This is a genomic window from Pseudomonas syringae pv. tagetis, assembly GCF_022557255.1.
Classification (GTDB): Bacteria; Pseudomonadota; Gammaproteobacteria; order Pseudomonadales; family Pseudomonadaceae; genus Aquipseudomonas; species Aquipseudomonas caricapapayae.
In genome coordinates this window covers 634,386-690,845 of record NZ_CP092923.1, presented here as the reverse complement: position 1 = coordinate 690,845, position 56,460 = coordinate 634,386, and the positions used below count along the sequence as shown (strand labels likewise).

Here is a 56,460-nt window from a genome sequence, read left to right as displayed (position 1 = left end):
CTTGATGGTATCGGGCACCGGCACGTTCATTCAGGCGCGCCGCCCGTTTGGTATCGGCGCGGGAATGATCTGCCTGCAAGGCACCAGCTTCGCATTCCTGGGCGCGGTGTTGTCCGCAGGCTTTCTGGTCAAGCAGCGCGGCGGCAGTCCGGAGGACATCATGGCGATGATCTTCGGCGTGTGCTTTTTCGGTGCACTGGTGCAAATCGCGCTCAGTCGCTGCATCGGCCAGTTGCGACGTGTCATCACTCCGCTGGTGACCGGTATAGTCATTACGCTGATCGGTATAAGTCTGATCAAGGTAGGCGTGACTGATCTGGGCGGCGGCCTCAACGCACCTGACTTCGGCGCACCGTTGAATCTGGCGCTGGGCGCATTCGTTCTGGCCGTAATCATCGCCCTTAACCGTTCGGACACACCCTGGGTGCGCTTGTCCGCGATCATCATCGGTCTGGCGGTCGGCAGCCTGGCCGCCTGGTTCAGCGGCAAGCTGGTGCCGCAATCCATTCACGACCTGCCCCTGATCAGCATACCGGTGCCGTTCCGGTTCGGTTTCAATTTCGACTGGACCGCTTTCCTGCCTGTCGCGCTGATTTACCTGATCAGCAGCATCGAAACGGTCGGCGACCTCACGGCCAATTGCATGCTGGCGCGCCAGCCGATCAGCGGGCCGAGCTACGTGACGCGGCTGAAGGGCGGCGTACTTGGCGACGGTGTGAGCTGCATGATTGCCGCGACGTTCAGTGCCTTCCCCAACACCACTTTTGCGCAAAACAACGGCGTGATTCAGTTGACTGGCGTTGCCAGTCGCTACGTCGGGCTGTACATCGGCGCGGTGCTGTTTATCCTCGGGCTGTTCCCGCATATCGGTGCCATCGTCCAGCAAATCCCCAAACCGGTGCTCGGCGGCGCGACGCTGGTAATGTTCGGCAGCGTCGCGGCAGCCGGCGTGCGCATTCTCGCCCAGTCGCCACTGGACCGGCGCAGCATGCTGATCATCGCCACGTCACTGGGTGTCGGGCTGGGTATCGCGGCGCAGCCTGCACTGCTGCATCAAATGCCCAGGCTGGTGCAGAACCTGTTCGACTCGGCCATCACCAGCGGCGGCATTACGGCCATCGTCATGTGCCTGCTGATTCCGGAAGGCAAAGTCGCCGCGGCCCCGCATGACGCCATAGGGGAACCCGACCCCATCGAGCAATCACGATAGTTTTCTATAGTCGCGCCCGCACCGGCGCTTGCGAGATGTTCGCCGGTGCGCTATCTGTTCATCCGTCGCGCCCTACGACCTGTCCGGAATTGCCCATGACCCTTGAAGTCCCAGCACACAGCGCTCACATCACCAAGCCTGCAAGCCGTATTCGTCAGAAAAACGAAGAAACGATCATCCAGGCAGCCGAAGATGAATTTGCCCGCCACGGCTTCAAAGGCACCAGCATGAACACCATCGCGCTGAAAGCGGGGCTGCCAAAAGCCAATCTGCATTACTACTTCACCAACAAGCTTGGCCTGTACGTCGCAGTGCTGAGCAACATCATTGATTTGTGGGACAGCACCTTCAACCACCTCAGCGTCGACGATGATCCGGCAGAGGCACTGGCCCGCTACATTCGCGCCAAGATGGAATTTTCGCGCCGCCAGCCACAGGCTTCGCGAATATTCGCCATGGAAATCATCAGCGGTGGCGAATGCATGAGCGAGTATTTCAGCCAGGATTACCGCCTCTGGTTTCAAGGCCGTGCCGCCGTTTTTCAAGCCTGGATCGATGCCGGCAAGATGGACCCGGTCGACCCGGTGCACCTGATCTTCCTGCTGTGGGGCAGCACCCAGCACTATGCCGATTTTGCCTCGCAGATCTGTCGTGTAACGGGCCGCACCCGACTGACACGCCAGGACATGGACCAAGCCAGCGACAATCTGATCCGGATCATTCTCAAAGGTTGTGGGCTGACACCGCCAGCCTTGTAGAATCCGCACCTTGACGTCAGCTGGACACACGCATGCCTTTTACCCTTGTCGGCCCTTGCGAATTTCGTGAAGAAATCCGCAAGAGCCGCTTCATCACCCTGGCCGCTCCGATCGCCAGCCCGGCCGACGCCCAGGCGTTCATCGAGCAGCACAGCGACCTGAACGCCACTCACAATTGCTGGGCCTGGAAGCTGGGTGGTCAATATCGCAGCAACGATGACGGAGAACCGGGCGGTACCGCAGGCAGGCCGATCCTGGCAGCTATCGAGGCCCAGGAGTTCGATCAGGTCGTCGTGCTGGTAATCCGCTGGTATGGCGGCATTCAGTTGGGGACTGGTGGCCTGGCCCGTGCGTATGGCGGCGGTGCCAACAAATGCTTGCAGCAGGCCGAGCGCCTGCCGCTGATTCAGCGCTCTTCGTTCCACCTTGAATGCAGCTTCAGTGAGCTGGCACTGGTCAAGTTACGTCTGACGGAAGTGAGCGGCCTGCTGGAAAGTGAGAACTTCACTGCCAACGGCGTGCAGATGGCAATTGCCATAGGCCCGGAGCACGCCGATACCCTGCAACGCCAACTGGCTGATCTGAGTCGCGGCAGAATCCTTTTGCACAAGACGACAACAGAGTAGGCACCACGACCGCAATTGCCCACATCTACTGTGCATCCGGCTGTGGATAAGCTGAGCACACTCTACTGCGGGCCTTGCCGGACGGGCGTTTCAGGCGAATGATCGTTTTTTGAGCAATGGACTGACGTAGATCCATAAACGGTGCAAAAACAGTCTGTTAGCGCCCCTTAGCACCTTTGGATGCTAGCCATCGCTGCATTATTCTCCTCTGCCCCGCTTGCGCACAGTATCTGTGGAAGAACCTGTGGATAACAGGTGCAAGGGTCGCGCATCCATACACCGCACCGCGCTCGCCGCCAGCTGTACATTTTTTGTTCAAGTCAAAGAGCCACATTAGCCCTTCGCTTCTTCAGAGCGCCCTGAACTGGTGCTGAAATCGGGACGTTCGAGTCACATCAGCAGACACAAGTAACGGAAACGCCTTGCTCTGCCTTCATTTGGCTTATCGGAGGAGAATCCTGACCCCTTGGCCAGGATTTTGCTTTATCCACAAGCGACCCACTTCTGCCTCCGAGTTTTCCATGTCAAACCACGCGATACCTGCGCGTCTACAACTGCGCCACATCACTAAACGGTATCCCGGCTGTCTGGCCAACGACGCTGTCGATCTGACGATTCAGGCTGGCGAAATTCATGCCCTGCTGGGAGAAAACGGTGCTGGCAAAAGCACCTTGATGAAGATCATCTATGGCGTCACGCAGCCCGACGCCGGGTCGATCACCTGGCAAGGTCAGGCGCAGAAGATGCGCAATCCGGCTCAGGCCAGAGGCCTGGGAATCGGTATGGTGTTTCAGCATTTCTCGCTATTCGAAACCCTCAGCGTCGCGCAAAACATTGCCCTGGCGATGGGCGCAGCGGCCGGCACACCCAAGCAACTGGAGCCGCGCATCCGCGAGGTCTCACAACGCTACGGCATGGCGGTGGAGCCCCAGCGTCTGGTACACAGCCTGTCGATTGGCGAGCGGCAGAAAGTCGAAATCATTCGTTGCCTGATGCAGGACATCCGCTTGCTGATCCTCGACGAACCCACTTCGGTGCTCACGCCTCAGGAGGCCGAAGAGCTGTTCGTGACGCTCAGGCATCTGGCCCGGGAGGGCTGCAGCATTTTGTTTATCAGTCACAAGCTGGGCGAGGTTCGCGCCCTGTGTCACAGCGCAACGGTACTGCGCAATGGCAAGGTGTCCGGGCACTGCGTGCCGGCCGAATGCTCCGATCTGGAACTGGCGCGCTTGATGGTCGGTGATGCCGAGGGACTGACCGCGCAATACGACAAAGTCACCGGCAGTGAAGCTTTTCTGCGGATCGACAGATTGTCCTGGCATAACCCGGACCCGTTCGGTTGCTCGCTGAAAGACCTGAGTCTGGACGTACGCAGCGGCGAAATCGTCGGCATTGCAGGGGTGGCCGGGAATGGCCAGGATGAACTGCTTGCGCTGCTGAGTGGCGAACAGACACTGCCTGATGCCCAGGCGGCGACCCTGCGTTTTAAAGACACACCGGTAGGCAACCTGCGGCCCGACGCCCGGCGCAAACGCGGCCTGGCATTCGTCCCGGCCGAGCGCCTGGGGCATGGCGCCGTGCCGGAACTCAGCCTGGCCGACAACGCGCTGCTTACCGCCTTTCAGCAAGGGCTGGTGAGCAACGGTCTGATCCAGCGCGGCAAGGTTCGCGCACTGGCTGACGAAATAATCCGTCGCTTTGCGGTCAAGACGCCAGACGCACAAGCCCCGGCGCGCAGTCTGTCGGGTGGCAACCTGCAGAAATTCATTCTTGGCCGGGAAATCCTGCAAAAACCGAAACTGCTGATTGCTGCGCATCCGACCTGGGGTGTGGATGTCGGCGCGGCAGCGGCGATCCACCGGGCACTGATTGCCTTGCGTGATGCGGGGGCCGCCATTCTGGTGATTTCCGAAGACCTGGACGAATTGTTCCAGATCAGTGACCGACTCGCCGCCCTCAGCGGTGGTCAGCTTTCCGACCTGATCCCCACCGAACAGACCAGCACCGTACAAATCGGCGGCTGGATGGCGGGACAGTTCGATCATTCTCACACCCAGGCCCATGCGGCGGGTTAACGGAGCAAAAGATGCTGCTTTCCCTGGAACCGCGCGGCCAGCAATCGCGCGCCATGCTGTGGTGTTCCCCTTTACTGGCTGCCGTCCTGACACTGGTCTGCGGCTCGTTACTGTTCATCGGTCTGGGGTTAGACCCTTGGGTGACACTGCACACATTGCTGATCGCGCCAGTCAGCGACTGGTATGGACTGTCGGAACTGATGGTCAAGACCCTGCCGATCCTGCTCTGCGCGCTGGGTCTGGCGGTCGCCTATCAAGCGCGTATCTGGAACATCGGCGCGGAAGGCCAGTTGCTGCTCGGCGCATTGGCCGGCAGTGCCGTAGCGGTGAATATCATCGAGATGGAGAGTCGTTGGGCGCTGGTCATGGTGCTGCTGGCCGGTACCCTCGCCGGCGCTGCCTGGGCGGGCGTGACCGCCTGGCTGCGCACGCACTTCAACGCCAATGAAATTCTCACCAGCATCATGCTCAACTACATCGCCCTCAACTTGCTGCTGTACTTCGTCCACGGACCGCTCAAAGACCCGGCCGGCATGAACTTCCCGGAATCAGCGACCTTCGGCGATGCCAGTCGGCTACCGCTGTTGATGGACGATGGTCGCGCGCACATCGGGGTGTACTTCGCCCTGTTTGCGCTGGTCGCGGTCTGGGTGTTGCTGCAACGCAGCTTTGTCGGCTTTCAGATCAAGGTGCTGGGGCTCGACAAACGCGCTGCCGGCTTTGTCGGTTTTCGCGAGAAGCGACTGGTCTGGCTGGCGCTGTTGATCAGTGGCGCGCTGGCCGGGCTGGCGGGCGTGTCGGAAGTCACCGGGCCGATAGGCCAACTGGTGCCGCAGGTCTCGCCGGGTTACGGCTATGCCGCGATCACCGTGGCTTTTCTCGGACGTCTCAACCCTATCGGCATTCTGTTCTCCAGCCTGTTGATCGCCCTGCTGTATCTGGGAGGGGAAAGCGCCCAGATGACCCTGAACCTGCCCTTGGCAATCACGCAATTGTTTCAGGGGATGATGCTTTTCTTCCTGCTGGCCTGTGATGTGCTGATTCTCTACCGCCCACGCCTGAAACTGCACTGGGCCAAGCGCCAGATGACACCCGTCACAGGAGCCGCATGATGGATATCGACCTGCTCAGCAATATTTTCTACGCCATGGTCCGTTGCGGAACCCCTTTGCTGCTGGTGGCCCTGGGCGAACTGATCTGCGAAAAGAGCGGCGTCATCAACCTGGGTCAGGAAGGCATGATGCTGTTTGGCGCGGTGATCGGTTTCATCATCGCCTTGAATACCGGCAATTTGTGGCTGGGCGTACTGCTGGCGATGCTCGCGGGCATGCTGCTGTCGGCACTGTTTGCGTTGGTGGCACTGGTGTTCAACGCCAATCAGGTGGCGACCGGGCTGGCGCTGACCATCTTCGGCGTCGGACTTTCCAGCTTCGTCGGTGCCGCCTGGGTCGGCAAGCCGTTGAGCGGCTTCGAACCGGTTGCCATCCCCCTGCTCAGCGACATTCCGCTGATCGGCCGCATGCTGTTTGCCCAAGACCTGCTGGTCTACCTGTCCTTCGCCTTGTTCGCACTGGTCGCGTGGGCGCTGCTGAAGAGTCGCGTCGGGCTGATCATTCAGGCGGTTGGCGAAAACCCCGATGCAGCCAGCGCCATGGGCTTGCCGGTGTTGCGTGTGCGCACACTGGCAGTGCTGTTCGGCGGTGCCATGGCAGGCTTGGCCGGGGCTTACCTGTCACTGGCCTACACACCGATGTGGGCGGAAAACATGAGCGCCGGGCGCGGTTGGATTGCATTGGCTCTGGTGGTGTTCGCCAGCTGGCGTGTGTGGCGTCTGCTGCTCGGGGCCTACCTGTTCGGCCTGGCCAGCATCCTGCACCTGGTCGCACAAGGCATCGGGCTGGCCATACCGTCCAACCTGCTGGCGATGCTGCCTTATGTGGCCACCATCATCGTCCTCGTCCTGCTCTCCCGCGACGCCCTGCGCACCCGGCTGTATGCACCGGTTTCGCTCGGCCAGCCTTGGCGGGCGGGGCATTGAGGTTCAAGTTGCAAGGATGATTCACGTTCTGTGCTCGTGCGGTACACGTACCTGATGGGTTATCGTGCGACGCTCCGCGTCCGATCCTGAATGTGCGGCGCGGCGCAGATCTGTGACGCAAGGCATTCCGACGCTGGAACGTGCGAGACGATAGTCCCGACTATCGCGCCAACGCTCAGCCTCAGGCATCTACCTTGAACGTTTCCGGCTCACGAAGATTCCAACACGTTATGGGCAGGAGTACGCTACAAGGTCGAAACGTTCGAGAGGCCTTGCTGGCACTGCCATGGAGTCCGTCTCTCAATCTGCCAAGGAATCATTCATGACCACTACCAAAAAAACCGCCCTCATCATCGGTGCGTCGCGCGGCCTGGGCCTGGGCCTGGTACAGCGCTTGACCGAGCAGGGCTGGCAGGTCACCGCCACCGTTCGTGATCCGCAAAATGCCGAAAACCTCAAAGCTGTCGAAGGCGTGCGCATTGAAGCGGTCGATCTGGACGAAACTGCTTCGCTTGAAGTGCTGGTCCAGAAGTTGCGCGGTGAGGTGTTCGACGTGCTGTTCGTCAATGCCGGGATTACCGGAGCAGAACATCAAAGCGCTGCGAAGTCGACTGCTGCCGAGCTCGGGCAGTTGTTTCTGACCAACGCTGTCGCGCCGATTCGTCTGGCCGAGCGCTTCGTCGATCAACTTCGTCCAGGCACGGGCGTTCTGGCGTTCATGAGTTCGTGGCTGGGCAGCGTCATTTGCCCGGATGGCGCAAACCTTGCGCTGTACAAGGCCAGCAAGGCAGCACTCAATTCGATGACCAATACGTTTGTCACTGAACTGGGCGAGAACCGTCCGACCGTGCTGTCGATGCATCCGGGCTGGGTCAAGACCGACATGGGTGGCGAAAATGCTGCCATCGATGTCATGACCAGTACCACCGGGCTTGTTGAACAGCTCAATGCCTACGCCGGCAAAGGCGGCCATCACTTCATCGATTACCAGGGCAAGACGATTGCCTGGTAACCGGCCGCTCGACTAGAATCGCCGTCCTTCGCCGGGGCACACCTGCCCCCCGGCAACCCTGGATCAGCAGACAGGGCAACACTGAGCTGGCTAACCTGAACCTGTCTTTCAGAGGAGCCGGCCAATGCCTGCGATCCGTATCTGGTTGAAAAATCCCCTTGCTGTATTCACCGCCAATGACCTGGACGCCCGTGGCGGTCTGGTGATCGAAGGTGGCGTCATCACCGAAGTGCTGGCCGCCGGGCAGCTTCCGTCAACGCCCTGCACTCGGACATTCGATGCCCGTGAGCATGTGTTGCTGCCGGGGCTGATCAACACTCACCATCATTTCTATCAGACCCTCACGCGGGCCTGGGCACCGGTGGTCAATCAGCCGTTGTTCCCGTGGCTGAAAACCCTGTACCCGGTATGGGCGCGCCTGACCCCGGAGAAGCTTGCGGTCGCCAGCAAGGTGGCGTTGGCGGAACTGCTGCTGTCGGGTTGCACAACTGCCGCCGACCATCACTACCTGTTCCCCGACGGGCTGGAACACGCCATTGATGTTCAGGTGCAAGGCGTTCGTGAACTGGGTATGCGCGCGATGCTGACGCGCGGTTCGATGAGTCTTGGCGAAGCCGATGGAGGTTTGCCGCCACAGCAAACCGTGCAGCAGGGCGAGGTGATTCTGGCCGACAGCCAGCGCCTGATCGAGACCTGGCACGAGCGTGGCGAGGGAGCACAGATTCAAATCGCCTTGGCACCCTGCTCGCCGTTTTCAGTCACGCCGCAGATCATGACCGAGAGTGCAGCCATGGCAGAAAAGCTCGACGTGCGTCTGCACACGCACCTGGCCGAGACCCTCGACGAAGAAGACTTCTGCCTGCAACGTTTCGGCCTGCGCACCGTGGATTATCTGGACAGCGTCGGCTGGCTGGGTCCACGCACCTGGCTGGCACACGGCATCCATTTCAACCCGGATGAAATCGCCCGTCTCGGTGCAGCAGGTACGGGTGTCTGCCACTGCCCGAGTTCGAACATGCGCCTGGCCTCCGGCATCTGTCCAACGCTGGACCTGAGTGCTGCCGGTGTGCCACTGGGGCTCGGGGTCGACGGCTCGGCGTCCAACGATGCCTCGAACATGATCCTCGAAACCCGCCAGGCGCTTTATCTGCAACGCCTGCGCTATGGTGCGGAAAAAATCACCCCGCAGCGGGTACTGGGCTGGGCTACCAAAGGGTCCGCGCAATTGCTGGGACGCACCGACATCGGAGAACTGGCAGTGGGCAAACAGGCCGATCTGGCGCTGTTCAAGCTGGACGAACTGCGCTTCTCTGGCAGCCATGACCCACTGTCAGCGCTGTTGCTGTGTGGTGCAGACCGGGCGGATCGAGTGATGATTGCCGGCCAGTGGCGAGTCGTCGACGGACAGATCGAGGGGCTGGATATCAAGCAACTGATTGCCGATCACAGCCAGGCGGCGCGGGAATTGATTCAGGGCTGAAGGTGCGGAGCGAGTGTTGTATCTGCAACTATCGTGCGACGCTCGTTCAGGACGCTCTGCGTCCTCTTGGGACGCGGAGCGTGGGAGCGACAGGCAATGAGCGCTACAGCCCTAAAGCCCCAGGCACGACAGCATGATAAACGTCGCGAACAGCACGAAGTGGGTCATGCCTTCGATGGCATTGGTTTCGCCGTCGTTGAGATTGATGGCGGACACCAGCAGGGTGATGAAGATCATCACGGTCTGCACCGGGGTCATGGCCATCTGGAAGGGCTGACCACTGTAGAGCGCCATCGCTTCCATCACCGGCACCGTGAGGATCACGGTTGACAGCGAGGCTCCCAGAGCGATGTTGACCACCGACTGCATGCGGTTGGCCAGCGCAGCACGCAGGGCCGTCAATATCTCGGGAGCAGCGGAAATCGCTGCGACCAGGATGGCGGTCATCACCGGTGGTGCGCCCGTCCCCTCAAGCCCCAGATCGACCGTCTTGGACATCACTTCAGCCAGCGCACCGATCACCACCACGCCGGTGACCAATGTGGCGATGGAGCGGGTCAGATTGACCGGTTCTGCATGCTCTTCAGCCGGGTTCTGGCCCTGGCGCTTTTTCTTTTCCGGATAGCTGTAGCTGAAAAAGTAGCTGTGCGGTCCGACCTGCATGCGCAGGAACAGGGTGTAAAGCAGGATCATCGCGCCAATGGTGAACGCCGAATAGATCTTCCAGTCCCCCTTGGGAATGAACTCGGGCACCACCATCGACACGCCCATGGCAGTGAGGATCATCACGCTGTAGGTACGCGCCGAATCATCGTTGTACGACTGCTCGCCGTGCTTGATACCGCCCATCAGCGCAGCAAGACCGAGGATGCCGTTGATATCGAGCATCACCGCAGAATAGATTGTGTCCCGCACCAGCGTCGGCGACGGTTCGTTGCTCATCATGATCGCCAGGATGACGACTTCGACCAGCACCGCCGACAGCGTGAGGATCATCGTGCCGTACGGATCACCGACCTTTTCCGCGAGCACTTCGGCGTGATGCGCCACCCGCATCGAGGCGCAAACGATGAAGCCGACCAGCGCCAGACCCGACACCAGCGCGACCACCTGACCGTTGCCCAGCAGCACATGCTCCAGCGGATACGCGACAAACATGGCGATAATTGCCAGCAGTAGAAATTTTTCTTGCTTGAGCAAAGCGCCCATTACTTTCTCCAAACCCTTGCGACACATCGCCGCGGATAGTCATGAACGTGTCTGTCATTGAAGCCGTTCAGAGTGCGGTGTGTGACAAAAGGTTTCAAAAAATGACCTGAATGAGAATGGCACCCACGCGTAAATGACTTTTGATCCCGTCGTCACGATGTGAAATAGTGCCCGCCGTTTTCTGCGCGACCTCAATGATCTTGATCAGGAGAGGCGCTGCGCCCGTTCGGTGGCTCTTTTTGCATGAGCCTGTTTCCGTTAGAAAGGACATTCGCCATGCGCGTTTTTCGACTCCCTCATCTATTGGCCGGCGGCCTGCTGGCAGCGCTGCTCGGCACAGCCCAGGCGGCACCTATCGATATCGACGACGGTCAGCACAAGGTCCACCTGCCTGACACCCCCAAGCGCGTAGTGGTACTGGAGTTTTCGTTTCTCGACGGGCTGGCATCGGTCGGCGTAACACCCGTCGGTGCGGCCGACGATGGCGATGCCAACCGCGTACTGCCCAAGGTACGCAAGGCCGTGGGCGAATGGCAGTCAGTGGGGCTGCGCTCGCAACCCAATATAGAAGTGATTGCGCGGCTCAAGCCGGACCTGATCATTGCCGACCTTGGTCGCCATCAGGCGCTGTACAACGATCTGGCCAGTCTGGCGCCGACATTGATGCTGCCGTCACGCGGCGAGGATTATCAGGGCAGCCTGAAATCCGCCGAACTGATCGGCGTCGCATTGGGCAAGGGGCCGCAGATGCAGGCACGCATCGCGGAGAACCGGCAGCACCTGAAGAACGTCGCCGAACAGGTCCCCGCCAATACCAACGTGCTGTTCGGTGTTGCTCGCGAGGACAGTTTTTCGGTTCATGGCCCACATTCTTACGCGGGCAGCGTGTTGCAAGCCATCGGCCTGAAAGTCCCGGAAGTACGCAAAGACGCCGCACCCACCGAATTCGTCAGCCTGGAGCAACTGCTGGCGCTGGATCCGGGCTGGCTGCTGGTCGGTCATTATCGCCGTCCGAGCATTGTCGACAGCTGGAGCAAGCAGCCGCTATGGCAGGTACTTGGCGCGGTGCGTAACAAACAGGTGGCCGAAGTGGATGGCGACAGTTGGGCGCGCAATCGCGGGATCATGGCGTCCGAGCAGATTGCCGACGATGCGCTTGCCGTGCTCAAGGGCGGCAAGGCCGTGCTGAATCCGTAAATGCGCCGCTGGCTGATGGCGGGCGTGATTACTGTGGCCTGCCTGGGACTGTTCTGGGTATCCCTGTTTGCCCTGTCGTCGTTCAGTATTGGTCAGGTGGATGCCTGGAACGGACTGTTCACGCAGGGGCGTGAAGGCGGCAACATCGCTTACATCGTTGCGCAACTGCGGGTGCCACGCGCCTTGTGCGCGGCACTGGTGGGTGCCTGCCTGGGCGTCGCCGGGGCTTTGATGCAAGGCATTACCCGCAACCGCCTGGCCTCGCCTTCACTGTTTGGCGTCACAGCGGGCGCGGCACTGGGGCTGGCGCTGTTTTCCACCGGGCTGGTCGCTCTGCCTTTCCCGGGCGGGGCACTGTTGATGACCTGCCTGGGCGGCGCACTGGCCTGGATCACCGTATTCAGTCTGGGCGGCGCATGGTCGCCTGCCACCGCTCAGGGGCGCCTGGTGCTGGCCGGGGTCGCTGTTGCAGCCCTGTGTGCAGCCTTGACCCGCCTCACCGTGATCCTTGTCGAAGCCCAGGCACAAAGTGTTCTCAACTGGCTGGCCGGTTCACTGGCCAATGTCGGTGCTGCGCAACTGCAATTGCTCTGGCCTTGCACGCTGATCGGCCTGGTACTGGCGATTGCCTGCGCGCCGCGCTTGAATCTGATCAACCTCGGCGAAGACGCAGCCCGCTCGCTGGGCGTGCGTATAGGTGCGTTGCGCCTGCTGGTGTTCGTGGTCAGCCTGCTGCTGGTCGGTGCCAGTGTCTGCGCGGTGGGGCCGATTGCCTTTGTCGGCCTGATCGCGCCGAACATTGCTCGCCAATGGCTGGGCAACGACTACCGCTGGCTGATCCCGATCAGCGCCGGACTGGGCGCGGCCATCGTGCTGGCCTCGGACCTGATCAGCCGCGCCGTGGCCTTCCCGGCAGAAACGCCGGCCGGGGTGGTGACGGCATTGATCGGCGCGCCGTTCTTTCTGTTTCTGGCGAGGCGCGCGCTATGAACCGCCCGCGCTCCAGGCTGTTGCTGCTGTTGACCCTGCTGGCACTTGCCCTGCTGCTGAGCCTCAGCGCGGGCACTGTGTGGCTGACGCCTGGCGCGGTGCTCGATCACCTGATCGCCCACGACAGCAAGGATTTCGAAGTCTGGAATCACCGCCTGCCACGCGGTCTGATTGCAATCATGACCGGCTGTGCATTTGGCCTGGCCGGAGCCATCGTCCAAGGTGTGATTCGCAACCCGCTGGCGTCGCCGGAAATCCTCGGCGTGACCCAAGGCGCAGGACTGGCGCTGACCATCGCGATCATCGGCCTGCCGCAATTGCCAGTGGCCGCATTGCCGTTCGTGGCCTGCCTGGGGGGCGCAGCGGGCGCACTGCTGCTGGCCTTGTATAACACCGGCGTACAGTTTTCCGGCGTGCGCTTCGCGCTGTCCGGGGTGGCGATTGCGGTCACGCTGTCGAGCATCACCGAATTCCTGATCCTGTCCAACCCGCTGGACATCAACACCGCCCTGCTGGCCCTGACCGGCAGTCTGTGGAGCCGTAACTGGCACCATGTGTGGCTGGCCACGCCGCTTCTGCTGTTGATTCCGCTCGGTCTGCTGCTGGCCAAACCGCTGAACCTGATTGGCCTGGGTGATGAGGCGGCGCAGAGCCTGGGCACCGGCCTCAAGCGTACACGCTGGCTGGCGATGGGCAGCGCGGTGCTGTTGACCAGTCTGGGCGTCGGCATCATCGGCCCGGTGAGTTTCGTCGGTCTGGTTGCACCACACATGGCCCGCCGTCTGGTCGGTGGTCATCATCAGTACCTGCTGCCCGCCTCAATGGTGCTGGGCGCGTTGCTGCTGGTGCTGGCCGACACACTCGGACGCACGCTGATTGCGCCCAGCGAGATTCCGGCCGGGGTGCTTACGGCCGTGATCGGCGCTCCTTATTTCCTCTGGCTGCTGGCCCGATTCAAAGGTTGATTCCATGAGTATTCTTAAGGCGCAGCAACTCGACATCGGCTACGGCGCAACACGGATCGTGCAAGACCTGTCATTCAGCCCGCCGCCCGCCCAGGTCACCGCATTGATCGGCCCCAACGGTTGCGGCAAATCCACCCTGCTCAAGGCGTTTGCCCGAATTCTCACCCCGCAATCGGGCAGCCTGAGCCTGGACGGCAAAGACTACAGCCAGCTCTCCGCCAAAGAGCTGGCCCGCAAGGTGGCGTTTCTGCCGCAAGTGCTGCCCATTCCAGAGGGCGTCAGCGTGCGCCAACTGGTGGCTTACGGTCGCAGTCCGCACAACAGCCTGTGGGGGCGCTTGAGCGGGGCCGATCAGCACAGTGTCGATCAGGCCTTGCAACGCATGGAGCTGGAGGTCCTGGCCGAGCGCCCGCTGTCCGATCTGTCCGGCGGGCAACGGCAACGGGCCTGGCTGGCGATGATCCTCGCGCAGGACGCCGCCATCGTCCTGCTCGATGAACCCACCACCTATCTGGACATCAGCCATCAGGTCGAACTGCTGGACCTGATGCGTGAGCTCAGTGCCGAAGGCAAAACGGTGATTACCGTGCTCCACGACATCAATCAGGCCTGCCGCTACGCCGACCATATGGCGGTCATGCAGGGTGGACGCCTGGTGACCTGCGGCGCGCCGGGCGATGTGCTGACGGCGGAGCTGGTCTGCCAAGTGTTCGATGTGCAAGTGCAGATCATGCGCGAACCCGTTGCAGGCACGCCGATGTGCATCGTCGAGCGCAGCACGCGCTGCACCAGTTAGCGGCGCAGCCCACCGCGCCTGCACCTTCGCGCTGCACTCTGGCTATACACAAAACTGCTCTTGATTCTGGCCAAAGGCCGTAGGAGCGAACTTGTTCGCGAAGAAGATCGGTCAGACGATGATTTTTCGGAGTATGTATCGGCCCTTTCGCGAACAAGTTCGCTCCCACGCCATGCGAGCAGAAACCTGAAAGTCACATATTCCAGGCTCATCGAAACCTATGTACAACAATAGGCGCGCTGCGCAGGGAAGCAAGCCAGCATCGTAAGTTGTCCTGTTGGTCAGTTATTTGCATTGTCGGGGGTATGCACTCCAACAAGACCGCAAGGAGCTAGACCCGATGCACCTGACCAACCCACGTCATCCCCTGAAAAAACTGCTGTGCGCCGTCGCCGCCGTTGTCGGCATCGGCTCCAGCCTGCTCGCCTCGGCAGCCGATCCGCTGAAAGTCGGCTTTGTCTACATCGGCCCCATCGGCGACCACGGCTGGACCTATCAGCACGAGCAGGGCCGCCAGGCGATGGTCAAGGCGCTGGGTGACAAGGTCACCAGCAGCTTCGTGGAAAACGTGCCGGAAGGCGCGGACGCCGAGCGGGTTATCCGTAACATGGCCAAGGGTGGCTATGATCTGATTTTCAGCACCTCTTTCGGCTACATGAACCCGACCCTGAAAGTCGCCAAGCAATTCCCCAAGGTAAAATTCGAGCACGCGACGGGCTACAAGCAGGACAAGAACATGGGCACGTATCTGGCCCGCACCTACGAAGGCCGCTATGTGAGCGGTTACATCGCCGCGAAGATGACCAAGACCAAGAAGATCGGTTACGTCGCCTCGTTCCCGATTCCTGAAGTGCTGCGCGACATCGACGCCATCCAGCTGGCGCTGAACAAATACAATCCGGGTACAGAAATCAAGGTGGTATGGGTCAACTCCTGGTTCGACCCAGGCAAGGAAGCCGACGCTGCCAACGCGCTGATCGATCAGGGTGTGGACGTGGTGTTCCAGCACACCGACAGCCCTGCGCCGATTCAGACCGCCGAACGTCGTGGCGTCTACGCAGTAGGCTACGCCTCGGACATGGCCCATTTCGGGCCGAAGGCGGTGCTGGCCTCGATCGTCAACAACTGGGGCCCGCATTACATCCAGGCAGCCGAGGGCGCAATTGCAGGCACCTGGAAACCACAGGATTACTGGGGCGGCCTGAAAGAGGGCACGGTCGAGTTGCCGATCAGTGACGTGGTGCCCGCCGACGTCAAGGCTGAGGCGCAGAAGATTATCGCCAGCATCGAAAGTGGCGAATTCCATCCGTTCACCGGCCCGATCAAAGACCAGAACGGCACCGTGAAAATTGCTGATGGTGTGGTCGCGACCAACGCCGAGCTGGCCTCGATGAACTACTACGTCGAAGGGATCAAGGCCGAGCTGCCGAAGTAACTTATCTGCCCGTTGCCTGACCCTCGTGCCTGTTTCGGCGGGTACGATCATCGACACCCGATACTTCCCTTTCAGGACCGGTTAATGGACCAGCTTCCCGTCATCGACATCGCCCCGCTCTACGGCACGGACACTCAGGCTTGGCAGGATGTCGCCCGACAAATCGACAGTGCCTGTCGGGAATGGGGCTTTTTTTATATCAAGGGTCACCCGATCAGCGCGCAACGCATCGAACGGGTGCAATCGGCGGCAAAGGATTTCTTTGCCCGGCCGGCAGCTGAAAAGCTCCTGATCGACATCACCCAGAGCACGCATCATCGCGGCTATGGCGCCATCGCCACCGAGCAGTTGGACCCCAGCCTGCCGAGCGATCTGAAAGAAACGTTCGACATGGGCCTGCATCTGGATGCCGGTCACCCCGACGTGCTGGCTGGCAAACCGCTGCGTGGTCCCAATCGCCATCCGGACATTCCCGGCTGGGAAAGCCTGATGGAGCAGCATTACCTGGACATGCAGGCACTGGCGCAAACTCTGCTGCGCGCCATGACCCTGGCGCTGGGCATCGAACGTGATTTCTTCGATCAACGCTTCAGGGACCCGGTCAGTGTGCTGCGCATGATTCATTACCCGCCGCGTGATACGGCGACCTCGGCCGAGCAACAAGGCGCAGGCGCGCATACCGATTATGGCTGCATCACCTTACTGTACCAGGACGCAGCGGGTGGTTTGCAGGTGCGCGACGTGCGCGGCGAATGGATCGACGCACCGCCGATTGACGGGACCTTCGTGGTCAATCTGGGCGACATGATGGCGCGCTGGAGCAATGATCGCTATCTGTCCACGCCACACCGGGTCATCAGCCCGCTTGGTGTCGATCGCTATTCGATGCCGTTCTTCGCCGAGCCCCACCCCGACACGCGCATCGAATGCCTGCCCGGTTGCCAGAGCGAAGGCCATCCAGCCCGCTATCCTGTGACCACTTGTGCCGAATTCCTGCTGTCGCGCTTTGCTGATACCTACGCTTACCGGCGAGAACAGGAGGCAAGTTGAACGTTCGGTCAGGTTTTACCCTGCGCAGCGGCGTGCATCTGTAGAATGTCGGCGATCTGCACCTGATGAGAAAAGAATATGTACGACTGGTTGAACGCCCTGCCCAAGGCAGAACTGCACCTGCACCTCGAAGGCTCGCTGGAACCCGAGTTGCTGTTCGCCCTGGCCGAGCGCAACAGGATTGCCCTGCCGTGGGACGACGTCGAAACCCTGCGCAAGGCCTATGCCTTCAACAACCTGCAGGAATTCCTCGATCTGTACTACCGCGGTGCGGATGTGTTGCGCACCGAACAGGACTTCTACGACCTGACCTGGGCTTACCTGCTGCGCTGCAAGGCGCAGAACGTTATCCACACCGAACCGTTCTTTGATCCGCAAACCCACACCGATCGGGGTATCCCGTTTGAAGTCGTGCTGGCCGGGATCACCGGTGCGCTGAAAGACGGCAAGGCCAAACTGGGTGTCGACAGTGGACTGATCCTGAGTTTCCTGCGTCATCTGTCCGAAGACGAAGCCGAAAAGACCCTCGACCAGGCGCTGCCGTTTCGTGATGCGTTCGTTGCTGTCGGCCTCGACAGTTCGGAAATGGGCCATCCGCCGAGCAAGTTCCAGCGCGTGTTCGATCGTGCCCGCAACGAAGGCTTTCTGACGGTGGCCCACGCCGGTGAAGAAGGCCCGCCGGAATACATCTGGGAAGCCCTGGACCTGTTGAAAATCCAGCGCATCGACCACGGCGTACGTGCCATCGAAGACGAGCGGCTGATGCAGCGCATCATCGACGAACAGATCCCGCTGACCGTCTGCCCGCTGTCCAACACCAAGCTCTGTGTGTTCGACGACATGGCCCAACACAATATCCTCGACATGCTCGAACGCGGCGTGAAAGTCACCGTCAACTCGGATGACCCGGCCTACTTCGGTGGTTACGTGACCGAGAACTTCCATGCGCTGCACACACATTTGGGCATGACTGAAGATCAGGCAAAACGTCTGGCGCAAAACAGTCTGGATGCACGCCTGATCAAGTCCTGAGACGCCGAGCCATCGCTGCCTTTTCGCGGCGTTCTGCGCCGCAAGAGGACGCGGAGCGCCCAAGGCGGCTGCAGCATGGAGCATCAGCGCGGTATGCACGTGCTACTGCCTTAAACCACGCGTATCGCTCAAGCCGCCGCCGCTATCTTGCTGATTTCCCGCTGCCCGCTGGAAGACACCTGCAACGTGCTGGGCTCTTCAGTGGTGCGCAGCCAGCCCATCTGAATGAATAACTGCAGCAGCCCCGCCCCCAGCGCGCCACCAAGATGCGGGTTGCGATCATTCCATTTCGGGCAGGCACATACTGTTTCTCGCTTGCGCTGAGCCAGCGCCGGGATATAGATGCCGCGCTCGGCAAATCTGGCCGCGCCCTTGCTCGTGACCTCGACGCGCTTTTCCTGCTGCTCGATCCAGCCCGCTTCCAGAAGGCGCTTATAAAGCTCGGCGGCCATTTCGCCACCCAGATGATCGGAGCAGATTCTTGCACGGCGCAGCGGCAACGGCGGCATGGGCTGGGCATACCGACGACTGATCTGTTCGGCACTGGCCAGTGAGGCACAGGCCAGTGCTTCGACTGCAGCCGCCACTTCCGGCGCAGCCAGGCGAAAGAAACGCTTGCGACCCCGAGCTTCCTGTTTCAACAGACCGCCACTGGTGAGGCGCGCCAGGTGCGCACCTGCCGAAGAGGTCGAAAGCCCCGCCAGGATGGCCAATTCATCGGCAGGACGAGCAGTACCATCCATCAGTGCCCAGATCATTGCGCTGCGCTTGGGGTCGGCCAGCAATGTTGCGATCTGGCTGATGCAAGGTCCGTATTCCATGTGTTCACTCCCTGTTGAAACATTCATCTATCGCGATGACTGGGTGAAAGCAATCAAGCCTCGGTAGAGTTGAACGTGGCTCTTATATGAAATGACAAGTATAAACTCTATGCCCTCCGGCCCCGCCGGGCGAAAAACGATTCGTACAAACTGTTGGTCCACGGCCCCGTTAAAAAGCGCACGTTTTTCTCTCACCCTGTCATAACCAAGAACTTCCTCCCTTATCGCCAAACCCCCTCTAGCAAAGGGGTTTTGGCCGCTGCATCGAAAACAGATTGAAAAAACAAGCGCATTGCCTATGACAAAAATGCCAAAACCACTTAACAACAGCCAGTTGCAAAGTTACCTCGGGAACCAAACCTTGCAGCGTTGAAACATATTCAACCCTTTTATTTTCCGACACTTCCGAAGGCCGTTTCCTACTGGAGCGTGGCGATTAAAACAAACCAACGGACGACGGGCCTACAGCCTGTTGCTTACAACGTGACCTGAGCATTTCCAGCAACAGGATGACGGGTTTGCTGAGTTGCGCGCGGTGCGCGCATAGCAGGTTCAGCGGCGCCCGCTCCCCGGTCAAATCAGGCATCAGCACTTTCAGGTGCCCTGCCCGCACATTGGCGGCGACGTCCAGCCAAGACTTGTACGCCACACCTTCGCCCGCCAGCGCCCAGCGGCGCACCACATCTGCATCGTCGCTGAACCGGTTGCCGCTGACCGTCAGGCTGATTTCGCGCTTGCCGTCATTCAGTGTCCAGCGGTCATGGACGCGGTCCCCAAGCATGAACAACAGGCAATTATGCTGCGCCAGTTGCTCGACCTGCTGCGGTTCGCCATGGCGTTGCAGGTAACTCGGCGCAGCGCACAATACCCGCCGGTTTTCAGGCAAAATCGGCAATGCGACCAGACTGGAATCTTCCGGTTCGCCATAACGCAGCGCCACATCGACCGGCTGGCGGAACAGATCGGCAATTCGATCGCCCAGCAATAGACGCACGGTCAGTTGTGGATGTTGCTGCTGAAACTCGTCGAGCCAGGGCAAAAGCACGTTACGGCCCAGGTCCGAGGGTGCTGAGAGTTGCAGCACGCCCTCGCAACGGTCCTGGCTACTGGCGAGCAATCGCCGTCCTTCCTCCAGACTGCCCAACGCGGCGCGCGCATACTCCAGAAACCCCTCGCCTTCGGCGGTCAGCCGCAGGCTGCGGGTCGAGCGCGCCAGCAAGCGCGCGCCCAACTGGCGTTCGATGCGCTTGAGCGCCGCGCTGGCAACCGCCGCAGACAGGTCCATCACCCGTGCAGCGGCAGAAAGACTGCCCAGGTCCGCTGCACGGACAAACAACTGCAGGTCATCAAAACGCAGCATCAACGCCTCGTATTATCAAAATAAAGTTGAAAGAGCCTGCCGTTTTAGCGGGTTTTATCTTTTCAGGAAATAGCCAATGATCCCTTTATCATTTTTCTGGAGAGGACCCCGTCATGAAAGCCATCGCCTATTACCAGTCCCTGCCAATCAGCGACGCACAGTCATTGCAAGACATCGAGCTGCCTGAGCCGGTTGCCGACGCTCGCGATCTGCTGGTTGAAGTCAAGGCAATCTCCGTCAATCCGGTGGACACCAAAATCCGCCAGAACGTCCAGCCCGAGGACGGCGCTGCGAAGGTGCTGGGCTGGGACGTGGCGGGTGTCGTGAAAGCAGTCGGCAGCCAGGTCACGCTGTTCAAACCGGGGGACAAGGTGTTCTACGCAGGATCCCTGACACGGCCCGGCGCCAACAGCGAACTGCACGTGGTCGACGAACGCATCGTTGGCCACATGCCAAAAACCCTGAGCTTTGCCCACGCGGCGGCCTTGCCGTTGACCGCGATCACTGCCTGGGAGTTGCTGTTCGAGCGCCTGCACGTCGCGCAGCAAAAAGGTGAAGGCTCTCACAGCCTGCTGATCGTCGGCGCTGCGGGCGGCGTAGGTTCGATCCTGACCCAACTGGCACGGCAACTGACGTCACTGAAAGTCATCGGCACGGCCTCGCGGCCCGAAACCGAAAGCTGGGTTCGTGAACTGGGCGCACACGAAGTGCTGGACCATAGCAAGCCCTTGAGCGAAGAGCTGAAACGCGTTGGCTTGAACCAGGTCACCCATGTGGCCAGCCTGACCCAGACCGAACAGCATCTGGACCAACTGGTCGAGGCGCTCAAGCCGCAAGGCAAGCTGGGGCTGATCGACGATCCCAAGTCACTGGATGTGTCGAAGCTCAAACGCAAGAGCCTCTCGCTGCACTGGGAATTCATGTACACGCGGTCGATGTTCGAAACCGAGGACATGATCGAACAGCACAACCTGCTTAACCGAGTGGCCGAGCTGATCGATGCCGGAACGCTGAAAACCACCTTTGGTGAGCACTTCGGCAGCATCAATGCAGAGAATCTGCGCCGCGCTCATGCCTTGCTGGAAAGTGGCAAGGCTAAGGGCAAGGTGGTACTGGAAGGGTTCTGAAGGCCAGAGGGTTGTGTCAGCGCGTCGAGTAGCTGGCACAACCATCGCACCTGATCAGGCGGTCTTCGGCCGCGCATCACGCGTGCCTTGCGCACGGCGGGTCAGTACCGAAAGGCCCACTGTCAGCACGCCGCACAGGCTGATCACCAGCGCCATGGGGGTGGCGGTGCCGTCATGCAGTACGCCTACCAGACTGGCGGCGATGGCGGCCACGCTGAATTGCAGACAGCCCAGCAGCGCCGAGGCACTGCCTGCGCGTGCCCACTGGCCGCTCATGGCGCAGGCCGAGGCATTGGGAATGATGCACCCAAGGCTTGCCACGCAAATGAACAGCGGCACCAACAGTGGCCATAGCGCTTCGGTGCGCAGACCGCTGATCGCCAGCAAAACCAGCCCGGCAGCCAGATAGATCCACACCGTACGCGACAGCAAAAACGCTGGTCCCGTCTTGCGCAGCAGACGCGCGTTGATCTGCGCGACCAGAATGAAGCCCGCCGCATTCATCCCGAACAACCAGCCGTAATGCTCGGCAGGCACGCCGTACAGTTTGATGAACACAAACGGCGAGCCCGCAACGTAAGCGAACATGCCGGCCATCGCGATGCCGCCTGTCAGAGCATGGCCTATGAAAACGCGCTCCTGAAGCAGATTGACGTACTGGCGCAACGCGCCGCGTAATGGTTGACGAGGTGTGCTGGCGGGCATGCTTTCCGGCAGACCCAACGCAACCGCCGCCAGGCAGGCACCACTGAAAAGCGCCAGGCTGACGAAGATCCATTGCCAGCCAAAGGTGCTGACCAGAACTCCGCCGAGCATCGGTGCCAGAATCGGTGCCAGCCCCATGACCAGCATCAGTTGCGAAAACACCTTGGCCGACTCGACAGCATTGCATTTGTCACTGACGATGGCCCGCGACAGGACCATCCCGGCGCAGCCGCCCAACGCCTGAACGAAACGCGCACCGATCAGCCATTCGAGGCTCGGCGCAAAGGCGCAGGCCACCGATGCGAGCATGAACAGGGTCACGCCGAACAGCAACGGAATACGTCGCCCAAAGCGGTCAGCCACAGGACCGTAAGCCAGTTGTCCCAGGGAAAGCCCGAGAAAGTAGGCCGCCAGGGTCAGCTGAATATGTTTTTCATCGGTCCCGAAATACGAGGCCATGGCCGGAAAGCCAGGAAGATAGAAGTCGATGGCCAGAGGGCCGAAGGCGCTCAATGAGCCAAGGATAAGGATCGTTCGTAGATTCATCGGGTGTCCATTAACGGATGCAGGGCAACGGGTTAGTCTAACCGGCTTACCTTGCACAGAACGAAGGACGGGGTAATTAATTCAAAACTTTTCAGAGTTTGCAGACAGGGAGACCGCTTCGATCTCCCTGGCTCCGGTCACACCTGCTGCGCCTGATAACCCTCGTCGCTGATCAACCTGACGATCTGCTCGGGCGACAGCGTGCTTTGCACTTTCACCTGCTTGCTGGCCAGTTCAACCTGAACATCGGCGGCAGGGTCATCGTTCTTGATCGCCTGGGTCACTACGCGAACGCAGTGTCCGCAGGTCATGCCTTGAACATTGAATAATTGCATGGTGTCACTCCCCTCATTGATGAACAGCGAACATCTTCAACCTTGTCATCATGACAAGGTCAAGTTTCTGTTATCGCTGCCGGGCTGGTATTCGGACTGATCGTGAGCCAAGCTGACTCATCAACGTTTACATCAGGAGTATCAGCGATGCGCTGGTCAGCAGTGAGCCTCTTCAGCATTCTCGGTTTCTTGGCTATCGCACCCGCCACTCAGGCAGCTCAGGACTACGGCATCCTGATCATTTCCCGAGAGCGCCTGGAAGTCGCGACCTCCTGCGAGATCGGCATCTATGTGCAGGACCGTCTGGCCGGGAGGCTGTTTCAGGAGGACTCGGTATCCTTCAATCTGCCGGCCGGGGAAGTATCGGTACGACTGAGCACCCTGCGCGGCAATGTAGTGGGCTGCGAACCCGGAATGGAAGCGCCGCGCAGCACGAAGATCCAGCTACGTTCGGGCGATATCCTCAAGTACCGTATCGCCACCGACCTGAACGGGCTGTACCTCAAGAAAGCCGATCTCAACTATTGATTCGCGCTTGACCTTGCCCGTATGGCAAGGTTGATCCTTGCAGGTATCCAGCCTCAGGGAGTGATTCACATGCAAGACACCACCACCTTCGACCTGCCGATCAGCGGCATGACCTGCGCCAGTTGCGCGGGTCGGGTCGAGCGTGCCCTGGCCAAAGTGCCGGGGGTCAACAGCGTGACGGTCAACCTGGCCAATGAACGCGCCCATGTCGACACCGCAGCCCACACCGATCCGCAAACCCTGATCGATGCCGTCAGTCATGCAGGCTATGGCGCGACGCTGGCTCAGGACCGTCGCGCCGAAGCTGACCAGAAAGCGCGTCACCTGCACAACGAACGTTGGGCCTTGCTGTTGGCCATCGTGCTGGCACTGCCGCTGATCGTGCCGATGCTCCTGACGCCGCTGGGCGTGCACTGGATGCTGCCTGCCTGGGTGCAATTCGCGCTGGCTACACCCGTGCAGTTCGTACTGGGCGCGCGTTTTTATGTGGCTGCCTGGAAAGCCATACGCGCAGGCGCAGGCAATATGGACCTGCTGGTCGCCATCGGCACCAGCGCAGGCTATGGCCTGAGCGTCTATCAATGGCTGGTGGCTGCACCCGGCACGACACCGCATCTGTATTTTGAAGCGTCGGCGGTAGTCATCGCGCTGGTACTGCTGGGCAAGTATCTGGAAAGCCGCGCCAAGCGCCAGACAGCCAGTGCCATTCGTGCCCTTGAGGCGCTGCGTCCGGAACGTGCGCTACGTGTGGTCGACGGCGTTGAACAGGACGTTGCGATCAGCTCGCTGCAGGTGGGCGATCAGGTGCTGGTCAAGCCCGGCGAGCGGTTTCCGGTGGATGGCGAAGTGGTCGATGGCCGCAGTCATGCCGATGAAGCGCTGATCACCGGTGAAAGCCTGCCGGTGGTCAAGCAACCGGGTGACAAGGTCACGGGCGGCGCGATCAATGGCGAAGGCCAACTGCTCGTGCGGACCACAGCGCTGGGCGCAGAAACGGTACTGGCGCGCATCATTCGTCTGGTCGAAGACGCCCAGGCGGGCAAGGCTCCGATCCAGAAGCTGGTGGATAAAGTCAGCCAGGTGTTCGTACCCGCCGTACTGGCGATTGGCTTCTTCACACTGGGCGGATGGCTGCTGGCCGGAGCCTCGCTTGAAGTGGCGCTGATCAATGCAGTCGCCGTGCTGGTGATCGCCTGCCCATGCTCTCTTGGCCTTGCGACACCCACAGCAATCATGGCCGGAACCGGCGTGGCGGCGCGTTACGGCATTCTGATCAAGGATGCAGAAGCACTGGAGCGCGCCCACGATGTCGATGCCGTGGTATTCGACAAGACTGGAACACTGACTTCCGGCACGCCGCGCATCACCAATATGAGTGCCGTGCAGGGCAATGAAGAACACCTGCTGCAGCTGGCAGGCGCACTGCAACGCGGCAGTGAGCACCCCTTGGCCAGGGCGGTGCTGGATGTGTGTCATGAATGGCAACTCAGCCCCGATGCAGCAGAAAACAGCCATGCGCTGAGTGGCCGGGGCATCGCCGGCACCGTTCAGGGCCGTGAACTGGCGCTGGGCAATCGACGCCTGCTGGATGAAAGCGGCCTGCCGATGGGCGAGTTGAGCGAATCCGCACGTATCTGGGAAGCCGAAGGGCGAACATTGTCCTGGCTGATCGAGCGGGCCCCGGAGCCTAAGGTCATCGGCATGTTCGCCTTCGGTGACACCCTCAAGCCTGGAACGGACCAGGCTATCAGAGCATTGAATGCACGCGGCATCACCAGCCATTTGCTGACCGGCGATAACCGCGGCAGCGCTCAGGTGGTTGCCAGGGCGCTGGGGATACATGACGTACACGCCGAAGTGCTGCCTGCCGACAAGGCCTCCACCGTCACCCGGCTGAAAAGCCATCATGTGGTTGCGATGGTCGGTGACGGCATCAACGACGCTCCGGCGCTGGCCGCAGCGGATGTCGGTATTGCAATGGGCGGCGGCACGGATGTCGCGATGCATGCAGCGGGTATCACCCTGATGCGCGGCGACCCGCGACTGGTTCCGGCCGCGCTGGAAATCAGCCGGCGGACCTACGCGAAAATCCGCCAGAACCTGTTCTGGGCGTTCGTCTACAACCTGATCGGCATTCCTTTGGCGGCGCTGGGCTACCTCAACCCGGTATTGGCTGGCGCGGCCATGGCGCTGTCCAGTGTCAGCGTAGTGAGTAACGCGCTGTTGTTGAAAACCTGGAAGCCCCGCGACCTGGAGGACAGGCCATGAATATCGGTCAGGCGGCGAAAAGCAGTGGCTTGAGCGCAAAGATGATCCGCTATTACGAATCCATCGGCCTGCTCAAGGCGGCTCATCGCAGCGACAGCGGTTATCGCCTGTACAGTGCGGACGATCTGCATACGCTGGCGTTCATCAAGCGCTCAAGAGACCTGGGGTTTTCACTGGAAGAGGTCGGCAAACTGCTGACCCTCTGGCAGGACCGCCAACGGGCCAGTGCCGACGTCAAGGCACTGGCCCGTCAGCACATCGCCGAGCTGAACCGCAAGATCGACGAACTGGCGAGTTTGCGTGACACGCTTCAGGAACTGGTAGAACACTGCCACGGCGACGACCGCCCGGACTGCCCGATCCTCAAGGACCTGGCATCGGGAGGGTGTTGTTGATGGGGGTGCCTGCCGCTCAAGAGCGGACGCAGAGCGTCCAGAACTGCATGCGACGCAGAGCGTCGCACGATAGTTGAGATTATCGTTCCGCACGCTCCAGCGTCGGAGTGCAGTTCGTGACGCTCTGCGTCACACGGCGGCGCAGAGCAGTGCACAAGAGTCAGTCAGGTTTTACTGCATCCACGGCGGCGGTGGTTCTTCGCTGGACTTGCCCGGTGGTGCGTCGTCTGCGGCACGAGCAGCCTGGCGGCGGGCTTCGTCGAGACGGGCAGCTTCGATTTCACGCAGTACGCCACCCACATCGGCTTCGTCCTCCGGCTCATCGAACTCACCGGTCAGTACCGTGGCTGGCGACAGGGTGCCCGCCTCGTAGTACGACCACATTTCCTTGGCGTATTTGGTCTTCCTGAGTTCCGGCGCAAAGCGGCCGAAGTACAGTGCCATGTTGCCCACGTCGCGCTCCAGCATGCTGAACGCGTGGTTGTTGCCCGCGGCATCGACCGCTTGCGGCAGGTCGATGATGACCGGACCGGACGGTGCCAGCAGCACGTTGAACTCGGACAGGTCACCGTGCACCAGGCCGGCACACAGCATCAGCACGATCTGTTCGATCAGGAAGGTGTGATACTCCCGTGCCTGATCAGGCTCCAGCACCACATCGTTCAGCCGCGGCGCTGCATCGCCATATTCATCCGCCACCAGTTCCATAAGCAGCACGCCTTCCAGGAAGTCGTACGGCTTGGGAACCCGCACACCCGCGCTGGCCAGACGAAACAGGGCAGCCACTTCGGCGTTCTGCCAGGCGTCCTCCGTTTCCTTGCGCCCGAACTTCGAACCCTTGGCCATGGCACGGGCCTGTCGGCTGTTGCGTACCTTGCGACCTTCCTGATACTCGGCCGCCTGACGGAAACTGCGTTTGTTAGCCTCCTTGTAAACCTTGGCACACCGCAGCTCATTGCCACAGCGCACCACATAAACAGCTGCCTCTTTACCACTCATGAGCGGGCGCAGCACCTCGTCGACCAGACCGTCTTCGATCAGGGGTTCAATGCGTTTAGGAGTTTTCATCAGCTTTTATTGTGGGTCCTTTGTTGCCAGATACGCGATTGTTGCCGTTATACGGCAATCCTCCGCCAGCGAGTAGGGGTAGAGCCCTGTGGATTGAAAGGTTTTTTAAGCGAAAACCACGCAATCCCCCGGTTTAAAGCACCTTTCGTGCCGTACGGCCGATAAAAGATATTCCGGGACAAAACGTGTAAAACCCGAAAACGCCTCGTTAGATGCATCCGTTAGTGCGCAATAGAATCCGGCGTTACTTGAACAAATCACCGGGGGTATGACCGAACAACCCTTTGAACGCAGCGATAAACGCCGACGTCGAGTCATAACCACACGCCAGCGCGGTATGAGTGACACTGGTGCCCTCTTCCAGTGCAGAAAGTGAAGACAATAACCGTGCCCGCTGACGCCAGCCACGAAAGCTCAAGCCGGTTTCGCGCTGAAACAGGCGCATCAGGGTTTTCTCGGATGTGCCGAGACGGGCCGCCCAGTCGTGCAGGGTAATCAACCGGCCCGGCTCTTCTATCAATTCGCTGCACAACGCAAGCAGACGCGGATGACGCGGCAACGGCAGCGAAAAACCGACTTCCGGCAGTTGCGCCAACTGATCCAGGAGAACCTGCACCAACCGCGCTTCATGGCTTTCCTGCTCGGGGTAGTCCACGGGCAACAGACAGAAGCTTTTGATCAGTTCACGGGCCAGCGGCGTGACTTCCAGCACTCGGCAACGCTGCGGAACCCAGCCGGAGTCAGCCGTGCGGATGTACAGACTGCGCATTTCGGCACGCATGGAGGTCACGACTTCGTGCTCAAGCCCGGCGGGCACCCAGACACCCCATTGCGGCGGTGCAAAAAAACTGCCCTCGGCGGTGTGCACTCCCAGAACTCCGCTTATCGCGTAGGAAAACTGCACCCAGTCGTGGCGATGAGGCGGCGTCCATGAACCGGCGCTGAGGCTTTCGGCGCGAGCGTACAGTGGCCGTGGCAGACCGGACAATGCGGGTATGTGCCGCTCGCCCGCAGGATGACGCTGATCGATTTGTCCGTTAGTCGGCATCTTATGGCCTTATGTCGCAAGACGGCTGCAGAGCAACAGAGTAGCCTGCGCGCATCTTCATTTACAAAAGTTGTCCAGACTAGCCATGCAAGCACTCAAACACTTCAAGCGCGTCGCCACCGACTGGTTCCTCTGGGGCATGGTTCTGGCGACGGTGCTCGCCTACTTCTTTCCACGCTTTGGTGCCAGTGGCGGCAGCATGCATGCTGAATACGTGATCAACATCGGCGTGTTCGTGGTGTTCTTTCTGCATGGCGTGAACCTGTCCAGCGAACAGATCAAGCGAGGGCTGACCAACTGGCGTCTACACGTGATGATCCAGACGTTCACGTTCGTGGTGTTCCCGCTGATCTGGCTGGTGTGCGACAAGCTGCAGGGTTCACATGTGCCTGCATTGCTGATGCTGGGCTTTTTCTATCTGTGCGCCCTGCCCTCGACCATTTCTTCCTCGGTAGCGTTGACTGGCAGCGCAGGCGGCAATGTCCCTGCGGCGATTCTCAACGCCAGCATGTCCAGCGTCATCGGTATTTTCATCACGCCTTGGCTGGTGAGCCTGTTGGTCGGGACAGGTGCCGGCGGGATCGATCTGGGCGACACGCTGCTCGACCTGTGCGCCATGCTTCTGCTGCCGCTGGTCTTGGGCCAGTTGCTGCGACCGCTGCTGGGCAAGTTTTTCGCGCGGCACAAGAAATACACCAGCCTGATCGACAAGCTGGTCATCCTGCTGCTGGTTTATGCGGCGTTCTGCAATTCGATGATCTCCGGCATGTGGCAGAGCCAGGGCAACAGCGTGATCCTGACGGCGTTCATCGGCACCGCATTGTTACTGGCGGTGATTCTGTTGATGACCACGCGCACAGCGCGAGCGCTCAAGTTCGATCATGCCGATAAGGTCGCGGCGGTGTTCTGCGCCACCAAGAAGTCCCTTGCCGCAGGCGCACCGATGGCCGCCTTGATCTTCGGCAGCAATCCGGGCCTGGGGCTTATTCTGTTACCCATCATGATCTATCACCCGATGCAGCTGATCGTCTGCTCGATCATCGCCGAGAGCTACGCCAGTCGTCATCGCCAGCAGCTTTCGGAGGCCGCACTGGCAGACGCTCGGGCCGCCTGATCAAGATCTACATCAGCGCGTCATCGTCCAGCGTGACGCGCGCGTAAAAGATGATTGCCACGGTTGGGATCAACGCTGAATAACCCGGCCTGAGCGCAGTGCCAAAGTGCGTCAGGAGACGCTGCACCGGTGCCTGGCGAATAGCGCCCAGTAGCCCCTTGATCGCGCCGGGCGCGTTCTCGGTTTGCGCAGGTTTGAAAAACGCCGCAACGGTCAGGCGCTCGGCCAGTGCGTCGACATGCGCGGCATATACGTCCCAGCTCATTGCGCTGACACTGGCACGGGGCATTTGCACCAAAGGGTGCGCATTGTTGAACGCATGCCGAAAAAACGTCCTGAGCAGCAGTTCTTCCACTTCGACCACTGTCGCGCACTGGTGCAGCGAGTCGCTCAGGCCGTACTGCCGCGCCAGCATGCCCAGCACTCGCGTGTACGGTACGCCTCGACGCCGGGCGGCATTGATCAGAAAGTGTCCGGCAACCAACTGGAATTCGCGCACGAATGCGTAGGTGCGATCCGCTTCATTTGCCTTGAGACGCGTCCATCGACTGCTGCACAAATGTTTGATGGCCGCCTCCAGCACATAGTCCGGCGAGCGGGCCAGAACGCTGTGCAGCCAAATGTCCTGCAGGACCGGGTCGCGGGTCATTGTCGGCAAAAGGGCAACGCCGGTTTCCAGCCCTTCACAGCCGCTGAAACGGGTTGCAATCAGCACTTCCTGCAAACGTCGCCAGTAATAGTGATGGCGGTAACCCGGCATTCGCACGTTCTCGAAGTGCTCGACTGGCGTACGCCCAAGGCTCTTTTCGCCCAGATTCAGCAACAGCACGTGGTCTTCAGTCGAGTACGCATTGATCAGCCGCCCGCTGATTCTCTGCTGAAGCACTTCTGCCTCGGCAGCATTAATGCGCACCGCCGCTGCCATCAGTAATACATCACCCACCACAAGTCCATGCTCGGGCGGATGCTCCAGGTTCTTGAGCGCGCTGACCAAAAGCCGACCGCCCAATGAATGACCGATCAGATTGACCTGTTTGACGCCCGGATGATGTTCGAACAGATAGCGGTCCAGCTGTGCCAGCAATACCTTGCCCATGTCACGGGCACGGTTGCGGATACGCGCAAAATGCACAACCCGGTCTCCCGCCAGCGCTGCTGCGCCTGCCAGCGGATGCACACGTGCAGCGGCCATCAGCAGGCCACGGGAGCGGTTGTCCATCTGGGTGAAATGGCTGGAGGGCCAGAACGCCAGGATATTCACACTCTGGCGCAAGGCACCGGGAATGCTGTTGGCCAGCATGCGCCGGTCGTCCAGATCATGCCCTGACGAATAGCCGTGAATGAAAACGTTGGCGACCTCGCCCGACGTCTTGGGCAGGGTCAGAAACTTGAAGTGATTTTCCACGTTGTCCTGTCACGCATGGGCGGGTTGCACGCTCAATTTCTGACGATGAAGCGCCTGGCGATCAATATGATCAGGCGCAGGCAGAACATGATACCGGTCACTGCGATGACCCATTTGGCAACCAGCAGAAAATAGCTTTCGATGTCATCGGAAACCAACCCCACCAGCAGGCCCATTCCGCCGATCAGCAAACCGATCAGCGCAAGCCCGACATAGGGCCTCAGCCATCGGGTCCGCGAGCCCTTGTCGAACAGATAGAGCACGGTGCCGATCAGGATCAGAAGTACCGATACCCCTATAATGAGCCCCATGCCTTACCTCAACGTTACAGGCCAATAATGCCGATTGATCATCCTGCACGCTGTTTCCAGTCTTGGATATACAGCGCGGCGCAGATTGTGACGCAGAGCGTCACGAAATGCATTCCTGCGCTGATAACCTCAACTATGACTATCGTGCGACGCTCCGCGTCGGCATGCCGTTCTGGACGCTCTGCGTCCTGCCTTGAACAGGCGGCGTGGCGCGAATCTTTGACGCAGAGCGTCGAAATGCATTCCTGCGCTGGAGCCTAGGAACGATAACCTGACTATCGTCTGACTTTAACGCTCCAGAATCGCCGTAACGCCCTGCCCGCCATCTGCGCAGATAGAAATCAGTCCACGTCCGCTGCCTGCTGCGTCGAGCAGTTTGGCCAGGTTGGCGACGATACGGCCACCGGTCGCGGCAAACGGGTGACCGGCGGCCAGTGAGCTGCCCTTCACGTTCAGTTTGCTGCGGTCAATCGACCCCAACGGCGCGTCCAGCCCAAGCCGGGTCTTGCAGTAATCGGCATCTTCCCAGGCCTTGAGCGTGCACAGTACCTGAGCGGCAAAGGCCTCATGGATTTCGTAGTAATCGAAGTCCTGAAGGCTCAGGCCATTGCGTGCCAACAGGCGAGGGACCGCGTAGACAGGAGCCATCAGCAGCCCTTCTGCGCCGTTGACGAAGTCGACCGCCGCGGCCTCACCATCGCGCCAGTAAGCCAGCACCGGCAGGCCGCGCTCGCGAGCCCATTCTTCGCTGGCTAGCAACACCACCGATGCACCGTCAGTGAGCGGCGTCGAATTGCCGGCCGACAATGTACCTTTGGCGCTGCGCTCGAACGCGGGCTTGAGGCCGGCCAGCTTCTCGATCGTCAGGTCAGGGCGCAGGTTGTTGTCGCGGATCAGCCCCCTGTACGGCGTCATCAAATCATCCTGCCAGCCCTCGGCGCAGGCTGCGGCCATTTTAAGATGGCTCTCAAGCGCCAGTTGATCCTGCGCGCTACGCTCTATGCCCCAGGTCTGCGCCATCAGTTCGCAATGCTGGCCCATCGACAACCCCGTGCGCGGCTCGCCGTTGCGTGGCAGCTCCGGCTTGAGGTGATGCGGGCGTAACTGCATCAGGGCCTTGACTTTGTCGACCGGTGTCTTGCTGCGGTTGACCTGCAGCAAAATCTTGCGCAGCCCCTCGTTGACGCCTATCGGCGCATCGGACGTGGTGTCCACGCCCCCGGCGATGCCGCATTCGATCTGCCCCAGCGCGATCTTGTTGGCCACCAGCAACGCGGCTTCCAGACCGGTTCCGCACGCTTGCTGAATGTCGTACGCCGGGGTCTGCGCCGACAGTCGCGAGCCGAGCACGCATTCGCGGGTGAGGTTGAAATCTCTGGAGTGCTTGAGCACCGCGCCTGTCACCACTTCGCCCATGCGCAGCCCGTGCAGATTGAAGCGCTCGATCAGCCCCTCCAGAGCAGCGGTGAGCATGTCCTGATTGCTGGCAGTGGCGTAAGGGCCGTCGGAACGGGCAAACGGAATGCGGTTACCGCCGACGATGGCGACCCGACGAGGATGCGTCATGGAAAACTCCCTTTCTTCAAGCGAATGGATGAGCCGTGTCGATCGCAGAACAAACGTCATGCCACCGTGGTCCATTCCTTTGAACCCCGACTTCAGGAGAGTGTTCCATGCCGTCAGATCGCTATATTGATTTCGCCAATTCCGACATGGGTCGGCGACTGGTGAACGCCGTCGGTCTGCCTGCTCCCACCCACCTGGAGCGCTGGCAGGCCGGGCGTCTTCGTCCTGTCGAGGGCACCCTGCTGATCAGTGCCGGACCGCTGGGTGATCAGGTCCGGCAGTTCGCCAGCCGCCTGACAGACTCGCTTTACAGCTTCGGCAGCGACATGCCCGGTGCAACGACTTGGGTATCCAATCAGGGGCCTCGCCTGAAAGCCGTGGTCTTTGATGCCAGTCAGATCCTGCGCACCGAGCAACTCAGGCAACTTCGCGACTTCTTTCAGCCGCTGCTGCGTAACCTTGACCATTGCGCCCATGTGGTGATCCTCGGCAGAGCCCCCGAGACCCTCACCGATCCGCTGGCGGCCAGCACTCAGCAGGCCATTGAAGGCTTCAGCCGCTCGCTGGCCAAGGAAGTGCGCAACGGCGCAACGGTCAAGCTGTTGCAAGTGGATGAGGACGCACAGGATCAACTGGAAGGTGCCTTGCGCTTTTTCCTGACGCCCAAGGCTGCGTTCATTTCCGGTCAGTTCGTGCACCTCAGTGCCTGTCCGAGCAAGGTGCAGGACTGGACTCGCCCGCTGGCCGGGCGCAAGGCTGTGGTAACCGGCGCAGCACGTGGCATCGGGGCGTCGATCGCCGAGACCCTGACGCGTGACGGCGCGCACGTCATTCTGCTGGACGTGCCGCAGACCAGAAACGAACTGGAAGCATTGGCCTCAAGGCTCGGCGGTCAGGCTCTTGCGCTGGATATATGCTCGGCGGATGCTCCGGCCCAGTTGCTTGAGCACTTGCCCGACGGCGTCGACATACTGGTGCACAACGCCGGTATCACACGCGACAAGACGCTGGTCAACATGCCGGAGGATTTCTGGGACTCGGTGTTGGCGGTCAACCTCAACGCCCCGCAAGTGTTGACTCAGGTGCTTCTCGACGCAGGAGCCTTGAAGGATAACGCCAGGATTGTGCTCATGGCCTCGATCAGCGGCATTGCCGGTAATCGCGGGCAAACCAACTACACCACCAGCAAGGCCGGCCTGATCGGCTTTGCCAGGGCTATGGCTCCCGGACTCAAGTCGCGTGGCATCAGCATAAACGCCGTTGCACCGGGCTTCATCGAAACGAAAATGACCGCGCACATGCCGTTCACCTTGCGCGAGGCCGGGCGGCGCATGAGTTCACTGGGTCAGGGCGGCTCACCCCAGGACGTTGCCGAAGCAGTGGCGTGGTTCAGTCAGCCGGGCAGCGGCGCGGTGAGCGGCCAGGTTCTACGTGTATGTGGTCAAAACGTGATCGGGGCCTAAGGTCCCGCACCGAGTTCAAGGAGATGGATGATGACGGCTCACTGGCGCTACCTCAATTCCCTGCAGCCCCTGTCCAACCTGTTCATCCAGGCAGCGCTCAGGCGCAAGGTCACCGGCTCGCAGTTACCTGATCTGGGCTTGCGAAGCTGGATCACGGTCGATACCGACAAACTTGACGCGTACAACAAGGTCTGTGGGTTCGAAGAAAGCAGCCTGCTGCCGCCGACGTATCCACATGTGCTGGCCTTCCCGCTACAAATGCAGCTGATGACGTCACAGGAGTTTCCGTTTCCGTTGCTGGGGCTTATTCACCTGGCCAACTGCATTCGCACGCATCGTCCGCTCGGCGGCGTAAGCCAGTTGTATATCAGCGTTCAGGCCACCGACTTGCGTCCACATGCCAAAGGCGCGACCTTCACGTTGGTCACTCAGGCCGAGGACGGCATGGGGCTTCTTTGGGAAGAAGAAAGCACCATGCTCTGCACCGCCGTACACCTTGAAGATGCGCCTGTCATACATCCCGAGCCTGTGCCGCTGCCCGTCAGCGAACTGGACAGCTGGAGGGCCTCCGCACAGACCGGTCGCGAGTACGCCAAGGTATCGGGTGACTACAACCCGATTCACCTTAGTGCGCCCACCGCCAGGCTGTTCGGTTTCCCGCGCGCCATCGCCCATGGAATGTGGCTCAAGGCCCGTGTGCTTGCGGCGCTGGGCGAGCATTTGCCGGCCTCGAATGTCGAGATCAGCGTGCAATTCCAGAAGCCGGTGCGCCTGCCTGCCGACGTGACACTGTCCGCCAGCGCTGCCGGTTCTCATGGTCAGTTCCGTGTCGAAGGTCAGGAGGGCATCGTGCATATGGTCGGCAGTTGGCAGCCAGCAGCCGAATAACGCTCCCCGATAAAGACCTGTGACGGGAGCGCTGCTCCCTTCAACGGCTGAACAAAGCTCACAGCCCACTTGCCTGGTGCCTTGATTCCCCTGAAGCTATGCGTCTTCAGGAGAGCACGATGAACCTCGACGAGTTGACCCAACGCCTGCACCGCATTCGCGACCAGAATGACTGGAAGCCATTTCACAGCCCGAAAAATCTGGCCATGGCTGCCAGCGTGGAAATGGCCGAGCTGGTGGAAATATTCCAATGGCTGCGCGAAGACCAGTCCCGCGAACTGCCTGCCGACCAGCTGAAGCACGCAGGTCAGGAGGTCGGCGATATCGTTCTGTATTTGTTACTGCTATGCAGCGAGCTGGGGCTGGACATGGAAACCGTCGTGCGCGACAAGCTGGCAGACAGCGAGCGGAGATTTGCCAAGTGAGTGATCGTCATTTCGACCAGTTGGCGACCCGCTTTGCGGAAAAAATCTATGGGGGGGCCAAGGGTGCCATTCGCCTGGCAGTGCTGCAGGCCGACCTGACCGAAACCCTGCCCTCGCGACCGCTTCGCGTACTGGATATCGGTGCCGGGCTGGGGCACATGTCGCTGTGGCTGGCCGAACAAGGGCACCAGGTAACACTGGCCGAGCCCGCCGAGCCGATGCTCGAAGGCGCACGTCAGCGCTTTGCCGCTGCCGGACAGACGGCAACCTTCATTCAGGCCCCTTGGCAGGCGCTGCCTGAATTACTGAGCGACACTTATGATCTGGTGCTGTGCCACGCCGTGCTGGAGTGGCTGGCCGAACCGTACGCGATTCTTCCGGTGCTGCACCGGTTGACCAAAGCTGACGGATGGTTGTCACTGGCGTTTTACAACCGTGATGCGCTGATCTATCGCAACCTGCTGAAAGGTCATTTCCGCAAGATGCGCAAAAATGACATGGCCGGGGAAAAACAGAGCCTGACGCCACAGCAACCACTCGACCCTCGGGCGCTGGCGACGCAACTTGAAGGCCTCTGGCAAGTCGAAACCCGTAGCGGCGTGCGAGTGTTCCACGATTACATGCCGGTCGAGTTCCAGGCTCGGGCCGGGCTGACCGATCTACTGGAAATGGAACTGGCGCATCGGCGTCATCCCGCTTTTGCCGGGCTGGGTCGATACCTGCACTGGATATGCCGTCCGGTCTGACATTCACTGCGGAGACCACCATGAAATACCGTGCTGCCTGGTTTGCCATGCTTCTGGGGACAGGCCTGCTGGGGATTAGCGCCTGCCAGAGCGATAATCCGTATGTGGCCAGCTCGCTGCCCATGCCGCCCGCCCCACCGCAAGCGGCAAAGACACTGGACATGAGCGCCTACCCCGCGCCGCCGCGTGACTATGGCCGGTATCGGTCCTGGGGCTGGCTCAACGGCCAGTTGCCGCCCGGTACGGCGTGGGTGGACTCGGCACAGGTGGTCGAAGCGGTCAGCAATGGTCTTGATCAGCGTGGCTTGCGACCTGCTCGCGGCAATCAACCGGCAGACCTCTACGTCAGCGCCACAACCCGCCAGGAAACCCGGCTGCGTCAGGTGCGTGAGGATTACGATCCGTACTACGGCGGCGGCATGGGCTACGGCCGCTACGATGGTTACCGGCCCGGTTACGGCGGATACGCCAGCGTGCCGGTGGTGCGCACGTACCGGGAAAACGTAATGGTGGTGCAGATCAACCTGATCGACGCGCGCACCGGCCAACCGGTATGGAGCGCCAGCGCAGACGCACGCGCCAGCAATAATCTGGCAGACCGCAGTACCGCATTACGTCAGGCCGTGCAACAGGCCCTGACGGCCTACCCCCCTTCGTGACTTCGGAGAACTGCCATGTTCCGCCGTATTGTTCTGCTGTCCTGTTCCTTGCTGCTGGCTGCCTGTCAGAGCAATTCGATCAATCGCGACTTCGATGCCCAACGGGATTTCGGCGGCTATCGTAACTGGAGCTGGAAAGAACCCGCCGTTCAGTATCAGCCGGACAATGACCCTCGGCTCAAAAGCGATCTGACCGAGCAACGCATTCGCCAATCGATCAACGAACAGCTCGACCAGCGCGGCCTGCGCATGGCCGCTGCCGGTGCCCGGCCGGATGTGAAGGTTCAAGCCTGGCTGATTGTCGAAAACCGCCAGCAGACCGTCAGCACCAATTATGGTGGAGGCTGGAACCCTTGGGGCGGTTATGGCTACTGGAACGGGCCAATGAGCACCGAAACCCGTAGCGTGGACTACAAGGTCGGCACCCTGCAGATCGATATGTTCGATGGCAAGGACGGCAAGCTGGTCTGGCGTGGCAGCACCGAGCGCATCCTCAACGACAACGCCGGCAACCCGACTGAACGAGAGCAGGCCATTCGAACAACTGTGGCGAAAATCCTGGAACAGTACCCACCGCGCTGACGGGATTTGACGCTACTGCCAGACACAGCTACTTGCTCCCGCGCTAACACTTCAGCGCCCAGCCGCCCATGGTAGCAGCGCATACAGACGGGGGCGTCCGGAAATGCAGCATGCCGACGCACATGGATATGGAAGCAAAAGCCCGGACTCAAGCCTGCAGATCGCCCTGCATTTCATCGAGCAATTCCTGAATCGCATCAAGTCGTTCTTCAGGGTCGTCGATTTCCAGCAGTTCGACTTTGTCCTTCTCGGTGAACGGCAGCAGATAGGCTAGCTGGTTGGACAGTGAATATTGTCCACCGGCAGCCACTCCCATGTTCAGGGACGCCACCATCGGATGTTCGGCCAGCGCCTCCAGCAGGGCGACGAGGTCTGCGTCCTCTTCCTGCAGCGGGCGCTCCAACGGCTCTTCCAGCCACTCTACCTCGGCCACCAGCAGTTGATCGCGTTGCACTTCAGCGGCGACCACGCGGAAGCGACGCCCCCCGACAACGCGAATACCCAGCAAGCCGTTTTCCTGCTGCTGGAAATCCGTGACCAGTGCTTCGCAGCCGATCAGTGAGTAACCGCCCGGCACTGCGCCCACTTCACTACCTTCGGTGATGCACACCACGCCAAAGCCTTCCCCCTGCTTCATGCAGCGGCCGATCATGTCCAGATAGCGGGCTTCAAACAACTGCAGATCAAGCACGCACCCTGGAAACAGCACAGCGTTCAATGGAAACAGTGGCAACGTCATGGAAAAGCCTCCTTTAAATGGCCAGCGACATCGCCAACGGCAGGAACAGTGCCGTCGCAACGCCCATCAGACTCATTGCCAACGCAGCAAAAGCCCCCGATTCCTCCCCCTCCTGCAATGCTACGGATGTCCCTACCGCATGGGCGGTAAGTCCCAGCGCCATGCCGCGGGCAGCAGGATTATCAACGCCGGCCAGCGACAACAGGCCGGGGCCGAAAATGGCACCGAATACGCCAGTAATCAATACAAAAACCGCCGCCAGGGCTGCAACGCCACCGATCTGCTCGGCGACCAGCATGGCGATGGGCGAAGTCACGGACTTCGGCGCCATGGTCATCAGAATCATGTGGTCGGCACCAAACAGCACCCCGAACCCCACGCACAACCCGGTAGCAAAAACCCCGCCGACTACCAGCGTAGTCAAGACCGGCCACAACAACTGCCGGATTCGCCGCATATTCAGGTAAAGCGGGACAGCCAGCGCAACGGTCGCAGGCCCCAGCAGCGTGCTCAGAATTTCAGTGCTTTTGCGGTACTCGGTGTACTCAAGGTCACAGAACAGCACAACCCCGATCACCACCACCATCGAAACCAGCACCGGCTGCAGAAACAGCCAGCGCGTCCGTTCGTAAGCAGCCATCGCCAACTGATACGCCCCCAGAGTGATCGCGATGCCAAAAAGCGGATGGTGAATGACCGACATCCATGCACCGTGCCAGTCCATGTTCATGGTGCCTCCTGGCGGCGGGCCTGACGCCTGATGAGGGCCTGCATCAGCCAGCCGACGAAGGTCACGGAAATCATCAGCGACAGCGTCAAGGTGCCGAATATCGCCCAGAAGTCCTCGGCGATGGCCGACGCATAAACCATCACGCCAACGGCAGGCGGCACCAGCAGCAGCGGCAGATAGCGCAGCAGGCTGCTCGCGGCCATGCTGATCGGTTCGCTCACTTCACCGCGCAGCATCAGATAAGCCATTAACAGCACAAGCCCGATGATCGGCCCCGGCAATATCGACAGAAACAGATGGTTGAGCGCAGTCCCCAGCAATTGGAACAGCACCAGCCATGTCAAACCCCGTAACAACATGAGGACTCCAGCCTGTAAACGAATCCGGCGAATTATCGGCGTCATTATAAACACGCCACGCCAGAGGTCATGAGAGGGTATTCGCATTAAGGCCGTTGCTTGACCAACCGGCAACCCTCTGCTGATCTTGTGGTTCGTCCGCAGGCATTAGCCGACGCGGGCAACGGCAGTGCGATACACAACCCCATCAGACAAGGAGAGCGGCATGCCTTCCGTACCCGTCACAGAGCTCAAGCATTACATCGGCAAGGACGCAGGATGTTCGGACTGGCTGACCATCGATCAGGAGCGCATCAACCTGTTCGCCGAAGCCACAGGTGATTTCCAGTTCATTCATGTCGACCCGGTCAAAGCCGCACAGACCCCGTTCGGTGCGACTATTGCACATGGATTCCTGTCGTTGTCGCTGATTCCCAAGCTCATGGAGGGCATCATGGTATTGCCCGAAGGCTTGAAGATGGCGGTCAACTACGGGATGGACAGCGTGCGCTTTGTGCAACCGGTGCCGGTCAACTCTCGCGTACGTCTGAAGGTCCAGCTGACTGAAGTGACCGAGAAAAAACCGGGCCAATGGTTGCTCAAGGCCAACGCCACGCTGGAGATCGAAGGTCAGGAAAAACCCGCTTTTGTCGCCGAACCCTTGACCTTGTGTTTCGTGTAATACGTTTAAAACATGAAACAGTCGTAACAGACTGTTTCATCCCGCTTACTCGCTGCGGCATACTCCCCTGCGGTCGTGACCCATAACATCTGCCCCAGCAGAGCCGGGCTCGCCACTGAATCATTCTTTCGGGATCTCACATGCGCGCGCTCGCTCCATTGGCTTTGACACTCTTGATCGCAGGCTGCGGCGATGGCGAATCGATTTTGCCACCCGACGGCCGCCTGCCCGACGGCGGACGCTATCGCGGCGATCTGGTCAACGGCGTATTACAGGGCCAGGGGCGGATCGACTACCCCAACGGCAGTTGGTACGCAGGCCAGTTCGAAAACGGCCTGCGCCAAGGCCAGGGTGAGTGGCACGCCAGCAATGGCGACGTCTATAAGGGTGGTTTCGAGCAAGGCCTGTTCAACGGCCAGGGCCGGCTAACCACCCGCAATGGCGCGAGTTATGTCGGCAACTTCAAACTCGGGCTGCGCGATGGCGAAGGCACCCAGAAAGACAAGGGCGTGCTTTATCGTGGTCAGTTCAAGGCAGGCCTGTACGACGGTCCCGGCCGACTGGAACTGGAAGACGGCAGCCAGCACCAAGGCATGTTCGCCAATGGCAAGGCCAACGGCGAAGGCTCACGCAGTGACGCCAGCGGCAATCAGTACAGCGGTAACTTTGTCGACGGTCAATTGCAGGGCACCGGCAGCTTTACCAGTGCTGACGGCGATCAATATGTGGGCTATTTCCGCAACAGCCAGCTGAACGGCAAAGGTCGCTATGAAAACAGCGACGGCGACGTCTGGAGCGGTGAATTCAAGGACGGTGCCCTGACCGGCAAAGGCGAATTGATCGGTGCTGACGGCAGCCGTTATCAGGGCGACTTCGACAACTGGCGTTTCATGGGCCAGGGTCAGTTGCAACTGCCCGATGGCAGCCGCTATGTCGGTCAGTTTGCCGATGACACCTATGAGGGTGACGGTGTCCTGATCTCCCCGGATGGCAAGGAGCAGCGTGGCATCTGGGCCAACGGTCAACGGGTGCGTGACGCAAAAGGCAAGTTGCTGCCGGATGCACTTGAAGCCGGGCTGCTGGTGCAAGGCACCCTTCTGGAAAAAGCGCTGGCCGCAGTGCCTGCGTCGACGCCCGCTACCGAGCTGTACACGCTGGTCGTAGGTGGCGATGGCAAGCAAAGCGTGTTCATGCACGAGGCAGACTACGTCAGCAACCTGCTGAAATCGCGCTTTGGTGCTGTCGGGCAAGTCAGTCTGGTCAATCATCGCGACCACATGGATGACCGGCCAATGGCGACGCGCGAGACCATTACCCGTGCGGTCCAGACCCTCGCCCAACGTACCGGGCCTGAAGACCTGATATTCATTTACCTGACCAGCCACGGTACTCAGGACCATGAGCTGGTGCTTGACCAGCCACGCCTGTCGCTGGCAGACCTGCCTGCTGACGCCCTGGCTGCAGCCCTTGCGCCGCTGAAGAACCGTGACAAGATCGTGGTGATTTCAGCCTGCTATTCCGGTGGTTTCATTCCCGGTCTGAAAGATGAGCGCACGCTGATCATGACCGCCTCACGCGCCGACCGTGTGTCGTTCGGGTGCTCGGAAGAGGCTGATTTCACTTATTTCGGCGATGCACTATTCGCTAGGGCATTGGTCGAAACCGATGACCTGCAACATGCGTTCGATGAAGCAAAGGCCTATGTTGCTCAACGTGAGAGTGAAGACAGTTTCGACGCCTCCGAACCGCAAATATGGGCACCGAAAGGAGTTCTGGCGCGCTGGCAACAGTTGCGCAAAAGCCAGGCTGAACGCGCTTTGAATACGGCGTTGAACCGCACGGAAGCGAAGACCTCGACTAGCCGCTAGGCTTAGCAGTATCAAGGAGAACGATATGTACCTGACGCCGCAACACATCCTGCTCGCAGGCGCTACCGGCCTGACCGGCGAGCATTTGCTTGACCGCCTGCTCAACGAGCCGACAGTCAGCCGTGTGCTGGCCCCAACGCGCAAGCCGCTGGCAGAACATCCTCACCTTGAGAACCCGGTCGGCGAACTGAACACCCTGCTGCCGACGCTGGCGGGCCGTGTAGACATCGCGTTCTGCTGCCTGGGCACCACCATCAAGCAGGCAGGATCGCAAGAGGCCTTCAAGGCGGTCGATCTGGAGCTGGTGGTTGCGTTCGCCAAACGTGCTCGTGAGCTGGGCGCACGCCATCTGCTGGTGATCAGTGCGATTGGCGCAGACCCCAAGTCCAGTACCTTCTACAACCGCGTCAAAGGCGAGATGGAGCAGGCGTTGCGTGCGCAAGGCTGGCCGCAATTGACCGTCGCCCGCCCTTCGCTGCTGGTGGGCAGCCGCCCCGAAACCCGCTGGGTCGAGCAACTGGCAGCCCCCATCGCCAAACTGATCCCCGGCAAATATGGCGCCATTGAGGCCTGCCAGCTGGCCCGCGCCATGTGGCGCCTGGCGCTGGAAGAGCAGAACGGCGAACGTATTGTCGAGTCGGATGAACTGCGCAAGCTGGGCAAATAGGTGATGACCGCCGGGCCCGGACTATGATGGTCCCCACGCTCCGCGCTCGTCGCTATACACAAGCCCTGAAAAGTCCGGTGGACGGGGATTTCAAGCTTCTGCCCGCAGGGCGTGGTAGCGGACTTGTGTATAACGATCACCATCGATTGGTAGCGCTGGTAGTCGCTCTGGTGTCCCTCTAAAGCCCGCCTGTCGCCCGAACGCCCACCCCGGCCGCCGTCAGCAATGACAGTGGCAGCAGCAGGGTGTCGAGCAGCGCACTGCCCGGCAGGTCCAGGCCCGGGTAGGCAGGTGCTTCTGCACCGAACCGGTCAGCCGCACAGCAACCGCCCTGTAGCGCATACAGGTTAAGCCGTGTGCCGGCATACACCACTGGCGCACCGGGCTTGGCCGCATCCAGCGTGCGCGCAGTGGCACAGCCGGTCAGCGCCAGCACAAGCGAGATCGACAGCAGCTTATTCATCGCCGCCAACATGGTGCTCGCCCCAGCGCGGCAGCATGTCTTGAGGGATATTCAGCAGATTGAGAATGCGCGCAACGACGAAATCCACCAGGTCGTCTATGGTCTGCGGCTGATGATAAAAACCCGGTGAGGCAGGCAGGATAACCGCGCCCATGTTCGACAGCTTGAGCATGTTCTCCAGGTGAATGCTGGAAAAGGGTGCTTCGCGTGGCACCAGAATCAACTGGCGACGCTCTTTCAACGTAACGTCGGCGGCGCGCTCGATCAAATTGTTGCAGGCCCCGGTGGCAATTGCCGACAGCGAACCGGTAGAGCATGGCACCACCACCATCGCACTGGGCGACCCGGAGCCTGAGGCCACCGGCGACATCCAGTCGTCGCGACCATAGACCCGAATCTGCCCGGCAGACGCACCGGTGTACTCGGTCAGAAACGCCTGCATCATCATTGGCTTGGGCGGCAGACGTACATCGGTTTCGGTCGCCATCACCAACTGTGCCGCTTTGGAGATCAGGAAGTGCACTTCCCGGTCTTCACGCACCAGGCAATCCAGCAAACGCAGGCCGTATTGCGCGCCTGAAGCGCCGGTCATCGCAACCGTAACGCGCTCCGGGCCGCTCATCGCAGCGCCTCGGCCAGTTTGCCATGCAGACCGCCAAAGCCGCCGTTACTCATGATGACAATGTGCGTGCCGGGCTGCGCCTGGCTGTGAACCCTGGCGATGATTGCTTCAAGCGAATCACACACCACAGCAGGCACCTTGCCTCCAGCGACCGTAGCGCTCAGGTCCCACCCGAGACTGGGCGGGGCATACCAGACCACCTGATCCGCCTGATTCACGCTGTCCGGCAGGCCGTCGCGGTGCGCACCGAGTTTCATGGAGTTGGAGCGCGGTTCGATAACAGCGATGATCGGTGCATCGCCGACCTTCTTGCGCAGGCCATCCAGTGTGGTGGCAATGGCCGTCGGGTGATGGGCGAAGTCATCATAAATGGTGATGCCGCGTACCTCGGCGACCTTTTCCATGCGCCGCTTGACGCTCTTGAAGGCGCTAAGTGCCTGCACACCCAGCGACGGCAAGACGCCCACATGGCGCGCAGCCGCCAGCGTCGCCAGCGCGTTGGCCACGTTGTGCTGACCGGTCATGTCCCAGTCGACGGTGCCCTGAAGCTGCCCCTCGAACAGCACCTCGAAACGCGAGCCGTCTTCGCTCGACAGTCGCGCCTGCCATTGACCGTTCTGCCCCGTGGTCTGTACCGGCGTCCAGCACCCCATCTCGATAACCCGCGACAACGCTGGCTCGGTAGTCGGATGAATCACCAGACCTTCACTGGGAATGGTACGCACCAGATGATGAAACTGGCGCTCGATGGCGGGCAGATCCGGAAAGATGTCAGCGTGATCGAATTCGAGGTTGTTGAGGATCGCAGTCCGCGGGCGGTAATGAACGAACTTGGAACGTTTGTCGAAGAAGGCGCTGTCGTATTCATCGGCCTCGACGACAAAGAACGGTGTATCCCCCAGGCGCGCCGACACGGCGAAGTTCTGCGGAATGCCGCCGATCAAAAAGCCGGGGCTCATCCCCGCATGCTCAAGTACCCAGGCCAGCATGCTGCTGGTGGTGGTCTTGCCATGCGTACCAGCCACGGCCAGTACCCAGCGACCTTGCAGCACATGGTCGGCCAGCCATTGCGGCCCGGACACATACGGCAAACCTTTATTCAGGACATATTCAACCGCCGGGTTGCCACGCGAGAGCGCATTGCCTACCACGACCAGATCAGGTGCCGGGTCCAGTTGCGCAGAGTCGTAACCCTGGGTCAGCTCGATGCCCTGGGCTTGCAGTTGGGTGCTCATCGGCGGATAGACATTGGCGTCGGAACCGGTGACCCGATGCCCCAACTCTTTGGCGAGCACCGCCAGAGACCCCATGAACGTGCCGCAGATACCAAGGATATGAATATGCATGACCAACCTCTCAGAACATCTGCGCAGGTTAACGTAGGGAGGCTGAAATGGCACCCTGAGTTTGTCCGGCACATTGCGTGCGCGGGCCATTTCAATGCCCGGCAGATAAGCCTAAAGTCCTAGCCACGGCCGATTGCAAATGGCCTATTCTTGAACGCTTATTGCCAGATACCCGAAAGCAGAATCGACACAGACTCCCTCACAACAAGAACCAGGAGACATATCATGCGTTACGCTCATCCCGGTACCGAAGGCGCTATCGTCAATTTCAAGGAACGCTACGGTAACTATATCGGCGGCGAGTTCGTCGCGCCGGTCAAAGGTCAGTATTTCACCAACACCTCGCCTGTCACTGGCAAGGCTATCGCCGAATTTCCCCGTTCCACTGCCGAAGACATCGACAAGGCCCTGGATGCCGCGCACGCAGCCGCCGCAGCCTGGGGCTCGACCTCGGTGCAGGCTCGCTCGCTGGTCCTGCTGAAGATTGCCGATCGTATCGAAGCCAATCTTGAAGTCTTGGCCATTACCGAAACCTGGGACAACGGCAAGGCGATTCGCGAAACCCTCAACGCCGACATTCCGCTGGCCGCCGATCACTTCCGCTACTTCGCTGGCGTGCTGCGCGCGCAGGAAGGCAGCGCCGCCGAGATCGACGGCAACACCGTGGCCTACCACATTCATGAGCCGCTGGGCGTGGTCGGGCAGATCATTCCGTGGAATTTCCCGATTCTGATGGCGGCCTGGAAACTCGCACCGGCACTGGCTGCCGGCAACTGCATTGTGCTCAAGCCCGCCGAACAGACGCCGCTTGGGATCAGCGTCCTGATCGAGCTGATCGGCGACCTGCTGCCCGCTGGCGTACTGAACATCGTGCAGGGTTATGGGCGCGAAGCCGGCGAAGCGCTGGCCAGCAGCAAGCGTATTGCCAAAATCGCCTTCACCGGCTCGACGCCGGTCGGCTCGCATATCATGAAGCTGGCGGCGGACAATATCATCCCGTCCACCGTCGAGTTGGGCGGCAAGTCGCCGAATATCTTCTTCGAAGACATCATGAGCGCCGAACCGGAATTCATCGACAAAGCCGCCGAAGGTCTGGTGCTGGCATTCTTCAATCAGGGCGAAGTCTGCACCTGCCCATCCCGCGCGCTGGTTCAGGAGTCCATCTATCCTCAATTCATGGAAGCGGTGATGCGCAAGGTCGAAAAGATCAAGCGTGGTGACCCGCTGGACACCGACACCATGGTCGGCGCTCAGGCATCCGAGCAACAATTTGACAAGATTCTTTCGTACCTCGACATCGCCAAGGGCGAAGGTGCCGAACTGTTGACCGGTGGCAAGGTGGAGAAACTGGAGGGTAGCCTTTCCACCGGCTATTACATCCAGCCTACGCTGCTCAAAGGCAACAACAAGATGCGCGTGTTTCAAGAAGAAATCTTCGGCCCGGTGGTCAGCGTCACGACCTTCAAGGACGAGGCAGAAGCCGTCGCCATCGCCAATGATACCGAGTTCGGCCTGGGCGCAGGTCTGTGGACCCGCGACATTAACCGCGCCTACCGCGTGGGCCGGGCGATCAAGGCCGGACGCGTCTGGACCAACTGCTACCACCTGTACCCGGCGCATGCTGCATTCGGTGGTTACAAAAAATCCGGCGTCGGCCGCGAAACCCACAAAATCGCCCTGGAGCATTACCAACAGACCAAAAACCTGCTGGTGAGCTACGACACCAACCCGCTGGGGTTTTTCTAGGCAACGGCACCGCAATGATCGTCCCCACGTTATGCGTGGGGACGCATTTCTCGACCCCCTGCGTCCGATCCTGAATACGCGGTGCAACGCAGATTTGTGACGCAGAGCGTCACGAACTGCATACCAACGCGCAGCGTTGGCACGATAGCCGTCTCAAGATCTTTATCGTTCCCATGCTCCGCGTGGGAATGCCGTTCTGGACGCTCCGCGTCCGATCCTGAATGTGCGGCGCAGCGAAGATTTGGCACGGTAGTCATCTCAAAAGCATCGCGCACCAACTCCGTGCATCGTGCCTTGGCTCATCGCCCTGACGTGATGCATCCCTCCCCCAGAACCCTCTGCCTGTCCTGCAAACTCGCACTCCCGGTCGGGATGGAGTATTAATTGCTTGCATCGCTTCCCACAGTCGTTTGAACCGGGACGTCACCGGTTCGAGCGAAAGACTACGTCCGACGCAAGCAGCGCGACGTCATGGAGAATCTGTATGGCGAGCTTTTCCCATTCTGTCGGTGCGCAGACGTACCGCTTCGACAGCCTCAAAGAAGTCATGGCCAAGGCCAGCCCCGCGCGTTCCGGTGATTATCTGGCCGAGGTTGCGGCACAAAACGATGGTGAGCGTGTCGCGGCGCAGATGGCGCTGGCGAATATCCCGCTCAAGCATTTCCTTGAAGAAGCGCTGATCCCTTATGAACAGGATGAAGTCACCCGGCTGATCATCGATACCCATGACAAACCGGCATTCGCCCCGGTCAGTCATCTGACGGTCGGCGGCTTTCGGGACTGGCTGCTCAGCGAGCAGGCCGATGAATCCAGCTTGCGCGCACTGGCCCCGGGGCTGACGCCGGAAATGGCCGCCGCCGTCTCAAAAATCATGCGTGTGCAGGATCTGGTGCTGGTCGCGCAGAAGATCCGCGTCGTGACGCGCTTTCGCAACACCATGGGCCTGCGCGGTCGGCTATCGACACGCCTGCAACCCAACCACCCCACCGACGACCCGTCAGGCATTGCAGCCAGCGTGCTTGACGGTCTGCTGTATGGCAATGGCGATGCAATGATCGGCATCAACCCGGCGACCGACAGCACCTCGTCCATCGTCGCCTTGCTGGAAATGCTCGACGCGATTGTCCAGCGCTATGAAATCCCGACCCAATCCTGCGTGCTGACTCACGTCACCACGTCCATCGAGGTGATAAACCGTGGCGTACCGGTGGACCTGGTGTTCCAGTCGATTACCGGCACGGAAGCCGCCAATGCAAGCTTCGGTATCAGCCTCAAACTGCTCCAGGAAGGCTACGAAGCGGGCCTGAGCCTGAATCGCGGCACCCTCGGGCAAAACCTGATGTATTTCGAGACCGGACAAGGCAGCGCGCTGTCGGCCAACGCGCATCACGGCGTCGACCAGCAGACCTGCGAAACCCGTGCGTACGCCGTCGCCCGACATTTCAATCCGTTTCTGGTCAATACCGTGGTCGGTTTCATCGGTCCCGAGTACCTGTACAACGGCAAGCAGATCATCCGCGCCGGTCTGGAGGACCACTTCTGCGGCAAGCTGCTGGGCGTGCCGATGGGCTGTGACATCTGTTACACCAACCACGCTGAAGCCGATCAGGACGACATGGACACCCTGCTGACGCTGCTGGGGGTCGCGGGGATCAATTTCATCATGGGCATCCCTGGCTCCGACGACATCATGCTCAATTACCAGACCACCTCGTTCCACGACGCGCTGTACGCCCGACAAAGCCTGGGCTTGCGCCCTGCGCCGGAATACGAGGCCTGGCTGGAGAAAATGGGCATCTTCACCCAGGCCGACGGCCGCGTCCGCTTCGGTGACAGCCTGCCGCCCGCCTTCCGTCAGGCACTGGCGCACCTCGCATGAGTGATCAGCCCATGAACGAAATCCACGACAACACTGCGCCCGCCAATCCGTGGCTGGAACTACGCCGCCTGACCCCGGCGCGCATTGCGCTGGGTCGAACCGGCACCAGCCTGCCGACCTCCGCGCAGCTCGACTTCCAGGCAGCACACGCCCAGGCGCGCGATGCCGTGCATCTGGCCTTCGACCATGCCGCGATCCGTGCGCAACTGAACGAAAAGGGCCGTGAAACCTTGTTGCTGCACAGTGCTGCCGCCGACCGGGACAGCTATCTGCAACGTCCGGACCTGGGCCGTCGCCTGCATGAAGAGTCCGTGCAGACGTTGCGCGAGTACGCGAAGGCCCATCCGGGCGGCCTCGATCTGGCGGTCGTGATCGCCGACGGCCTTTCAGCCCTGGCGGTGCATCGACATGCCGTGCCTTTCCTGATTCGTCTGGAAGAGCAGGCCAGCGCCGAAGGCTGGTCCCTGTCGCCGGTAGTCATGGTCGAGCAAGGCCGCGTCGCCGTGGCTGACGAAGTCGGCGAACTGCTCGGCGCGAAGATGGTGGTCATCCTGATCGGCGAGCGCCCCGGTTTGAGCTCACCGGACAGTCTGGGGCTGTACTTCACCTACGCGCCCAAAGTCGGCCTGAACGATGCGCATCGCAACTGTATTTCCAACGTGCGCCTGGAAGGCTTGAGCTACGGCATGGCGGCCCATCGTTTGCTGTACCTGATGCGCGAGGCCTGCAGACGGCAGATTTCAGGGGTCAGCCTGAAGGATGAAGCCGAACTGCAGACCCTGGAATCCGAGGACTCTGCTGATCAACCGGGCAGGCAGATCGGCAATTTCCTGCTCGACGGCCCGGCTGCTCCACATTAGATTGTGCTTTCTAAAGCCGCCGGGCAGGATCACGTCACCGTCCCGGCGCACTGCATCAGCCCATAGGGAAGTTGAGGCCAACCATGCGGATCATCAAAGCAACTCTCGAACACCTGGACCTGCTCTGCCCGTTGTTCATCAAGTATCGCGAATTCTACGGCGAGTCGCCGTTCCCGGACTCATCGCGAGACTTTCTCGAAAAGCGCCTGCGGCGCGACGAGTCCGTGATTTATCTGGCGCTGGCCAAAGATGACGAGAACCGGTTGCTGGGATTTTGCCAGCTTTATCCCAGCTACTCATCGCTGTCGCTCAAGCGGGTATGGATTCTCAACGACATCTATGTTGCCGAGGACGCTCGTCGCCAACTGGTCGCCGATCACTTGATGAAACAGGCGAAAAAAATGGCCAAGGAAACGCATGCGGTCCGACTGCGCGTTTCTACCAGCAGCAATAACGAAGTTGCGCAAAAGGTCTATGAATCCATCGGATTCAAGGAAGACACGCAGTTCAAGAACTACGTGCTGCCCATCAGCCAGAACTGACCCCCGCTCGCCAGAACGCGGCAGCGAAGCCGCGTCTGCGCACAAAACAGTGCTCCCGTCGTCGCACACTCAACGCATGGCGCTTATTCCGAAGCCCCTTCTGCGCATTCTGCTTCTATAATGCCGCGCATACCGCACAGTCGTTTCTTCCGCATGCGACCCCGGACAGGGTTCTCGCCTCAGGTGCCTTAATGGAATTCAACCCGCTTGACCTTATTCTGCATCTCGACGTCTACCTTGACCTGCTGGTGACCAACTACGGCACATGGGTTTACGCAATTCTGTTTCTGGTGATTTTCTGCGAGACCGGGTTGGTGATCATGCCCTTCCTGCCGGGCGACTCGCTGTTGTTCATCGCCGGAGCCGTGGCTGCCGGGGGCGGCATGGACCCGGTACTGCTCGCCGGGCTGCTGATGCTGGCGGCGATTCTGGGCGACAGCACCAACTATGTGATCGGCCGCACTGCGGGAGAAAAGCTGTTCAGCAACCCCAAATCGCGCATCTTCCGCCGCGACTATCTCCTGCGAACCCAGGATTTCTATGAGCGCCACGGTGGCAAAACCGTCACCCTGGCGCGTTTTCTGCCGATCATCCGCACGTTTGCGCCCTTCGTGGCTGGCGTCGGCAGAATGTCCTACCCGCGCTTCGCAGGCTTCAGCGTGCTGGGCTCGGTGCTGTGGGTCGGCAGTCTGGTGACCCTGGGCTTCTTCTTCGGCAATGTACCGTTCATCAAGCAGAACCTGACCTTGTTGGTGCTGGCAATCATCCTGCTGTCGCTGGTGCCAATGATTATCGGGGTGGTGCGCAGCCGCAGCGCGCCCCCGGTAGACGCACGCTGAACCATGTGGTCATTCAGCAACTGGCGCAGGCAGCGTACGCTGGCCAGGCATCCGGTTGCCGATGAACTATGGCGGAAGGTACGTGAACGTCTGCCGATCCTTGATGGCCTGAGCAGCGGGCAGCACGCGCACCTGCGCGACGCCTGCGTGCTGTTCCTCAATGACAAACACCTCAGTGCACTGCCGGGCGTTGACCTGGATGACGAGCAGCGGCTGTTCCTCGCCGCCCAGGCGCAACTGCCACTGCTGGCCCTCGGCGAATTGAACTGGTATCAGGGCTTTCACGAGATCGTGCTGTACCCCGACGACTTCGTCAGCCCGCAACGCCATCGCGATGCGAGCGGCGTGGAGCATGAATGGGACGGCGAACACAGTGGCGAAGCGTGGCTGCAAGGCCCGGTAATTCTGGCCTGGCCGGGTGTGCTGAGCAGCGGCGAGTGGGACGGCTACAATCTGGTGATCCACGAACTGGCGCACAAGCTCGACATGCTCAACGGCGATGCCAATGGGCTACCACCCCTGCACAGCGACATGCAGGTGACTGAATGGGCCAGCGTCATGCAACGCGCGTTTGACGACCTCAACCGGCAACTGGACCAGAACCCAGAGGCGCAAACCGCCATCGACCCGTATGCCGCAGAAGACCCCGCCGAATTTTTCGCCGTGACCAGTGAATACTTCTTCAGCGCGCCCGATCTGCTGCACAGCAGTTACCCGGCAGTCTACGCACAACTGAAGGCGTTCTACCGTCAGGACACCCTGGCGCGACTGAACCTGCTGCGCCAGCAAGACACGGCTTACCGGGACAACTGACAGCGCCCAAGGCCATGCGTGGCAACCAAAACAGAATATGCCTATAATCCGGACCACTTTTTGGCGGTTCGCGCCAAAATCTGTCTGGTCAACTATGGGGGCAATGCCCAATGAGCTACAGCAAGATTCCGGCAGGCAAAGACCTTCCGAACGACATCTACGTCGCGATCGAAATCCCGGCCAACCATGCGCCGATCAAGTACGAAATCGACAAAGAAACCGATTGCCTGTTCGTTGACCGTTTCATGGCCACCCCGATGTTCTACCCGGCCAACTACGGTTTCATCCCTAACACGCTGGCTGACGACGGCGACCCGCTGGACGTGCTGGTGGTGACCCCTTACCCGGTGTCCCCGGGTTCGGTCATTCGTGCCCGTCCGGTCGGCATCCTGCACATGACTGACGACGGCGGCGGCGATGCCAAGGTTATCGCAGTACCACACGACAAGCTGTCCCAACTGTATGTCGACGTGAAAGAGTACACCGACCTGCCAGCCCTGCTGCTTGAGCAGATCAAGCACTTCTTCGAGAACTACAAGGATCTCGAAAAAGGCAAATGGGTGAAAATCGAAGGCTGGGGCAATGCTGAAGCTGCCCGCGCCGAGATCACCAAATCGGTTGCAGCGTTCAAAGGCTGATCATTGATCCGCCGTTTCAGGGCACGCCACGCCTGTGCCCTGAAACACGTTTGCCCCCTTCCCCGCTGCACCTCCCCCGCCAAGCCGCTCCCTGAAGCACACCACATCCGATTTTTTGCAGCGCGTGCGTTTAAAAATGCGCGTGGCTTTTAGGCATTCCATAAACAGTTCGTTAAAGCCCGTATAACCGGGGTAAACGGCCAGGACTTCGTTTAAACGCAAAAGCGCTATTACGGAATCTGCCTACGCGATATTCATTCCATCCGTAGTCCGGATAGCCGCCACCCCCTTGGGATAACGTCGATCTCAACACCTCGTTCATTTAAACGCTCTGGCCACGCCCGTAGACTTCGCTCCTATGAATACATCAGGTGATCGACTCCGCATCCTCCTTCGGGAGTGCCATCTCACAGCGACTGACTTTGCCGCCAACCGCAAAATCACGCCGCAACACGTCAATAACTGGTTCAAGCGCGGCGTGCCCATGGCACGAATTGACGAGGTGGCTGAGCTGCTGACCGTCAACGCTCGCTGGTTGCGCACCGGCGAAGGCCCCAAACACCCCAACGACCGCGCCAATGAGACCACCAGCGCTGATACCCGCGTCATGATTCATCAGGCGAGAAACGTGTCGCGTGGAGATGTGGAAATCCAGATCTTCATGGAGATCGAATCCACCCATGGCATCGGCAAAACCGTACTCGCCGAAGCCCCCGGCCAGAAAATCCGCCTGCCCCTGCAAGTCCTGCAGAACATGGGCATCGACCCTAAAAACTGCATGTGCGTTGCCATGGTCGGCAACAGCATGGCCGACAAAATCCAGGACGGCTCGATCCTTGGCGTCGACCGCGAACTGACCCAGGTCATCGACGGCGAAATCTACGCCCTCGAACACGGCGGCATCCTGCGCGTGCGCTACCTCTACCGCCTCCCCAATGGGGGCCTGCGCCTGCGCAGCCACAACGACGCCGAATACCCGGACGAGCTGTTCAGTGCAGAAGACATAGACCGGGAGAAAATACACATCCTGGGCTGGATATTCTGGTGGTCGACACTCAATAGCCGACGCAATGCCATGCTGCTGTTGTGAGAGGGCTCAGCGCTGGAAGGTATTCGGGCTGGGCATCGTCAGGGAATTTCAGTATTCTGTGCACCATCCAGAGCACCTGGCGCTTTTAAGCGGTGGGGTGTTTGAACGGGGCATGTGATCCGTTTGCCCTGTTGTCTATTCGCGCTTCTTCAGGAGCGCATCTGTTGAAGGCGATTGCGGTTTATCAAAAATAGACCGGAACCGCCTACGAGAAGCCGGCCACAAGCCGGCTTTTTAATGTCTAACGCTTTTTTCTTTCACAGAGGATCGGATATCCACTACCTTAAGCAGCTTCCTGCAAGATAAATCTTTGGAAGCACAAGGAAGCGTCAATGCCTATCCCTACATACGATCAGTTCAGCGGCCCATTCCGAGACTCTTCCAACCAAATCGGACAGCGCACCTCAGAAACGCCCAAGAAACTGTTTCAAATAACTCATTCCTATCAGCAACGGCTAGGCAACCTACAAAAACAGAGCTGGCTGGGCTCATAACAGCTAGGATCGCGCAGGCCTCCTCAGTAGTGCACGGCTATTGAAACTGACCGCGTTACACATTGCCTATCCACAAGCCTACCTACCCGCTCTCAGTAAATGAGCTCAACGACGTAAGCCATTAAATTCTAACCAGTTAATATGCTTAGTGGATCATGGCAGCTCATATCGCAGCATTACCACTGCCAACGCCGCATCATTTTTACCTTAAGGAGAAGTGATTTCTTGGCTCTTTGACAGGCAGACCAATATTCACATAACACTTGCAGGCCCGATGATAGCATATTAGCATCAAGACGCTCCAGCCAAGCCTCCCAAGAGGGTACTGGAGAAAAGTCAGGACTAAAGTCTGTTAGACAGATTCTTAGGTCAAGGAGACCACGATGTCGGAAGTGAAAAGCATCAAGGAGCGGTTTTTTGTCTATCACTTGACCTCTGTTGAAAATCTGGATGGGATTTTCAAAGAGGGTCTTAAGCCTCGGGCCAGCCTCACTAAATTCACTGACGTTGCAGATAACGACATAATCAAGAAGCGTAAAGCTCTTGGCCTTGATTGCTACGTGCCTTTCCATTGGTTTGCTTCCAACCCATTTGATGGGAAAGTGCAGCTCAGCAGACCCCAGTCTAAATTCGTACTGATTTCAGTCTACAGATCATTCGCTAAGCAAAACCGTTGGAAGATCATACCTCGTCATCCGCTTGCCAATGATGCTATCGAGTTACTTGACTATGACCAAGGTTTTGAAAAAATAGATTGGGATCTGATGGAATCTCGGGACTATCTGGACCCGGCATGTAAAAGTGTTTGCATGGCTGAATGCCTCTCTCCCTCTGCGGTACCTCCCCAGAATTTTTCCAGAATTTACGTCCCCAACAATGGGATGGAGGAGCTTTGTGCGGCTAAAATGCATGAGGCCAAACTCAAAATTCCTATCAGTGTGAATCCCGGAATGTTCCATAAATGAAGTACAGCAGTCTGAATCCAAAAAAAGCTCTAATTTGGCGTATCGTCCACCGCGATAACCTGCCTTGGATTCTGGACAACGGTCTTCATTGCGCCAGCTCAGACGTGCAAGCGCCGCAGTACGTGAACATCGGTAACCTTGACCTGATTGGCAAACGCCGCAATCGCGGTGTTCCTATTGCTCCAGCGGGCGTACTGTCCGACTACGTGCCCTTCTACTTCACACCTTTCTCTGTGATGATGAAAAATATCCATTCCGGCCGGAGCGTCCAGCAGCGTAGCAATGACGAGATAGTAATTCTGGTTTCAAGCCTGCCTCGCGTTGAGCAGCTTGGCCTGGCTTTCGTCTTTACCAATGCACACGCCTATCCTGACTGGACCGATTACTATAGCGAGCTGGCGAGTCTTGACCAGATCGACTGGTCTATAATCCAGAGACGAGACTTCAAGCGTGATCCTGACGATCCGCGTAAGATGGAGCGTTATCAAGCCGAAGCGCTCATTCACCATCACCTACCGATTACAGGACTCCTTGGCATCATGTGCTACGACGATGCAATGAAAGAACGCATTGAGCAAGACGTTGCCGCCAGAGGTCTGACCTTGCCTGTCCACGCGCGTCCGGGATGGTATTTCCAATGATCAGATTCACCCAAGGCAATCTGCTGAAAGCAGATACCGAAGCTCTCGTCAACACGGTGAACACCGTAGGCGTGATGGGAAAAGGCATTGCGTTGATGTTCAAGGAGCGCTTTACCGAAAACTATCGCCTCTATTCGGCGGCGTGCAAGGCTGGTGAGGTAGAGACCGGAAAGGTTCACGTAACGGCAGTCAACGAGCTGGACGGGCCACGCTGGATAGTGAATTTTCCTACCAAGCGTCACTGGCGCTCCCCCTCGCAGATGGCATGGATAACTGAAGGCTTACGGGACCTGCGCCGCTTTTTGATTGATAACCAAGTGAAATCCGTAGCAGTTCCACCTCTCGGTGCTGGTAATGGCGGTTTGAAATGGGTAGAGGTCCGTGAGCAGATTGTTGATGTCTTGAGTGATCTGGATGTGGATGTACTTGTCTTTGAACCCACCGATCAATATCTGAATGTAGCGAAGCACAGCGGTGTCGAGAAGCTGACGCCTGCACGTGCACTCATCGCCGAACTCGTTCGGCGTTACTGGGTTTTGGGCATGGAATGTAGCCTGCTTGAAATTCAGAAGCTCGCTTGGTTTCTGGAGCGTTCGATAGAACAATTGCCAAGCGCAAAGAACCCCTTGGATCTCAAATTTGTAGCCCACAAATATGGGCCATACGCCAATCGCCTTGAGCATCTACTCGACAATCTCGATGGCAGCTACCTGCATTGCGATAAACGCATCAGCGACGCAGGTATTAACGACGTGATCTGGTTTGACGAGGGCCGTAAGGCTTTTCTGCAAACCTATCTGAAAACAGAGGCCAAGGAATATTCCCAAGCTCTGGAGCGTACCGCAGAGCTGATTGACGGCTTTGAGTCGCCTTTCGGTATGGAGTTGTTGGCGACGGTTGACTGGTTATTGAGTAAGTCGGGAGTTTCTCCAACGGTTCCGGCAGTGCGTGAAGCATTGAAAAATTGGGATGGAGGCGCAGGTGCGGCGGCTCGGAAAAGCAGGCTGTTCGATGATCAAGCTCTCGGCATTGCGTTAAAGCGGTTGACTGCTAGCAATCTCAGTCCAGAGATAGCCGTCCCCTAGGTCTCATCTACGCTCTGTTTTGACTATCAAAATAGTAGCCCGCTGCGAAGACAACGCTCATTTCAACCGGTCGGTTCGTGACGTTTTTCCCCAGCGTGCTGCAGCAGAGCAAAACAGTCTGCTAGGCATAGCTATCGCGTTCGACGGCGCTGTTCAGTTTGGTCATCAGCTCGCTGACCA

56 protein-coding genes (1 of these 56 cut by a window edge) are annotated in these 56,460 nt (G+C 59.7%); 40 read left to right on the top strand and 16 right to left on the bottom strand.

From position 1 onward, the window contains the following. From MME58_RS03025 to MME58_RS02990, 8 genes are all read left to right on the top strand, one after another. Positions 1–1,210, top strand: the 3' portion of a protein-coding gene (locus MME58_RS03025; RefSeq protein WP_055006980.1) for a uracil-xanthine permease family protein. It extends 188 nt beyond the left edge of the window; the window shows 1,210 of its 1,398 coding nt (coding positions 189–1,398); the start codon falls outside the window, past its left edge; it ends in the stop codon at positions 1,208–1,210. A 95-nt stretch (positions 1,211–1,305) separates the two neighbouring features. Further along, a complete protein-coding gene (locus tag MME58_RS03020; protein WP_054984051.1) occupies positions 1,306–1,968 on the top strand; it encodes a TetR/AcrR family transcriptional regulator in 663 nt (220 codons plus the stop codon). A gap of 32 nt (positions 1,969–2,000) precedes the next feature. Continuing rightward, a complete protein-coding gene (locus MME58_RS03015; protein WP_055006981.1) occupies positions 2,001–2,594 on the top strand; it encodes an IMPACT family protein in 594 nt (197 codons plus the stop codon). Positions 2,595–3,115: 521 nt separating this feature from the next. Beyond that, the gene (locus MME58_RS03010) at positions 3,116–4,669 is read left to right on the top strand and encodes an ABC transporter ATP-binding protein (RefSeq protein ID WP_055006982.1); all 1,554 of its coding nucleotides are present in this window, start codon (positions 3,116–3,118) and stop codon (positions 4,667–4,669) included. Between the two features lie 11 nt (positions 4,670–4,680). Beyond that, a complete protein-coding gene (locus MME58_RS03005) occupies positions 4,681–5,781 on the top strand; it encodes an ABC transporter permease (protein WP_055006983.1) in 1,101 nt (366 codons plus the stop codon). Then, on the top strand, positions 5,781–6,707 hold the full coding sequence (locus MME58_RS03000) for an ABC transporter permease (protein ID WP_054984047.1): 927 nt from the start codon (positions 5,781–5,783) through the stop codon (positions 6,705–6,707). The genes MME58_RS03005 and MME58_RS03000 overlap by 1 nt, the downstream gene beginning before the upstream one ends. Positions 6,708–7,029: 322 nt before the next feature. Next, entirely contained in the window at positions 7,030–7,719 is a 690-nt protein-coding gene (locus MME58_RS02995; protein WP_055006984.1) for an SDR family oxidoreductase, read from the top strand. 124 nt (positions 7,720–7,843) lie between these two features. After that, positions 7,844–9,199 carry an 8-oxoguanine deaminase gene (locus tag MME58_RS02990; RefSeq protein ID WP_055006985.1) on the top strand — a complete coding sequence of 452 codons (1,356 nt, stop codon included), beginning with the start codon at positions 7,844–7,846 and terminating at the stop codon, positions 9,197–9,199. 111 nt (positions 9,200–9,310) lie between these two features. On the opposite strand, the gene MME58_RS02985 is transcribed toward MME58_RS02990, so the two are convergent. Continuing rightward, the gene (locus tag MME58_RS02985) at positions 9,311–10,408 is read right to left on the bottom strand and encodes a calcium:cation antiporter (protein WP_055006986.1); all 1,098 of its coding nucleotides are present in this window, start codon (positions 10,406–10,408) and stop codon (positions 9,311–9,313) included. A 276-nt stretch (positions 10,409–10,684) separates the two neighbouring features. Between MME58_RS02985 and MME58_RS02980 the strand changes: the two genes are divergently transcribed. The 7 genes from MME58_RS02980 to MME58_RS02950 all read left to right on the top strand — a co-directional run bounded on the left by MME58_RS02980 (position 10,685) and on the right by MME58_RS02950 (position 17,873). After that, positions 10,685–11,605 carry a Fe(3+) dicitrate ABC transporter substrate-binding protein FecB gene (locus MME58_RS02980; RefSeq protein ID WP_055006987.1) on the top strand — a complete coding sequence of 307 codons (921 nt, stop codon included), beginning with the start codon at positions 10,685–10,687 and terminating at the stop codon, positions 11,603–11,605. Then, complete coding sequence (gene fecC, locus MME58_RS02975; RefSeq protein WP_054984042.1) at positions 11,606–12,595, top strand: iron-dicitrate ABC transporter permease FecC; 990 nt, start codon at positions 11,606–11,608, stop codon at positions 12,593–12,595. After that, positions 12,592–13,560, top strand: a complete 969-nt coding sequence (locus MME58_RS02970) for an iron chelate uptake ABC transporter family permease subunit (protein WP_055006988.1) — start codon at positions 12,592–12,594, stop codon at positions 13,558–13,560. Before fecC ends, MME58_RS02970 begins: the two co-directional genes overlap by 4 nt. 4 nt (positions 13,561–13,564) lie before the next feature. Then, positions 13,565–14,356 carry a Fe(3+) dicitrate ABC transporter ATP-binding protein FecE gene (gene fecE / locus MME58_RS02965; RefSeq protein WP_054984040.1) on the top strand — a complete coding sequence of 264 codons (792 nt, stop codon included), beginning with the start codon at positions 13,565–13,567 and terminating at the stop codon, positions 14,354–14,356. Between the two features lie 340 nt (positions 14,357–14,696). Then, the gene (locus MME58_RS02960; RefSeq protein ID WP_054984949.1) at positions 14,697–15,791 is read left to right on the top strand and encodes a BMP family ABC transporter substrate-binding protein; all 1,095 of its coding nucleotides are present in this window, start codon (positions 14,697–14,699) and stop codon (positions 15,789–15,791) included. Between the two features lie 84 nt (positions 15,792–15,875). After that, on the top strand, positions 15,876–16,841 hold the full coding sequence (locus MME58_RS02955) for a 2-oxoglutarate and iron-dependent oxygenase domain-containing protein (RefSeq protein WP_055006989.1): 966 nt from the start codon (positions 15,876–15,878) through the stop codon (positions 16,839–16,841). 78 nt (positions 16,842–16,919) lie between these two features. After that, entirely contained in the window at positions 16,920–17,873 is a 954-nt protein-coding gene (locus MME58_RS02950; RefSeq protein ID WP_054984951.1) for an adenosine deaminase, read from the top strand. A gap of 128 nt (positions 17,874–18,001) precedes the next feature. Here MME58_RS02950 and MME58_RS02945 read toward each other — a convergent pair whose 3' ends face one another. Beyond that, a complete protein-coding gene (locus MME58_RS02945) occupies positions 18,002–18,694 on the bottom strand; it encodes an ArsR/SmtB family transcription factor (RefSeq protein ID WP_054984952.1) in 693 nt (230 codons plus the stop codon). A gap of 436 nt (positions 18,695–19,130) precedes the next feature. Then, entirely contained in the window at positions 19,131–20,054 is a 924-nt protein-coding gene (locus tag MME58_RS02940) for a LysR family transcriptional regulator (RefSeq protein WP_054984953.1), read from the bottom strand. A gap of 113 nt (positions 20,055–20,167) precedes the next feature. Here MME58_RS02940 and MME58_RS02935 point away from each other — a divergent pair, with 113 nt between their 5' ends. Further along, positions 20,168–21,181, top strand: coding sequence for a zinc-binding alcohol dehydrogenase family protein (locus tag MME58_RS02935; protein ID WP_054984954.1), 1,014 nt, complete (start codon positions 20,168–20,170; stop codon positions 21,179–21,181). 54 nt (positions 21,182–21,235) lie between these two features. On the opposite strand, the gene MME58_RS02930 is transcribed toward MME58_RS02935, so the two are convergent. Further along, positions 21,236–22,432: a multidrug effflux MFS transporter gene (locus MME58_RS02930; protein ID WP_055006990.1), complete on the bottom strand. Its 1,197-nt coding sequence runs from the start codon at positions 22,430–22,432 to the stop codon at positions 21,236–21,238. Positions 22,433–22,569: 137 nt separating this feature from the next. Beyond that, positions 22,570–22,767, bottom strand: a complete 198-nt coding sequence (locus MME58_RS02925) for a heavy-metal-associated domain-containing protein (RefSeq protein WP_054984956.1) — start codon at positions 22,765–22,767, stop codon at positions 22,570–22,572. 147 nt (positions 22,768–22,914) lie between these two features. Between MME58_RS02925 and MME58_RS02920 the strand changes: the two genes are divergently transcribed. The 3 genes from MME58_RS02920 (at position 22,915) to cueR (ending at position 25,958) form a co-directional block, all read left to right on the top strand. Beyond that, the gene (locus tag MME58_RS02920; RefSeq protein WP_054984957.1) at positions 22,915–23,295 is read left to right on the top strand and encodes a hypothetical protein; all 381 of its coding nucleotides are present in this window, start codon (positions 22,915–22,917) and stop codon (positions 23,293–23,295) included. Between the two features lie 69 nt (positions 23,296–23,364). After that, complete coding sequence (locus MME58_RS02915) at positions 23,365–25,563, top strand: heavy metal translocating P-type ATPase (RefSeq protein WP_055006991.1); 2,199 nt, start codon at positions 23,365–23,367, stop codon at positions 25,561–25,563. Then, the gene (gene cueR, locus MME58_RS02910) at positions 25,560–25,958 is read left to right on the top strand and encodes a Cu(I)-responsive transcriptional regulator (RefSeq protein ID WP_055006992.1); all 399 of its coding nucleotides are present in this window, start codon (positions 25,560–25,562) and stop codon (positions 25,956–25,958) included. The genes MME58_RS02915 and cueR overlap by 4 nt, the downstream gene beginning before the upstream one ends. A gap of 171 nt (positions 25,959–26,129) precedes the next feature. Here the strand turns inward: cueR and MME58_RS02905 are convergent, their stop codons facing one another. Together MME58_RS02905 and MME58_RS02900 are read right to left on the bottom strand one after the other, a co-directional pair. Continuing rightward, positions 26,130–27,026: a PA4780 family RIO1-like protein kinase gene (locus MME58_RS02905; RefSeq protein ID WP_055006993.1), complete on the bottom strand. Its 897-nt coding sequence runs from the start codon at positions 27,024–27,026 to the stop codon at positions 26,130–26,132. 244 nt (positions 27,027–27,270) lie between these two features. Then, positions 27,271–28,074, bottom strand: coding sequence for an AraC family transcriptional regulator (locus tag MME58_RS02900; RefSeq protein ID WP_055006994.1), 804 nt, complete (start codon positions 28,072–28,074; stop codon positions 27,271–27,273). Positions 28,075–28,159: 85 nt separating this feature from the next. Between MME58_RS02900 and MME58_RS02895 the strand changes: the two genes are divergently transcribed. Beyond that, positions 28,160–29,188, top strand: coding sequence for a bile acid:sodium symporter family protein (locus MME58_RS02895; protein ID WP_055006995.1), 1,029 nt, complete (start codon positions 28,160–28,162; stop codon positions 29,186–29,188). Positions 29,189–29,195: 7 nt separating this feature from the next. Here the strand turns inward: MME58_RS02895 and MME58_RS02890 are convergent, their stop codons facing one another. The 3 genes from MME58_RS02890 to MME58_RS02880 all read right to left on the bottom strand — a co-directional run bounded on the left by MME58_RS02890 (position 29,196) and on the right by MME58_RS02880 (position 32,470). Then, positions 29,196–30,593 (bottom strand): DUF726 domain-containing protein, encoded by a 1,398-nt coding sequence (locus tag MME58_RS02890; RefSeq protein ID WP_054986882.1) that lies wholly within the window; start codon positions 30,591–30,593, stop codon positions 29,196–29,198. Positions 30,594–30,625: 32 nt separating this feature from the next. Beyond that, positions 30,626–30,904: a hypothetical protein gene (locus MME58_RS02885; protein WP_054986881.1), complete on the bottom strand. Its 279-nt coding sequence runs from the start codon at positions 30,902–30,904 to the stop codon at positions 30,626–30,628. A gap of 288 nt (positions 30,905–31,192) precedes the next feature. Further along, complete coding sequence (locus MME58_RS02880) at positions 31,193–32,470, bottom strand: acetyl-CoA C-acetyltransferase (RefSeq protein ID WP_055007014.1); 1,278 nt, start codon at positions 32,468–32,470, stop codon at positions 31,193–31,195. A 107-nt stretch (positions 32,471–32,577) separates the two neighbouring features. Here MME58_RS02880 and MME58_RS02875 point away from each other — a divergent pair, with 107 nt between their 5' ends. The 6 genes from MME58_RS02875 (at position 32,578) to MME58_RS02850 (ending at position 37,233) form a co-directional block, all read left to right on the top strand. After that, a complete protein-coding gene (locus tag MME58_RS02875) occupies positions 32,578–33,933 on the top strand; it encodes a 3-oxoacyl-ACP reductase (RefSeq protein WP_054986880.1) in 1,356 nt (451 codons plus the stop codon). A 30-nt stretch (positions 33,934–33,963) separates the two neighbouring features. Beyond that, entirely contained in the window at positions 33,964–34,821 is an 858-nt protein-coding gene (locus tag MME58_RS02870; protein WP_054986879.1) for a MaoC family dehydratase, read from the top strand. A gap of 119 nt (positions 34,822–34,940) precedes the next feature. Then, positions 34,941–35,246 (top strand): MazG-like family protein, encoded by a 306-nt coding sequence (locus MME58_RS02865; protein ID WP_054986878.1) that lies wholly within the window; start codon positions 34,941–34,943, stop codon positions 35,244–35,246. After that, on the top strand, positions 35,243–35,992 hold the full coding sequence (locus MME58_RS02860; protein WP_054986877.1) for a methyltransferase domain-containing protein: 750 nt from the start codon (positions 35,243–35,245) through the stop codon (positions 35,990–35,992). Before MME58_RS02865 ends, MME58_RS02860 begins: the two co-directional genes overlap by 4 nt. Before the next feature lie 20 nt (positions 35,993–36,012). Then, positions 36,013–36,651, top strand: coding sequence for a DUF4136 domain-containing protein (locus tag MME58_RS02855; protein WP_054986887.1), 639 nt, complete (start codon positions 36,013–36,015; stop codon positions 36,649–36,651). A gap of 15 nt (positions 36,652–36,666) precedes the next feature. Next, positions 36,667–37,233 (top strand): DUF4136 domain-containing protein, encoded by a 567-nt coding sequence (locus MME58_RS02850; RefSeq protein ID WP_055006996.1) that lies wholly within the window; start codon positions 36,667–36,669, stop codon positions 37,231–37,233. A 148-nt stretch (positions 37,234–37,381) separates the two neighbouring features. Here the strand turns inward: MME58_RS02850 and MME58_RS02845 are convergent, their stop codons facing one another. Genes MME58_RS02845 through MME58_RS02835 form a run of 3 tightly spaced genes read right to left on the bottom strand, consistent with a single transcriptional unit; the run spans position 37,382 to position 39,061 of the window. Beyond that, positions 37,382–37,972: an LON peptidase substrate-binding domain-containing protein gene (locus MME58_RS02845; protein ID WP_054986875.1), complete on the bottom strand. Its 591-nt coding sequence runs from the start codon at positions 37,970–37,972 to the stop codon at positions 37,382–37,384. A gap of 13 nt (positions 37,973–37,985) precedes the next feature. Next, positions 37,986–38,696 carry an LrgB family protein gene (locus MME58_RS02840; RefSeq protein ID WP_162491480.1) on the bottom strand — a complete coding sequence of 237 codons (711 nt, stop codon included), beginning with the start codon at positions 38,694–38,696 and terminating at the stop codon, positions 37,986–37,988. A gap of 2 nt (positions 38,697–38,698) precedes the next feature. Beyond that, a complete protein-coding gene (locus MME58_RS02835; protein ID WP_054986873.1) occupies positions 38,699–39,061 on the bottom strand; it encodes a CidA/LrgA family protein in 363 nt (120 codons plus the stop codon). Positions 39,062–39,266: 205 nt separating this feature from the next. On the opposite strand from MME58_RS02835, the gene MME58_RS02830 reads away from it, so the two are divergent. The 3 genes from MME58_RS02830 (at position 39,267) to MME58_RS02820 (ending at position 42,257) form a co-directional block, all read left to right on the top strand. Next, positions 39,267–39,722: a MaoC family dehydratase gene (locus MME58_RS02830; protein WP_054986872.1), complete on the top strand. Its 456-nt coding sequence runs from the start codon at positions 39,267–39,269 to the stop codon at positions 39,720–39,722. Positions 39,723–39,862: 140 nt separating this feature from the next. Then, positions 39,863–41,590 (top strand): C13 family peptidase, encoded by a 1,728-nt coding sequence (locus tag MME58_RS02825; RefSeq protein ID WP_054986871.1) that lies wholly within the window; start codon positions 39,863–39,865, stop codon positions 41,588–41,590. A 25-nt stretch (positions 41,591–41,615) separates the two neighbouring features. After that, positions 41,616–42,257 (top strand): oxidoreductase, encoded by a 642-nt coding sequence (locus tag MME58_RS02820; RefSeq protein ID WP_054986870.1) that lies wholly within the window; start codon positions 41,616–41,618, stop codon positions 42,255–42,257. 178 nt (positions 42,258–42,435) lie between these two features. Here MME58_RS02820 and MME58_RS02815 read toward each other — a convergent pair whose 3' ends face one another. The 3 genes from MME58_RS02815 to mpl are packed head-to-tail and all read right to left on the bottom strand — an operon-like array spanning position 42,436 to position 44,688. Beyond that, on the bottom strand, positions 42,436–42,720 hold the full coding sequence (locus MME58_RS02815; protein ID WP_055007015.1) for a YceK/YidQ family lipoprotein: 285 nt from the start codon (positions 42,718–42,720) through the stop codon (positions 42,436–42,438). Then, entirely contained in the window at positions 42,713–43,342 is a 630-nt protein-coding gene (gene ubiX, locus MME58_RS02810) for a flavin prenyltransferase UbiX (protein ID WP_054986869.1), read from the bottom strand. The genes MME58_RS02815 and ubiX overlap by 8 nt, the downstream gene beginning before the upstream one ends. After that, a complete protein-coding gene (mpl, locus tag MME58_RS02805; RefSeq protein WP_054986868.1) occupies positions 43,339–44,688 on the bottom strand; it encodes a UDP-N-acetylmuramate:L-alanyl-gamma-D-glutamyl-meso-diaminopimelate ligase in 1,350 nt (449 codons plus the stop codon). Before mpl ends, ubiX begins: the two co-directional genes overlap by 4 nt. Positions 44,689–44,913: 225 nt before the next feature. On the opposite strand from mpl, the gene exaC reads away from it, so the two are divergent. From exaC to darG, 11 genes are all read left to right on the top strand, one after another. Next, a complete protein-coding gene (gene exaC, locus MME58_RS02800; protein ID WP_054986867.1) occupies positions 44,914–46,434 on the top strand; it encodes an acetaldehyde dehydrogenase ExaC in 1,521 nt (506 codons plus the stop codon). Positions 46,435–46,918: 484 nt separating this feature from the next. Continuing rightward, positions 46,919–48,313, top strand: a complete 1,395-nt coding sequence (locus MME58_RS02795) for an ethanolamine ammonia-lyase subunit EutB (protein WP_054984746.1) — start codon at positions 46,919–46,921, stop codon at positions 48,311–48,313. 11 nt (positions 48,314–48,324) lie between these two features. Continuing rightward, a complete protein-coding gene (eutC, locus tag MME58_RS02790) occupies positions 48,325–49,173 on the top strand; it encodes an ethanolamine ammonia-lyase subunit EutC (protein WP_162491481.1) in 849 nt (282 codons plus the stop codon). A gap of 83 nt (positions 49,174–49,256) precedes the next feature. After that, positions 49,257–49,715, top strand: coding sequence for a GNAT family N-acetyltransferase (locus MME58_RS02785; protein WP_054984744.1), 459 nt, complete (start codon positions 49,257–49,259; stop codon positions 49,713–49,715). Between the two features lie 191 nt (positions 49,716–49,906). Then, positions 49,907–50,554, top strand: coding sequence for a DedA family protein (locus MME58_RS02780; RefSeq protein ID WP_055006998.1), 648 nt, complete (start codon positions 49,907–49,909; stop codon positions 50,552–50,554). 3 nt (positions 50,555–50,557) lie between these two features. Then, entirely contained in the window at positions 50,558–51,367 is an 810-nt protein-coding gene (locus MME58_RS02775) for a M90 family metallopeptidase (RefSeq protein ID WP_054984742.1), read from the top strand. Between the two features lie 110 nt (positions 51,368–51,477). Continuing rightward, positions 51,478–52,005, top strand: a complete 528-nt coding sequence (gene ppa / locus MME58_RS02770) for an inorganic diphosphatase (RefSeq protein ID WP_054984741.1) — start codon at positions 51,478–51,480, stop codon at positions 52,003–52,005. 358 nt (positions 52,006–52,363) lie between these two features. Beyond that, positions 52,364–53,095, top strand: coding sequence for a LexA family transcriptional regulator (locus tag MME58_RS02765; RefSeq protein ID WP_055007000.1), 732 nt, complete (start codon positions 52,364–52,366; stop codon positions 53,093–53,095). A gap of 877 nt (positions 53,096–53,972) precedes the next feature. Continuing rightward, entirely contained in the window at positions 53,973–54,554 is a 582-nt protein-coding gene (locus tag MME58_RS02760; protein ID WP_055007001.1) for a DarT ssDNA thymidine ADP-ribosyltransferase family protein, read from the top strand. Beyond that, entirely contained in the window at positions 54,551–55,195 is a 645-nt protein-coding gene (darT, locus tag MME58_RS02755; RefSeq protein ID WP_054987015.1) for a type II toxin-antitoxin system toxin DNA ADP-ribosyl transferase DarT, read from the top strand. The genes MME58_RS02760 and darT overlap by 4 nt, the downstream gene beginning before the upstream one ends. After that, positions 55,192–56,280 (top strand): type II toxin-antitoxin system antitoxin DNA ADP-ribosyl glycohydrolase DarG, encoded by a 1,089-nt coding sequence (gene darG, locus MME58_RS02750; RefSeq protein ID WP_054987014.1) that lies wholly within the window; start codon positions 55,192–55,194, stop codon positions 56,278–56,280. The genes darT and darG overlap by 4 nt, the downstream gene beginning before the upstream one ends. The last annotated feature ends 180 nt before the right edge of the window (positions 56,281–56,460 follow it).

Coding starts and splice junctions, on each gene's coding strand:
- MME58_RS03020 (WP_054984051.1), top strand. CDS start 1,306: ATGACCCTTGAAGTCCCAGCACACAGCGCTCACATCACCAAGCCTGCA.
- MME58_RS03015 (WP_055006981.1), top strand. CDS start 2,001: ATGCCTTTTACCCTTGTCGGCCCTTGCGAATTTCGTGAAGAAATCCGC.
- MME58_RS03010 (WP_055006982.1), top strand. CDS start 3,116: ATGTCAAACCACGCGATACCTGCGCGTCTACAACTGCGCCACATCACT.
- MME58_RS03005 (WP_055006983.1), top strand. CDS start 4,681: ATGCTGCTTTCCCTGGAACCGCGCGGCCAGCAATCGCGCGCCATGCTG.
- MME58_RS03000 (WP_054984047.1), top strand. CDS start 5,781: ATGGATATCGACCTGCTCAGCAATATTTTCTACGCCATGGTCCGTTGC.
- MME58_RS02995 (WP_055006984.1), top strand. CDS start 7,030: ATGACCACTACCAAAAAAACCGCCCTCATCATCGGTGCGTCGCGCGGC.
- MME58_RS02990 (WP_055006985.1), top strand. CDS start 7,844: ATGCCTGCGATCCGTATCTGGTTGAAAAATCCCCTTGCTGTATTCACC.
- MME58_RS02985 (WP_055006986.1), bottom strand. CDS start 10,408: ATGGGCGCTTTGCTCAAGCAAGAAAAATTTCTACTGCTGGCAATTATC.
- MME58_RS02980 (WP_055006987.1), top strand. CDS start 10,685: ATGCGCGTTTTTCGACTCCCTCATCTATTGGCCGGCGGCCTGCTGGCA.
- fecC (WP_054984042.1), top strand. CDS start 11,606: ATGCGCCGCTGGCTGATGGCGGGCGTGATTACTGTGGCCTGCCTGGGA.
- MME58_RS02970 (WP_055006988.1), top strand. CDS start 12,592: ATGAACCGCCCGCGCTCCAGGCTGTTGCTGCTGTTGACCCTGCTGGCA.
- fecE (WP_054984040.1), top strand. CDS start 13,565: ATGAGTATTCTTAAGGCGCAGCAACTCGACATCGGCTACGGCGCAACA.
- MME58_RS02960 (WP_054984949.1), top strand. CDS start 14,697: ATGCACCTGACCAACCCACGTCATCCCCTGAAAAAACTGCTGTGCGCC.
- MME58_RS02955 (WP_055006989.1), top strand. CDS start 15,876: ATGGACCAGCTTCCCGTCATCGACATCGCCCCGCTCTACGGCACGGAC.
- MME58_RS02950 (WP_054984951.1), top strand. CDS start 16,920: ATGTACGACTGGTTGAACGCCCTGCCCAAGGCAGAACTGCACCTGCAC.
- MME58_RS02945 (WP_054984952.1), bottom strand. CDS start 18,694: ATGGAATACGGACCTTGCATCAGCCAGATCGCAACATTGCTGGCCGAC.
- MME58_RS02940 (WP_054984953.1), bottom strand. CDS start 20,054: ATGCTGCGTTTTGATGACCTGCAGTTGTTTGTCCGTGCAGCGGACCTG.
- MME58_RS02935 (WP_054984954.1), top strand. CDS start 20,168: ATGAAAGCCATCGCCTATTACCAGTCCCTGCCAATCAGCGACGCACAG.
- MME58_RS02930 (WP_055006990.1), bottom strand. CDS start 22,432: ATGAATCTACGAACGATCCTTATCCTTGGCTCATTGAGCGCCTTCGGC.
- MME58_RS02925 (WP_054984956.1), bottom strand. CDS start 22,767: ATGCAATTATTCAATGTTCAAGGCATGACCTGCGGACACTGCGTTCGC.
- MME58_RS02920 (WP_054984957.1), top strand. CDS start 22,915: ATGCGCTGGTCAGCAGTGAGCCTCTTCAGCATTCTCGGTTTCTTGGCT.
- MME58_RS02915 (WP_055006991.1), top strand. CDS start 23,365: ATGCAAGACACCACCACCTTCGACCTGCCGATCAGCGGCATGACCTGC.
- cueR (WP_055006992.1), top strand. CDS start 25,560: ATGAATATCGGTCAGGCGGCGAAAAGCAGTGGCTTGAGCGCAAAGATG.
- MME58_RS02905 (WP_055006993.1), bottom strand. CDS start 27,026: ATGAAAACTCCTAAACGCATTGAACCCCTGATCGAAGACGGTCTGGTC.
- MME58_RS02900 (WP_055006994.1), bottom strand. CDS start 28,074: ATGCCGACTAACGGACAAATCGATCAGCGTCATCCTGCGGGCGAGCGG.
- MME58_RS02895 (WP_055006995.1), top strand. CDS start 28,160: ATGCAAGCACTCAAACACTTCAAGCGCGTCGCCACCGACTGGTTCCTC.
- MME58_RS02885 (WP_054986881.1), bottom strand. CDS start 30,904: ATGGGGCTCATTATAGGGGTATCGGTACTTCTGATCCTGATCGGCACC.
- MME58_RS02880 (WP_055007014.1), bottom strand. CDS start 32,470: ATGACGCATCCTCGTCGGGTCGCCATCGTCGGCGGTAACCGCATTCCG.
- MME58_RS02875 (WP_054986880.1), top strand. CDS start 32,578: ATGCCGTCAGATCGCTATATTGATTTCGCCAATTCCGACATGGGTCGG.
- MME58_RS02870 (WP_054986879.1), top strand. CDS start 33,964: ATGACGGCTCACTGGCGCTACCTCAATTCCCTGCAGCCCCTGTCCAAC.
- MME58_RS02865 (WP_054986878.1), top strand. CDS start 34,941: ATGAACCTCGACGAGTTGACCCAACGCCTGCACCGCATTCGCGACCAG.
- MME58_RS02855 (WP_054986887.1), top strand. CDS start 36,013: ATGAAATACCGTGCTGCCTGGTTTGCCATGCTTCTGGGGACAGGCCTG.
- MME58_RS02850 (WP_055006996.1), top strand. CDS start 36,667: ATGTTCCGCCGTATTGTTCTGCTGTCCTGTTCCTTGCTGCTGGCTGCC.
- MME58_RS02845 (WP_054986875.1), bottom strand. CDS start 37,972: ATGACGTTGCCACTGTTTCCATTGAACGCTGTGCTGTTTCCAGGGTGC.
- MME58_RS02840 (WP_162491480.1), bottom strand. CDS start 38,696: ATGGACTGGCACGGTGCATGGATGTCGGTCATTCACCATCCGCTTTTT.
- MME58_RS02835 (WP_054986873.1), bottom strand. CDS start 39,061: ATGTTGTTACGGGGTTTGACATGGCTGGTGCTGTTCCAATTGCTGGGG.
- MME58_RS02830 (WP_054986872.1), top strand. CDS start 39,267: ATGCCTTCCGTACCCGTCACAGAGCTCAAGCATTACATCGGCAAGGAC.
- MME58_RS02825 (WP_054986871.1), top strand. CDS start 39,863: ATGCGCGCGCTCGCTCCATTGGCTTTGACACTCTTGATCGCAGGCTGC.
- MME58_RS02820 (WP_054986870.1), top strand. CDS start 41,616: ATGTACCTGACGCCGCAACACATCCTGCTCGCAGGCGCTACCGGCCTG.
- MME58_RS02815 (WP_055007015.1), bottom strand. CDS start 42,720: ATGAATAAGCTGCTGTCGATCTCGCTTGTGCTGGCGCTGACCGGCTGT.
- ubiX (WP_054986869.1), bottom strand. CDS start 43,342: ATGAGCGGCCCGGAGCGCGTTACGGTTGCGATGACCGGCGCTTCAGGC.
- mpl (WP_054986868.1), bottom strand. CDS start 44,688: ATGCATATTCATATCCTTGGTATCTGCGGCACGTTCATGGGGTCTCTG.
- exaC (WP_054986867.1), top strand. CDS start 44,914: ATGCGTTACGCTCATCCCGGTACCGAAGGCGCTATCGTCAATTTCAAG.
- MME58_RS02795 (WP_054984746.1), top strand. CDS start 46,919: ATGGCGAGCTTTTCCCATTCTGTCGGTGCGCAGACGTACCGCTTCGAC.
- eutC (WP_162491481.1), top strand. CDS start 48,325: ATGAACGAAATCCACGACAACACTGCGCCCGCCAATCCGTGGCTGGAA.
- MME58_RS02785 (WP_054984744.1), top strand. CDS start 49,257: ATGCGGATCATCAAAGCAACTCTCGAACACCTGGACCTGCTCTGCCCG.
- MME58_RS02780 (WP_055006998.1), top strand. CDS start 49,907: ATGGAATTCAACCCGCTTGACCTTATTCTGCATCTCGACGTCTACCTT.
- MME58_RS02775 (WP_054984742.1), top strand. CDS start 50,558: ATGTGGTCATTCAGCAACTGGCGCAGGCAGCGTACGCTGGCCAGGCAT.
- ppa (WP_054984741.1), top strand. CDS start 51,478: ATGAGCTACAGCAAGATTCCGGCAGGCAAAGACCTTCCGAACGACATC.
- MME58_RS02765 (WP_055007000.1), top strand. CDS start 52,364: ATGAATACATCAGGTGATCGACTCCGCATCCTCCTTCGGGAGTGCCAT.
- MME58_RS02760 (WP_055007001.1), top strand. CDS start 53,973: ATGTCGGAAGTGAAAAGCATCAAGGAGCGGTTTTTTGTCTATCACTTG.
- darT (WP_054987015.1), top strand. CDS start 54,551: ATGAAGTACAGCAGTCTGAATCCAAAAAAAGCTCTAATTTGGCGTATC.
- darG (WP_054987014.1), top strand. CDS start 55,192: ATGATCAGATTCACCCAAGGCAATCTGCTGAAAGCAGATACCGAAGCT.